This window comes from Oceanobacillus sp. AG (assembly GCF_009746545.1).
Lineage (GTDB): Bacteria > Bacillota > Bacilli > Bacillales > Amphibacillaceae > Oceanobacillus > Oceanobacillus indicireducens.
This window is the reverse complement of record NZ_WOWT01000004.1, coordinates 115343-162006: the sequence shown is the minus strand read 5'-3', so window position 1 is coordinate 162006 and position 46664 is coordinate 115343. Positions and strand designations below refer to the sequence as shown.

Here is a 46664-nt window from a genome sequence, read left to right as displayed (position 1 = left end):
CTTCATGTACGGTTTGATGAGGGGGAACAGGAAAAGGAATTGCCCTCTTGTCTGGCTTAGTAAGGTGGAACACCCTGAAACCCGAGGACAAGAAGGCAACTATCTAATTCCTGTTTTCTACTCTACAAGTAATAATATCTCATTTAGTTTTTTTCATGCATTTTGAATAAGGTTTTAACTGTATCCATTGTTGAATTAAATCGTTAGGCATCACTTCTTATTCGAAATTCCTCCCACCTCCCACTAAATTCCAACCTGTGAGCGCTTGCAAATCTTGTATATACAAGTTACACTATAAATAGATATTACATGTATATACAAGTAATATCCAACATACGTTATAGTGGAACATCTTATACCGCCTTCACCTTGCTATTGATAGTGAGTTAGTGTTCTAGCAAAGGGGAAATATAATAATCGAAATATGAATAGGAGTGAACAACAATGGCTTTACAGGGGAATGAAAAAGAAATCATTATTGCACCGCTGAATGGAAAAGTTACAGCGCTTGAAAATGTTCCAGATCCGACTTTCTCTGGGAAAATGATGGGGGATGGGCTAGCAATTGAACCGTCAGACGGTAAAGTTGTTTCTCCGGTAAACGGAGAAGTAGTCGTCACTTTTTCGACAAAACATGCGATTGGTTTAAAAACAGAATCAGGAATTGAATTACTGATTCACGTTGGTTTGGAAACAGTTCACCTGGATGGGGAAGGTTTTGAAGTACATGTTGAACAAGGAGATCAGGTAAAAGTTGGCGATCCCTTGATTACATTTGATTTGCAGCTAATAAAAGAAAGAGCAGCAAGCCATATTACACCGATTATCATCACGACTGGAGATTTGGTGAAGAGTTATGGGAAAACGAGTGACAGCACGGTTATTGCGGGAGAATCCAACTTACTGGAGCTTACACTACAAGGTGCAAGTGAAACAAATGAAAATACCGTTGAACCGCCAAATAGTACGAAACAAGATCCAGAATACAAGGAAACGGCCAAACAAATTGTTAATGCAGTTGGAGGACTAGAAAACATTCATGCTGCAAGCCACTGTGTAACAAGATTGCGTTTTGCTTTAGATAATGAAGAAATGGTAGATAAAGAAGCACTTGAAGATTTAGATGTTGTCAAAGGAACTTTTTCAACAAATGGTCAATATCAAATCGTAATTGGGCAAGGGACCGTTGATAAGGTATTCCAAGCCATGGTCCGAGAAACCGGCTTAAAAGAAGCATCCAAAGAAGAAGTGAAGGCTGCCGGTGGGAAGAAGCTCAATCCGTTACAGCGCGGCATTAAAGTGTTGGCAGATATTTTTATTCCGATTTTGCCAGCGATTGTAACTGCTGGTTTGTTGCTTGGGTTAAATAACATTTTAGTCAATCCGATTTTCACCGATCAATCGATTATTGAGATGTTTCCTTCCTGGGCTGGTTTGGCAGATATGATTAACGTTATCGCTGTTACAGCATTTACGTTCTTGCCAGCTTTGATCGGCTGGTCTGCAGTGAAGCGGTTTGGAGGTAATCCATTATTAGGTATTGTTCTCGGGTTGATTCTCGTTCATCCAGCATTAATGCCCGCGAGTGATTATGCCATCGCTGCTGCGAAAGGTGAAGCACCAACATGGAACTTATTTGGGTTAGACGTGAATATGATGGGGTATCAAGGACAAGTACTGCCTGTTCTCGTTGCTGCATGGGTTCTAGCAAGCATTGAAAAATGGTTGAAGAAGCGCGTCATTGATTCATTGCAATTATTAGTCGTTGCACCAATCGCCCTGCTTCTAACAGGTTTCTTATCTTTTATTATTATCGGACCGGTTACGTTTACGATTGGTAACTGGATTACATCCGGATTAATAGCTATATTTGATGCTGCACCACTGCTTGGCGGTCTCATCTATGGGGCAGTGTATGCACCGCTTGTTATTACGGGAATGCACCACACTTTTCTTGCGGTTGACTTACAATTGATTGGAAGTACGGGAACGACCTTCCTGTGGCCAATTCTAGCACTATCTAATATCGCTCAAGGATCCGCCGTTTTTGCAATGTTCTTAGCAGCAAAAAATGAAAAACTGAAAGGATTAGCAGGTACTTCCGGAATTTCCGCTTGGTTAGGTGTGACAGAACCAGCCATGTTCGGTGTTAATTTACAGTATCGTTATCCGTTCATTGCAGCTATAATCGGAACGGCCATTGCAGGAGCTTTCATCACGGTTGGAGGTGTACAAGCTTCTTCAGTTGGTGTCGGAGGTATCCCGGCTTTCTTATCCATCGCAAATAGCATGGGTACATTTTTCCTTGGCATGCTAATCGTTATTATTGTTCCATTTACCATTACACTTGTTATTGCAAAACGGAAACTAAAAAACTAGAATTGTGATGAGATTATTCGTGTTCGAAACGTTTTAACATTAAGAAGCTTGGGGAACAAGGGGATTGCTTAGGCAGTCTTCATGTTACCGATGACTTTTCAATTTTCACCTAAAAAACAACAGGAAAGGGGTCTTCAACATGAGTGAGGCATGGTGGAAAAGATCCACAGTATATCAAATTTATCCGAAAAGCTTTTATGATACAACAGGGACGGGAACCGGAGACATCCAAGGTATTACCCGGAAGCTGGACTATATTAAAAAGCTTGGGGCGGACGTCATTTGGCTGACTCCAGTTTATAAATCCCCTCAAAACGACAACGGCTATGATATTAGTGATTATTATGCGATCGATCCTTCCTATGGGACGATGGAAGATTTCGAGGAATTACTTTCAGAGACACATCAGCGCGATATGAAACTGATTATGGATCTCGTTGTGAACCATACCTCGACAGAACATGAGTGGTTTCAACAGGCGGCTTCATCAAAGGATAATCCGTTCCGCAACTTCTATATTTGGGAGGACGGAGAAAACGGTGGACTTCCTAATAATTGGCAGTCCAAATTCGGTGGTCCGTCATGGGAATGGGATGAAAAAACAGAGCAATATTATTTGCATTTATTCGACGTGACACAGGCTGATTTAAACTGGGAAAATGAAGGTTTACGTGAGAAGATTTTTGAGATGATGCGCTTTTGGGCAGAGAAGGGGATTGATGGCTTCCGTTTGGATGTTATTAACCTTATTTCCAAACATCAAGATTTTCCAGATGATCATATCGGTGACGGACGCAGGTTTTATACGGACGGTCCGAGAGTCCATGAGTATTTGCATGCCATGAACCGGAACGTTTTCTCGAAGTATGATATGCTCACAGTCGGAGAAATGTCATCAACGAATTTGGAAAGCTGCTTACTTTACACGCAGCCGAAACGTGAGGAATTATCCATGACTTTCCAGTTCCATCATTTAAAAGTCGATTATCCGAATGGGGAGAAATGGACAAAGGCACCATTCGACTTTTTGGAGTTAAAACAAATCCTCTCCGATTGGCAAGTTGGTATGCATGAAGGGGGCGGCTGGAATGCCCTGTTCTTATGCAACCATGATCAACCACGCTCCGTTTCCCGTTTTGGTGACGACGTAAAATACCATAAAGAATCTGCTAAAATGCTCGCAACAACCCTTCATATGATGAAAGGTACGCCGTATATTTATCAAGGGGAAGAAATCGGTATGACAAACCCCAATTTTTCTAAGATTGAAGAATACCGCGATGTCGAGTCACTAAATGCGTATAAAAACTTACAAAAAGAAGGAAAAACAGAAGAAGAAATCATCGGTATTCTGCAGCAAAAATCCCGTGATAATGGACGAACACCAATGCAATGGTCGGCAAGAGAACAGGCAGGTTTTACAACTGGCACTCCTTGGATAGATGTAGCGGATAATTATCCAGAAATTAATACAGAAAATGCGCTGGAAGATCCGACGTCTATTTTTTATCACTATCAGAAATTAATCGCGTTAAGGAAAAAGTACGATTGTCTTACAAATGGGGATTACCAACTTCTATTGGATAAAGACCCGCAAATTTTTGCCTATACAAGAAATTGGAATGGAGAAAGAATCCTTGTTGTCAGTAATTTCTACGGGAAAGACGCGACCGTTGATCTGCAGTTGGAAAAGGCTAAAGGCGTCCCGGAAGTCTTACTGTCCAACTATGAGGATTCTTCGCTAAACCTGGAACGATTACAATTACGACCATATGAGTCGATTGTTTATTATTGGAAGTGATGAACATTGCTGAAAAAATATTTAATGATATACAACGATTTGGTTAGGAAGATCGAGGAAAATGGATGGGCGATTGGAGACCTGTTGCCGTCGGAAAATGAGTTATCTGCGGAATATGAAACGTCCCGTGAAACCATTCGTAAGTCACTGGATCTTTTATCACAAAATGGCTATATTCAGAAAATCCAAGGAAAAGGATCCGTTGTGATTGATCGAAATAAATTTTCCTTCCCAGTCTCCGGAATTCAAAGTTATTCCGAACTGACGGAGAAATTAAAATTAAACAGCAGAACCAACGTGCACACCCTTGAGCGTCTGAAACCGGAGGATCAAACGGCTAAATTTTTAAAGACTGACTCGACGGAATCGATTTGGAATGTTATTCGTACCCGGGAAATCGACGGGGAGAGAGTTATACTCGATAAAGATTATTTCAATGAAAAATACGTGCCGATGTTATCGAAGGAAATTTGCCAGACTTCGATCTATGACTATATTGAGAACAAATTAAATCTTGTCATCGGTTTTGCAAAGAAAGAAATTGTGGTTGAAACACCAACAAAAGAAGACTACGAACTCTTAGACTTAGAAGGCTTCACAAATGTGGTTGTCATCCGAAGTCAGGTCCATTTAGAGGATACAAGTCTATTTCAATTCACAGAGTCCAGGCACCGACCAGATAAGTTCCGATTTGTAGATTTTGCGAGGAGGGTGAAGAATTAGGTGAGGTAAGGACTAGGTTGTATAATACTCCTAAGGTGTAGGCAGCTTTTTTGAATTAGCGGCACAGCGTTTTTAGTTTCTCGCGTTGTGCTGCTTTTTGAGTATTGTGGAGAAGTAGGTTGTTTGATGTAAATGGAAAAAGAGAAAATGTTTAAAGATCTGATTAAACGCCTCCATGAGGATATTGCTTTTAAACTAAATTGTGGATTCCTCGTATTGGATGCCGTTCCGTCACTCTCTTGCTCTCGGCTTGTGACAATATTCTGGAGTGCGACACACTGGAGAAACATGATTGCTGGTAGTATGTCAGGAATTGCAGTTTTCAGTTTATTTGATGCAGGTCTAGTGGCAGGGCCAAGTCCTATCTTTTCTTATCTTGCATTAACACCAAGGGATAATTTCTTAGGGATCATTCTAGGTGTACTCGTTGCTGCTGTTGTTTCTTTCATCATTACATCTCTTATATTGAAATTTGATAAAAAAGGTGAAGATGAAGAGGATCTTGAGGGTTCAATTGAAAGGTCAAAATCTATGAAATCTGAAGGCAAACAAGTTCTAGGCAATGTTAATCATAACGATACTGACAATATCTCTGACAAGAAAATTAACAAAATCTCATTTGTTTGCGATGCAGGGGCCGGTAGTAGCGCCTTGGGTGCAACGACTTTCAGAAAAAGACTCAAGAAAGCCGATATTGCCGATATTGAAGTTAAACATTATAGAATAGAAGACGCCCCGCAGGATTCAGATATAATTGTTGTTCATAAGGATTTATTAGACAGAGCGCGAATGGCTCACAATGATAAAACAATCATTTCCATTGAAAACTATATTGATGATCCTAGTCTTGTTAAATTAGTTGATGAACTAAAAAATGATTAGATGTTAGATTAAAACTGCAGTACTTGTAGCATGATTGTAAGTACTGCGGTTTATCACCTTTTTTAAGTAAGCAGCGATAATTATACCACTTTGGATTATTGTATCTATTAATTAAAATTGGTATGGAGTACATCTGCATTAAAAAGCATGTTGCTTTGAGAATAGCTTGAAATTATAATAGAGTTACAAAATGAGAGGGGTTATGTATGATAAAAGGTATAATATTTGATTTTGACGGATTGATTTTTGATACTGAAACCCATCATTACAATGTATTAAATGATATATTTATTGAACATGGCAGCACATTGCCACTTACGAAATGGCAAGAGCAAATCGGTACTCAAACCGATTTTTCACCATATGTTTATTTAGAAAAACAACTTAAACTAAAATTAGATCATAAAGCTCTACAAGATACATTTGAAGAAAAATTACATGCTAAATTGTCTACAGAAAAAGCGAGAGCGGGTGTGGAGAATTACTTACAATCAGCAAATGAGCTTGGCTTAAAAATAGGTTTAGCCTCAAGTTCAAACTACGACTGGGTATCTACTCACCTAAAAAATCTAAATTTATTCGACTATTTTCACTGCATTAAAACTTCAGATGATGTTGAAACAGTCAAACCTGACCCTTCATTATATTTAGAAGCGGCACAATGCCTGCAATTAGATGTACAAGAATGTTTAGTCTTTGAGGATTCAGCAAATGGTTCATTAGCTGCAAAAAGTGCTGGAATGTCATGCGTCATCGTACCAAATGAAGTAACAGAAGCGATGGATTTCTGTGAGGTTGATTATCGAATAAGTTCCATGTCTGAGATTAGTCTAGAAGATGTAATCGAGATTGTGGAGAGGGCTAATTCTAAATAGTTGTTTATAGTTGGTCTGGGTTAGATGCTGAGGTATTTGACCGTTTACGTATTTTTAAGGAATTCGATGTATTTAAAACAAAGGTAGATATGAGTATAATTCTTAGATGCCAATAAGCTTGGTTGTCGTATAGTGGTCATAAGAAGCACTCCTTCAGTCTTTTTATGATTTTATTGGTCTATTACCATTATACAATTTAGGGAGGTGCTTCTTTTTGGTCTCTTGAATTCGTTGACAGACAAGGGCTAGGAATTCCGAAATTCATTCGCCTCCTTAAAATTACTAAATTAGCTGTTATTAATTATTTATTCCTTTGTTATCACTTACGGCAATATACGACTGTTTAAACTTTATTTTAAGTTTTAGTAGACGGCGAATAACTAAGGAAAGTCTTTAATGGACATATGGAGTAGGGTTATGTGAAGGATGTAGAAAGAACTTTAGAAATTCACTAAAAAACGTTGACGCTTTCAAAGTGTGGTGTTATAGTATAATTAAACAAAATAAACAAATAGACATGTGACTGGTAAAGCAGGCAGGATCTAGAAATGACAAATTTAACTTTTGTCATTTTTAGGTCCTTTTTTGTTTATTTTGGAAAATAAACAAAAAAGGTGGGAAACGAGATGAACTACAGGCAGGTTGCTCAAGAAATAATCAAATATGTAGGTGGAAAAGAAAACATATCACATGTTCAGCATTGCTCTACAAGATTGCGTTTTACCTTAGTGAGCAATAGTAAAGCAGATGTAAGGAAGTTGGAAGAAGTTCATGGTGTACTTTCTGTAAAAATGACTGCGCAATGCCAAGTAGTGATTGGGAATGAAGTGTTAGAAGTATATGATGAGGTAGTCAATATTTTAGGAAGCGAGATTTCTGATAATCATGATGACTCCAAAAGTTCCGGAGAGAAACGTGGTTTTGGAAATGTTCTCCTTGATTATTTAATCAGTATTTTTCAACCGCTAGTTCCTGCGATTGCCGGTGGTGGGATTTTAAAATCAACCTTAATGCTATTATCTTTACTTGGTGTTATGAATTCGGAAGGTCAAACCTATCAAATTTTTATGATGGTTGGTGATGCACCATTATATTTCCTCCCGATACTGGTTGCTATCACTACTGCAAATAAATTAAAGGTAAATGCTCTAGTTGCAGTTTCTACAGTCGGTGCGCTTTTATTGCCAAATATGCTAGCAATGCTGGAAGAAGGAGTAGTGTTATTCAGTTTTAGTTTGCAAAATATCGCTTATGCGTACCAAGTGTTTCCTGCTATATTAACAGTCATATTGTATGCACAACTTGAAAAGTTTTGGACAAAGATTTCTCCAAAGGCAATACGAATTTTCTTTGTGCCTATGATGTCTATGACAATTACTGTACCAATTGCTTTACTAATATTAGGACCATTGGGCTTTACGTTAGGTCAGGGGCTTACTGCGATTATTTTATTTATTTATAATTATGCTGGTTGGTTTGCCGTTGCACTATTAGCAGCTATCTTGCCATTCATGGTAGCAGCTGGGATGCATAAAGCTATGATTCCTTATTCAATCAATTCATTGGGAGAAACAGGGAAAGAACTTTTATATTTACCTGCTTCTCTAGCGCACAATATATCAGAAAGTGGTGCTTGTTTTGCTGTAGCAATTCGAACAAAAGATAAAAAACTAAAAGCAACAGCAATATCAGCAGGTATTTCTGCATTATTCGGTATTACAGAGCCTGCACTGTATGGGGTGACCCTACAAAATAAAAAAGTTTTATATAGTGTAGTGTTCGGTTCCTTTGTCGGTGGAGCATTTATAGGTGTCGTAGGATTACAGGCATATGCTTTAGTTGGTCCAGGTGTAGCTAGCTTATCAATGTTCATTTCAGAGGATTTAGCAAGAAATATTATATATGCTATTTTTGGTTTTATAATATCTTTTGCAATGGCGTTTATTGCAGCGCTAGTTTTATTCAGAGAGAAAACAGAAGATATAGCATCACAAACGGAAGAAATGACATCATTACCAATAAACGGTGAAATATTGTTTAGCCCTGCAAAAGGGGAAGTACTTCCCATAACAGAAGTAAAGGATGATGTGTTTTCAACAAAAGTAATGGGAGATGGAGTAGCAATCAACCCTACGGAAGGTACATTATATTCTCCAGCTGATGGTAAGATCGAGATGGTGTTTAATACAAAACATGCACTTGGATTAGGGTTAGCTAATGGTGCGCAATTACTATTCCATGTAGGTATTGATACAGTACAATTAAATGGTGAGTTCTTTGAATCGCACGTTAGCGAAGGCGATGAAGTAAAACAGGGTGATAAGTTGTTAACTTTTGATCTAGAGAAAATTGCCGCTAGAGGATTTGACCCTGTTATAGTTTGTGTCTTAACAAATAATAATAATAATTATTCAGTTGACGTACTTGAAATTGGAAATGAAGTAAATATAAATGACATTATTATGACAATTACAAAGATAGGAGCATAAAACATGAGTAAAAATGGATTTTCAAAAGAATTTTTGTGGGGCGGAGCAATGGCTGCCAATCAGGTAGAGGGTGCATGGAACGTTGACGGGAAAGGAATGTCTGTTGCAGATGTAGCAGTGTATAAGCCTGATATAAGTGTGGAAGACTTTTATGCACATAATGCCATGACGTCTGAAATGATAGAGACCGCATTGTCTGATAAAGATGATAAAAAGTATCCTAAACGCAGAGGAATTGATTTTTATCACCGCTATAAAGAGGATTTGGCACTTTTTGCAGAAATGGGTTTTAAAGCCTTGCGTGTCTCTATTGCTTGGACTCGGATTTTTCCTACTGGTGAAGAAGAAGAACCTAATGAATTAGGATTACAATTTTATGAGAACTTATTTACTGAAATGAGAAGGTTGGGCATGGAACCAGTTGTAACTCTTTCGCATTATGAAATGCCCCTCAATCTAAGTATCAAATATAATGGTTGGGCTGAAAGAAAGGTAATCGATTATTTTGTGAAATTTAGTAATGTGTGCTTTAAGCGGTACAAACACCTTGTAAAATATTGGCTGACGTTTAATGAAATTGATAGCATTATTAGGAATCCCTTTAGACCAGGTGGAATTATTCTAGAGCGTTGTCCTGAAGGAAAGCAGGAAGAAACTATTTATCAGGCGATCCATCACCAATTTGTTGCATCAGCATTAGTAACAGCTGATTGTCACAAAATAATAAAGGACAGTAGGGTGGGCTGTATGATAACAAAACTCACTACGTATCCAAATTCGTGCCATCCTAATGATGTGGAACTTAGTCTCAAAAAGAATTTAATTAATTATTTTAGTTCAGATGTCCAAGTCTTCGGGGAATATCCAAAGATGATAGAAAAAATGTTTGAGCGAAAAAATATTTATATTAAAATGGGACCGGAAGATCGGGATATCCTTCGAAAACATACGGTTGATTTTGTTTCTTTCAGCTACTATATGTCATTAACTGAATCTGCAAATGAAGAGCTAAAGAGAACTTCGGCTAATACTATAACAGGGGTAAAAAATCCTTATTTGCCTTCAACAGATTGGGGATGGCAGATTGATCCGATTGGCTTAAAGATTTCATTAATCGAATTATATGATCGTTATAAGAAGCCTCTCCTCATAGTAGAAAATGGAATGGGGGCAGTTGATAAAGTAGAAAATGATGGGTCTATCCATGATGACTACCGTATCAATTATTTAAGGGAGCACTTTAAACAAATGAAGGAGGCCGTTGAAGAAGGGGTAGATCTCTTCGGGTATCTCAGTTGGGGGCCGATAGACTTAATCAGTGTTTCTACAAATCAAATGTCTAAAAGATACGGATATATTTATGTAGACCAAGATGATGAAGGAAACGGTACACTTGATCGAAGCCGAAAAGATTCCTTCTACTGGTATAAAAAAGTAATTGAAAGCAATGGAGAAGATCTGGAGTAAAAGACCAATTCGTATATAGGAGAGGTATACGGTGTTTAAAATTAAAAAAGTTTTAAATTCAAGCGTAGTCCTGGCAGAAAACGAACATGAAAAGGAACATATTTTACTTGGTAAAGGGATTGGTTATGGGCAAAAATCAGGTAATATCATTAAGGAACACCAAGCTGACCAAATGTTCATACCAATCGAAAATACCAAAGTGAAAGAGTTTCTTGGGTTATTGGATGCCATTCCACCTCTATTTATAGACTTGACTCAGCAAATAGTCAACCATGCTGAGAAAAAATTGAACACAAAGTTAAATTCGAGTATCTATTTCACTTTAATGGACCATTTAAATTTTGCGGTTGAGAGATATAATAAAGGTATTAATATCACTAACCGAGTCTATTGGGAAATTAAAAATTACTACCCCGAAGAATTTGATATTGGAGAATATGCTTTAAAGATAATGAATGACAAATTTGATATAGAGTTGCCAATAGAAGAAGCAGCAAACATTGCTTTCCATTTAATTAACGCTCATGGGATGGAATCAAAAGACTCCATGAAAACTGCCAAAATGATAGGAATTATTGTAAATCTAGTTAGGTATATATTGAATATAAACATAGATAAGGAAAATATCCATTATATTCGCTTTATTACTCATGTAAAGTTTTTTGTAGAACGCTATTTTGCGGACCAGATGCTAGAAAACGATGATAATATATTATTTGAGCAGATTGCCAACCTATATCCTGAGGCAATGAATGGAGCATTTAAGATTAAAGAATATATTTATCAATTATATGAAAAAAATATACCAAATGATGAACTAACATATTTGGCCGTGCATATCCATAGGTTGTTGTCGTATGATCAGTTAAGTGAGTAAACAAATAGAAACAATATTGAGAGTGTAAACTAAGCAGTGTAAGTAGAGAGTATAACTCTTTCTTCACAACTTAATTTACACTCTTTCTATATACAGGAAGTAATTGGTGAGGTTATTTCCATGGATAATGTAGACTGTAGAATTGGAAAAGAAATAGTTTTGAAGTTTTTTCTCGAATAATTGAAACTTAGTAGCCTGATAATCGTAAATAATAGAGAAATCTTGTTTACAATGGAATCAGGGTGGTGAGATCATCAGGAATTTATCTTCATATGTCATGCTTTTTGGAATTTTTGTAGTTGCTTTTACTGGCAACTGGGTGATCGGAAATTATGATAAGGTGTCCAATTATCCTAAGGAGACATACATGGCATTTGCTTTTGGATGGGGCAGTATTATTTGCGCGTATATCATGAATAAATTGTCTACATACAATCTAGATGAGGAAAAAAAGGATAACAGGAATTTGATCAATAAATGGGAACGTCAAGGAATTCCCTTTAATAAATGGATAATCGGGATTGTCATTGTAGTGCTTGTTGGTGCTGGATTTCATAGCTGGTCCCTCGTTTTCAAGTTATTTTGGTTGTTTCTTTTTATCGGTATCGTTTTTATCGGTTTTCTGTATGTGATGATGGGGGAAAGAGTGGAGGAACCGGATGGCCTCGATTTTACAGGGAAATCCAAAAAAATTCTCGATTTTGTCGACTATCGGCAACATCCATTTACCATTTCACTGATTCTATTCAGTCTTGTGATCGTGAGCTTTTTATTAAGTAAGCAACAAGATATTCCAATGAACTTAGAGGTCAGTGGCAACCCTAGATACGTAACTTCTCTACCGACTATTGCGTTTTTGACGTCGGGTTTAATGGTTGTCAGTAGTTATATCTATATTATAAATAACGGTGATATTTTTGGTATTCGCAAAGCTGAACAAAACGGTTTGAAAGTATTGCAAATCCACTTTTGGGAAATTATCATTTGCGGTGCAACACTTTTCATTTGGCTTGTTGAAGTGATTGAAGCTTTGGTACTGCATTTCTAGAGAGGAGGATGAGAGGGAACGCCTAAGGTCATAAGAAGAAGGCTTACTAATCTGAACAAAAGCTCAAAACTCCGAATCGATTTATGAAAACTCGCAATACCTGTATAAAATATTATCCTCCGCTTAAATCGATACTGCGAAATAGACAGCTTAAGCGGAGGGATGCTAATGCTAACTCTCTTTTATAACGGAAAATACACTACATTAATCAGCTTGCATCCCACCATCGACATTATATAACGATCCCGTTACAAAGGAAGAATGATCGGATGCAAGGAACAGCACGACTTGTGCAACTTCTTTTGGTGCTCCAAATCTGCCTAGTGGAATACCATGTTTTTTTATCCAGACCCTTAATTTCTTGGAATGGTCCATTGATACCTGCATTATTGAAGAAAACATCAATCTTTCCAAATGCACCCACAGCCTGTTTTACATAATTCTTCACATCTTCTTCGTTTGTAACATCAGCCTGGACAACTAAAATATTTTCTTGATCCGCACGCATTTAATCTACTAGTGTAGGGAGATCGAATAAAATAGGAGCTTTTATATTCTTTTAGAGTGATAGAAACTCGCTTGATTTCTTTCGTGTTTCCGGACTCAAATATGAATCTGATCATATCCCTTCCTAATCAGCTTATTAAAGACTACCCAGCTACTCAGCCCTGATTCCCAATTCCCGCATCCTCCTCTCCTATTCCATCCATAACGCCTCGCGCGCCATACTTAATCGGCACTAAATTCCATGGTAAGCAGCTCACACTGTGGTTAAGTGGGATAAATCTAACTAAGACTTACACAGTTTACTTGACAAACCTAAATTAAAAATACAACAGTTTAAACCTTCTTCTCCCCACATGCTATTCGACATGATTCTCCTCACCTTCAAGCCAGAACCACTAAATTCATCTTCCATAATCACCGACTTAACGAGTGAATATAGATCCGATTACAAAGTCTAGAAAAGATGACAAAAATTCGACAACAAACCCAAAAGACAAATAAAACCATCTGTGAAATCCTTTACAATGCAAAAAAATAATGATATAGTCATTATAATGAATTATATAAAATTCATTAAGACATTATGATCTATTGTAAATGAAAGGTGGAGATGTCACATTAATGGCTAGGTCTAAAATCCCTTTATATAAACAGGTTAAACAAAAAATGATCAAAGAAATCAATCAGTATATGAAGGCAGGTGATTTAATTCCAACAGAATCTGAACTGGAAGAAAAATTTAACGTCAGCAGAATTACGGTTCGAAAAGCGATTGATGAGTTGGTAGAAGAAGGCTACGTTGAAAAAATACAAGGTAGAGGGACTTTTGTTTTATCAACAAAAATTGTTCAGGATGCCAATAGTATTACAAGCTGGACAGAAGAAATGCTTTTAAAAGGGAAAAATCCTGAAACGAAAAGCCTTAAAATTTATGAAGTAAACCCCTCTAAAAAAATGAAAAGAAAATTACGCCTTCATCCCAATGAAAAAGTAATATGTATTGAGCGGATTAGGCTAGTGGATGAAAAGCCAATTGCATTGATGTTCAACTATCTAAGGGAAAAATATGTCCCGGGTTTTCTTGAAAAGGGATTCACTAGAGAGTCATTATATGAAGAATTGGAAGAAAACTATGGCATCGTGCTGGAAGAGGCTAATGAACAAATTAGAGCAAGGCTTGCAACTGATTTGGAAGCGTCAACATTAAATATTTCTCCAGAAGATGCAGTCATGCATATTACGAGAACAACATATTTACCAAATGGTACGCCAGTCGAAATGGTAGAGATGGTCAGTCGATCAGATGAATATGAATACCATATTAAAGTTTCAGGCCGTGAGCGTAATAGAATTATTAAGGAGTGAGCAGCGTGGGATTACTAAAAGAGGAAGCAGTACTATTAGACGCTGAAGTGGATAACCCTATAGAGGCTATTCGTCTAAGCGGGGAATTATTAGTTAAAGCAGGTTACGCATCTGAAGAATATATTGATGCGATGATAGATGGCTTTCAAAGCGTAGGACCATATATCGTCATTGCACCGGGTATTGCTATACCGCATTCTCGTCCAGAACGAGGAGCGGTTGCCACAGGATTCTCTATCGTGAGGTTAAAAGATCCGATTGAATTTGGGCATGAAAATAATGATCCGGTAAAACTAGTTTGCGCTATAGCTGGTGTAGGTAATAATGGTCACATTGAAATGCTTCAAAAAATAGCAACCATTTTAGGTGACAAAAGTAAACATGAACAAATTTTGCAGGCAATTGACTTTAATGAATTGGCGAAAATAATAACAATATAGGAGTGGTTCGTATGTATATTCTTAGTGTATGTGGAATGGGATTTGGTACAAGTTTGATGTTATTAATGGATATTCAAGCAATGGCAAAAGACCATGGTTATACAGTAGATGGAGAAGCTTCAGATCTTGGCAGTGCTAAAGGAAAAAGCTGTGATTTCATGGTAGCTTCCAGTGAGATTGCTGCAGAATTATCTGATGAGGATGTCCCTGTTATTGCGATTGACAACATGTTAGATAAAAATGAAATTAAAGAAAAAGTACTTCCTATGATTGAAAAGCTATCTAAGGAGTGATAAGAGTGATTGATGTTCTGGTCTCTGTATTAAGCAATCCATCTATTATTATCGCAATAATTGCTGGATTGGGACTAGTTGCCTTAAGAAAGTCGACCTCGGATGTTATTAAAGGTACGATGAAAACGTTGTTCGGATTTTTAATTCTTCAACAAGGCTCTAACATTATCGTTAATGCATTAATTCCATTTAGTACGATGTTTACAGAAGCTTTTGGTTTAACAGGTATTGTTGCGGAAGATAATGCGATTGCTGCGGCTGTCCAAACGATACTTGGAAAAGAAACCGCGTTCATATTAATATTTTCGTTTTTAATTAATGTGTTAATTGCGCGGTTCACTAAGTTTAAATATATCTTTTTAACCGGTCATATGATGTTTTCCTTTGCAGCAACGATGGCCATTGTGTTTAGTCAAATGGGGCTTCCCAGTGTAATGACGATTGTGTTGGGATCGATTGTTCAAGGTATCGCAATGGTTGCCTTTCCCGCAATATCCCAATCTTCCGTCCGTAAGGTGATTGGAAATGATAGTGTGGCCTTTGGTTTCTGGGGAAGTTCTTGGATTTCTCTATCCGGATGGGTAGGAGGGAAATTTGGAAACAAAGATCAGTCTTCTGAAGATGTAAAAGTTCCAAAGTCCCTCGACTTTCTGAAAGATATGAGTATTTTAATGGGAATTATCATGGTATTGGTTTATACCATTACAGCTTTGTTTGTTGATGCTAGTGTGATAAATGAGATAACTGGAGGAGTTAACCGTTATCAGTTCGCCATTTTTACAGCATTAGAATTTGTAGTTGGTATTTTAATCTTATTAATGGGTGTTCGGATGTTCCTTGGGGAGATTGTACCTGCATTTAAAGGTATTGGCGAGAAAATTGTTCCTGGAGCAAAACCTGCACTTGATGTTCCAATCTTCTTTTCTTATGCACCCGTTGCCGTAACAATAGGATTCCTGTCAGCACTAGTTGGAGGCTTAATTGTTACATTCATGTCTAGCTTTTTACCAGTTGCAGTTTTACCTTCTGTTATAGGTCTTTTCTTTATGGGTGGTGCTGCAGGTGTATTCGGGAATGCTCGCGGCGGATTAAGAGGCTCTATCATTTCAGGATTTTTCCTAGGACTTACTTTCTCTTTATTAGTTGCTTTCGCTTACCCATTAGTAGGTTTATCTGAATATGGAGTAAGTGGACTATGGTTCGCCTCACCTGATGCCATTATTGTCATAATTCTAATTAAATTAGTAGGTTTATTATTCGGAGTGGCTTGGTAATTTTATTCCTCTAGCATGCATGATTTGCGGTAGGTAAATCATGCATGCAGTATTGGTTCCTCAATTAATTTTCAGACAACTAGAAGAAGGAGTGTTAGAAATGAGTAAAAAAATTAGAACAGTATTAGGAGATATTGCGAAAGATGAACTGGGATTTACTTATAGTCATGAACATTTATGGACAAATCCCCCAGCATCTCAAAAAGACCGTGACTTGGAATTGACAGACTATGAAGCGAGTGTTAGTGAATTATGGCGCTTTAAAAAGGCTGGCGGAAATGCTTTACTAGATGCGACTACATTGGATTATGGACGTGATGCTTCTAAACTGGTCAGAATGTCCAAAGAAACAGGAGTTCATGTGCTTGCTACTTCCGGATTCAATAAGCATATCTATTTTCCAAACTGGGTGGATGCTTTAACCGTTGATGAAATCACCCAAAAACTAGTGAGAGATGTAACGATCGGAATGGATGGAACAGAGGCAAAATCTGGTTTCTTAAAAGCTGGTTCCTGGAACCAATTAATTCATCCTTTAGAAGAAAAAGTTACCCGTGCTGTTGCTAGAGCACAGTTGCAAACTGGCGCACCAATCTGGTTGCACACAGAAGCCGGAACAATGGGGATGGAGATGCTTGATGTTTTAGAAGAGGAGGGAGTTGATTTATCATTAGTCGCTGTTGGTCATAGTGATCGAAATGCTGATCCTTACTATCACTTACAGTTAGCAAAAAGAGGTGCCTATGTACAATTTGATGGAGTAAGCAAGATTAAATATTATCCTGATAGTACACGCGTATCCTTGATCCGTAATATGATCGATAACGGTTTTGCAAATCAATTACTCATCTCTGCAGATATGGGACGTCAGGCTTACTTACACGCATACGGTGGTGGACCTGGATTTGAATATATTTTGAAAAAATTCATCCCAAGATTATTGGATGAAGGTATTGATAAAAAAGATATTGATACTATTTTTGTTGATAATCCAGCCAATTGGTTAGCTAGATTTTAATAGGAGGGCTGATAATGAATCGTAACTTAATTGCAATTATCCGCGGGGTTGATCCTGAAGATATTGTCCCTATTACAAAAGGATTGTTAGAATCGGGTATATCTTGGCTGGAAGTTTCTTTAAGTGATGAAGCAAAAGGCTTAGAGTGTATTCGTAAAATAAGTGATGCATTTGCTGATGAAGTCCAACTCGGAGTAGGAACCGTAATATCAGAACGTCAAGTGGATGCAGCATTGGAAGCTGGTGCAACATACATCATTACACCAGGTTGGGACCGCGAAATAGCGAAGTATGTACGCGCAAAAGATATTCTCCTATTCCCTGGTGTCTTCTCGCCGGGTGAGATTATGCAAGCAGCGAGTCTCGACATCGAAACGGTTAAAGTATTTCCAGCTATCGACTTGGGATTTGGATTCATTAAAAATGTTCGAGGTCCTTTTCCAAACATGAATTTTATGGCAGTCGGCGGGGTAACGAAAGAAAACATTCATGAGTTTAAAAATGCTGGCTACTCCTCTTTTGCTATTGGAAGCGATCTGGTACCAAGATGGGCGTCAAGAAAAGACGTAGAAAAAATCAAGGAAAACGCAAAAGCATTTGTTCAATTATTGGAAAAGGAGGCATAGTCATGGGATCAGCAAAAGAAATTATCAAAATGAATCGTGATGAGGTAGCTACAGCTATAGAAGAGTTCCCGGTTGCTATTCTTCCTTTAGGTGCAACGGAGCAGCATGGACACCACATGCCTTTGGGAGTCGATATATATTTAGCGGAAGCGATGTCCAGAAGATTATCGGAAAGAACTGGGGCATTGATGTTACCGGCTATGCCTTTTGGTTATTCTTGGGTATGGCGTGACATTCCAGGCACTGTTTCCATACAGCAGCACCATGTGGAAAGTATAATAAAAGATGTAGCGCATAGTGTCTCACGCTATGGTGTGAAACTGTTAGTCCTAGTTAATGGACATGACTCAAATAAAACAAGTATGAAATATGCCACGAGAGAGCTGATGGATGAATTGGATATGCCGGTTATCTATATGTTTTATCCAAATTTAGAACAGATCCGCAGCGAGATTTGTGAATCGCCGACATGGCATGGCATGGTCCACGCTTGTGAGTTTGAAACTTCCTTAATGCTGGCAGTAAAACCTGAATTGGTTAATATGGAAAAAGCGGTGAAAGAGTATCCTGAAAAACCAAGCTTATATGGGAAGTCAACTATTTCCTTAGGCGACTTGAGTAAGAGTGGTATATACGGGGATGCTACTCTCGCAACTAAGGAAAAAGGCGAAGAGATGCTTGAGAAATATTTAGATTTGATGGAGACTTTGGTAGCAGAGGCTTATGATGAAGTTAAATAAAGAGTAAAGAAGAACTGAGACGTAGATAGCTTCAAATAGAAAGATGAAAAAGTTCCGAGTGATAAGAAGTTTGCTTGGGGCTTTTTTTGTGTAATTATATCTGGGTGATTAGAGCACCTTTATTCGCTCGAGTGAATGGGTGGTATGAGTAAACATTTGATCTCCGCCTCCGATAAACGCAATTAAAAACGTGTGAGAATTTTAAAAAAGGGTAGTTGAAAAAGGGAACGAGAAACCTCTTTATTGGTGTAATTGAATAAGGAGGCAAGAACCGGCTGCATAATTCAGGAATTGGGTTTGTGAGGAGGAGCGCTTATGTTTCGATTAGATAAAGAAAATAGAGAAAGATATACGAAAAATATAATAAATGCTTTATATGAAAATGATAAAGAAGAATTTCGTGAAAGCTATTTAGAACTTCACCCATCCGATCAAGTAGATATTTTTATTTCGTTGGATAAAGAGGGACGGGAAAGAGTGTATATGTTTTTGGAGCCGAAAGAGTTTGCAGTTATCTTCTCTGGCTTGTATTTTATTCATCAGCAAGTTTGTATCGAAGAATTGTCGGATGAATATTCCTCGAAAATGTTAAATAATATGTTTACAGATGATACGGTAAATTTTTTGAAACGGATTAATCAAGAGGAAGCAAAGCATATTTTGGATAATATGGAAAAGGAAAAAGCAGAGAAAATCCAGGTGATTCTAGATTATGATTTGGAAACCGCTGGATCCGTGATGACCTATGAATATATCACCGCTTTTCCTGAAGAAACCGCAGAAAACGTGTTAGACAAAATAAGGAGAAAAGGCTCTGATGCTGAAATTGTTTACTATACGTATGTAATAAATAGGAAAGGCTATTTAATGGGAGTTGTCACTTTAAAAAAATTAATTATAGCTGACCCCAATGATGCGGTCAGAGATATTATGCATAAACATATTGTATCTATTCCGGCAGAAATGGGACAAGAAGATGTCGGGAAAATTGTTCAGAAATATGACTTATTGGCAGTTCCCGTCGTAACAGATCAAAATCATCTACTGGGAATTATTACAGTGGATGACGTTATGGATATAATTGAACTGCAAACGACTAAGAGCTTTGGTGAATTCTCGACGGTAAAAGATGCAACGGAAACAGATACGAGTGCTTTTACAGCAGCAAAAAAACGTGCTCCTTGGATCGTTTTTCTCATGTTTGCCGGTCTGATCACAAGTGGAGTTATTGGACAATTTGAAGAAACGTTGGAATCAGTTGTCGTCCTAGCAGCTTTTATGCCGATGTTGATGGATTCGGGAGGAAACGTGGGAACTCAATCATTAGCAGTTTCTGTTAGAGGACTTGCACTTGGAACTATAGACGTGGAAGATCTGTGGCGAATGATTAGAAAAGAATTTTCGACAGGTTTTTTAATCGGATTTATTTGTATGGTGCTCATTACTACCTTGATTCTCATTTTTTATGGGAACATCATGCTAGGGGTAGTTGTTGGACTATCCATTCTTATTACATTAAGCATATCAGCGGTTATTGGGTTAATTTTCCCATTAATTCTAAGTAAATTAAGATTTGATCCTGCTATTGCTTCAGGTCCATTTATAACAACGATTAATGATATTGTTGCATTATTGATTTACTTTTCAATAGCTACGACATTTATGAATTATTTATAAGACGAAACTTCATTCAGTGGGAGTTTTGACGCCGAGGATGTTAGTGTGCGACGTTGCGCAACGAATCGCGTTTTTAGTCGACGGCTCATTTCCCACTGAATTAGCTTTCGTGAATCACGTTGTTAGCTTCTGTTATTTTTCGCTTAAATAGATTTGATTGAAGTTTTACGGTCGATTGCACCGTGATAAAACGGTTAAAAAGAAAGCGATGGCTTGTGTGACTTTAACGAGGGAAATGACTGAAAAAAGTGCACTTAAATTTTGCTGTTAAATGTCACTAGTTAGTTATTGGAAGGTTATTTCATCTACGGCTAAGCAAAGTTGTAAAGCGAAGGACGTACAAGCATTACTTGACCCACCTAGAGGAAAATTGCAGACAACAAAAAGACGAAAAGAATCCCATTCTGATCCTTTTCGTCTTTTTTTCATTTATTTGTAGCAGAAAGCAGCAGCCTACATACTCACCCAATTATTCCTTATTGCAGCAAGCACGGCATGCATCTGATTTTTAACCTTCAATTTTTTCATGATGGAAGATACATGATTCTTCACTGTCCTATCCGAAATGTTAAGTTGGTTTGCGATTTCTTCATTTTGACAGCCATTAGACATCCTCGAAAAATACGTATGGATATATTTATGGCCTTTTAAAATGTCATGAATGGCTGATTTAAATTGGAAATGCAATATTGCCCAACCATTGTTCATCCCCTATTTATTCAATATTTCTATAGTTTAAATCGTTGCACCACATCATTCAGTTCCTCAGCAGTTTTTGCCAGCTGTTCGGAACTTCCCGCTATTTCCTCCATTGAGCTGCTGTTTGCTGCGTGGATGCAGCAGTTTCTTCAACCCCCGCAGCAGATTCTTCTGATATGGAAGCTATCTCCTCAATGGTTCCGTTCATTTCTTGGGTGTTTGTGGTAATGTCAGAAAGATTTTCCGTTATTTGCGTAATATGTTCAACTACATCTGTGGAGGCATCCTTTATACTTTGCAGTTTTTCTCTAGTTGTTTCGATTTGACTTGTGCCTGCTGTAACTTCTTAGTATCCTCCCTGGAGTGATTCCGTCACGATTTTTGACTCATTCTGGATAGCATCCTCGATAGATGTTACATCTAATACAGATACGGAGACTTGTTCAGCGAGCTTTCTCACTTCATCTGCAACAACAGCAAATCCTTTTCCATGTTCGCCAGCTCGTGCTGCTTCAATTGCAGCGTTTTATGCGAGTAAATTTGTTTGATCTGCAACGTCGTTAATAACAGTTACCAATTTTGAGATTTCTTTAGCTTGTACATCTAAATGCTGTATCTTTTGAACGCCGTCTTGAATGATTCGATCGATTTTTTCCATTTGTGCTACGGAGCTCTCCATCAGCTGATTTCCCTCATTTGTCAAATGCAGAACATGCTTCAAATGGCCATCGACGGCTTCTCCCTTTTCATTGGCCTTAATAACTTTCGTTGTAAAAGAATTCATTGCTGATGCCAAGTCAGTCACACTATTTGCCTCTGTTTCCGATCCGGTGGCCAATTCCTGCATCGTTGCAGAGACTTGCTCGGTTCCTGACATTACTTCATTCGCCGACTGGGCCAACTCTTCACTGTTGCTCGCAACGATGCTTGAGTATTGGAAATATTCTCTAGTACTTTTCTGAAATCGGATTGCAATAGATTGACTGAATCAACTAATACTCTTGTTTCATCGTTTGAATTAACTTTAATTGGCTCAAGGCTTAGATTCCTCTGCGCTAGCTCATCCATTCTTTCAGTGGCTAATAAAAGTGGCCTAGTTATGCGATTGACAAAGAACCAAGTCATCATAATTCCAACCAATATTGAAATAACACTCGTAATTAATATTGCCTTTAGTATTTCATTAGCTGACTCATTAAAGTCACTCATATATGTACCATTACTGCTTTGCGTTAGTTGGGTGGGATGGGCTGATTGTTGTTGTTTCAATTATGAAGTGGAGCTATTTTATTATGACTGGAAGCAAGGAAGAGCGAAACTACTAAAAAGTTATTTAAACTTGGCTCAAACTACTAATTTATATAAGTTTGAAATAAAGCTTTTTAATTTACAATAATGATTGATAAAAACAATTAAATGCGATAATCTGTTCGTATAGTATTTTTGATATCTAAATTATTAATTTTACCCAAAAGAATAAAGCAAAATTATGATAAACCCACTGATTTATGATTTGAACAACTGTTTATGCTTTTTTGTTTTCTTAAGGCTAACTAGCCAACAACTGAATCAGTTCATCCAATCGAATCAGGTATGACAAAGAAGGTCCCCGCCACTATTTGAATACTATATTATTTTTACCTTGGCTTGAGCTGCTTGATTAGGCTCTTGACGCCATATCACTTCTAAGTTCGACAGACGTGTATGAGCCGCTAATGGCAATATCACGCAAACAAGGTTAAGGCTGAAGAGAGTATTGCTATTTGGTCTAATGTTCTCTTCGGATAACGACGGGTCATCTTTATGGCAATAATTAGGCCAAAGTACGGCAAACGAAACTATTCTTAAAGTAATTATAGAAATATTATTCAAGGAAACGAGTGTTATTACATTGTTAGAAAATTCATTAATTTTATTGATTAGAGAACCATCCTTAGACGTAATTATAGCTTCTATAATATCAATTTTGTCAATATCATTTGTTATTATAAAAATATTTTTTAAAGTATTGAATAAAAAACCGTTTGAAAAGATGCTAACCCCTAAATATGAAGCTGTTTGGGAAGATTTTCTTGAGATTATTTTTACATCACTTATTTTTACTTTTGGATTGATGTCGGCCGGGTATAGCATAGGAGTAAGGTTCAACCCTCTTGGCAACGTATGGTTGATACTGTTATTACAGTTAGTGTGGATAATTATTATAGCGGTATGTTTTATTATAATGGCTATTATATCAATTCCTAAATTTAAGAGTTTAATAAAACAAGGCTATACATCTAAAAAAATCATTAAATGTAGCCTTTTATTGAGTTATGTAGGTATTTTTTTTACAGTTATAATAATAATGTCGTTTTATGTGAGTAATGCTCTAGAAGAAGATGTTTCTTTATACAATCAATTACCTGTTATGTTTTTCTTTGGAATAACTAATGTTATTTTGTTTACTATTAGTGTTGCAACAGTAAGGCTAATTAATCGTGCGCTACATTTATTTAATATGCAGAGAGAGATTTACAAAGTATCTAAAATCGATTCAAATCAGGTAAACAATTTATACTTTATTTATGCAATGAAGGAAGATATTCATATTTTAAGAGAAACTAAAGATTTAAATGACAATGACTTATCGGTAGTATTTGTTTATTATGTTAAGGAAGATATTCTTTTGAAATACCAAAAGCAATCAATAATTACTACTAAAAAAAGAGTAGAGGCAGTCAAATAATATCGCGGAGCAGTAGCACGAAAATAGACAATTCAAATGAAAAAATAGCTAATAATATATAGTATAAACATGTGAATAATTAAAAAACAATGTATTTATTAATCGAATAATGAAAGTTTGGCTGTTTAATCATTGGTAAAATGGTAATATGAACGAATGTTTGTGGTAGAATAGCGTATTTATAAACTTGAAAATAATAAAAACCTCTTGTAAAACGCTTACGAGTAATATATACTTTTACTAAATCGATTTACTAAACCGATTTAGTAAAGAGTTCTAGGAGAAGATAGATGAAGAAGACGACAATAGCGGATGTTGCAAAACATGCCAACGTATCAAAAAGTACAGTTTCTCAATATTTGAATCAGCGCTATGACTATATGGGGGAGCAAACGAAAAAACGAATTGAAAAAGCAATTGAGGAGTTGAACTATAGCCCTAACATTTTGGCAAGGGGATTAAAGCAAAAGTCTTCCACAACGATAGGGGTTATTGTAGCGAATATTTTACATGTGTTTTCTACTCAGGTTATCCGAGCAATTGAAGATTTTTGTAATGAAAAGGATTTCCACGTCATTGTTTGTAATGCAGACGATGACCCGGTTAAAGAAAAACGATATATTGAAATGCTTCGAGCAAAGCAGGTAGATGGCATCATCGCATTTCCTACTGGAGAAAACGTCGAATTATATAAAGGAATAATTGAGGGAAATTATCCAGTAGTATTTATGGATAGATTAATTCCTGAGATTCCCATTAATACAATTTTGCTGGATAATGAACAGGCAGCATTTTTAGCAGTTGATGAGTTTGTGAAAAAGGGACATGAACGCATAGGAGTGGTTTCTCCTCCGTTAACTCAAAAAGTTACACCAAGATTTGAACGGATTCAAGGATACAAAAAGGCCTTGGAGCACCATGGTATCCGGGTTGAGCCGACTTATATTTTAAGTGGAGAGATAGAGGAAATGCATAGAAAATTAAAAGAAATGATGTGTTTACCTATACCGCCAACTGCATTGCTTGCAATAAACGATCGTACGCTAATTGAAATATTAACATACACAAAAGAAGAGCAGCTGCGGATACCGGATGATTTGGCATTAATTAATGTCGATGATGTATCTTTTGCAAGTATTTATAATCCTGCACTGACAACAATAGCCCAACCGGCGTTTGAAATGGGAAAAAAAGCAGCAGAAGTTCTATTTGATTTGATGCATGACAAAAATTTATCTACCGACACGAAAGTATATCGTTTTAAACCTGAGTTAATTATAAGAGAATCTTGTTGAAGAAAGGTGATCAGCCGTGAAAAATATTATTAACACAGTTGCATTAGAAGTAAAGGAAGTATTAGAAAAAGTTGATTCCAATGAAGCAATCAGACTAGCAGAGGAAATCGAGCGTGTAAACCGGATATTTATAGCAGGGACGGGACGGTCTGGACTAATTGGCAAAGTAGTAGCTATGCGATTAATGCATAGCGGCTATCCGGTTTATGTTGTTGGGGAGACGATAACGCCAAGTATCGGTTCGGATGATTTACTGCTTATTATCTCGGGGTCGGGAAGTACCAGCTCACTTATAAATTATGCAAAAAGGGCGAAAGAGATAGAGGCAACAGTCGCATTAGTTACAACAAATAGAGATTCGAAGATAGGAAGTATAAGTGATTATCTTATTATAATTCCCGCAGCAACTAAGAAACGTTTGGAATCTGAACCAACTACAGCCCAACCGCTTGGAAATCAATTTGATCAGTCGGCGCACTTGCTGCTTGATGCAGTTGTTATATATCTTTTAAATAATAATCCAGATAGAAACAGCCATACAAGTTTGGAGCAAAAACATACAAATCTAGAATAATAGGGAGTGTCCATGAATGAATTTAATCGAACAAATTCAACAAAGTAAAATAGTAGCTGTCATTCGAAACGCAGATGAGAATAATATTGTTCCTATTCTTAATGCTTTACATGAAGGGGGCGTTCAATCAGTCGAGATCACTGCTGAAACTCCAAATGTTTTGCAAGTAATTGATACCGCTGTCAAACATGTGGGAGATAAAATAAATATTGGTGCCGGAACAGTGCTTGATCTGGAAACTGCAAGATCTGTCATTATGGCGGGAGCGAAGTTTATTGTATCTCCAACATTGAATATCGAAACGTTAAAGTTAACAAATCGCTATGGAATCTTAAACATACCCGGAGTCCTGACTCCAACAGAAATTGTGACTGCTTATGAAAGCGGTGCCCAAATGGTTAAAATTTTCCCGGCCAATGCATTCGGACCAAATTATGTAAAAAATATCCTTGGTCCATTACCGCATGTGAAGGCGATGGTTACTGGTGGAATTACGCTTGAGAACATAAATGAATACCTTTCTAAAGGAAGTATAGCTGTTGGAATAGGAAGCAATCTTGTAAACGCAAAGCAATTAAAGAAAGCTGAAGATTACGAACACTTAATACAAACAGCAAGAAAGTATGTAGAAAAGATAAACGAGCTAGAGGGATAAATACTAATATTAATAAGGAGGCTTATCACATGAAAAATTGTAACTATACTTTTATTCTGATCATTTTTATATCACTTGCTGTTCTATTGGCTGGTTGTAATACCAATGATATAGAAGTTGAGGATGATGGAAAAATAAAATTGATTACAGCACATAACCAGACGTCACCTGATAATCCCTACCAGGTCGGTTTACTGAAGTTTAAAGAGATAGTAGAGGAAAAATCTGATGGGAAAATAGAGGTAGAAGTGCATGCGGGTACAATTGGTACAGAAGAATCGCAGCTAATTGAGAAGCTGCAGCTTGGTGCAGCCGATCTTGTAGTCGTGTCGCCTGGTCTTATGACACAAACAGGAATTCGAGAAGTAGATATTTTTTCTGCTCCATATTTGTTTAATAGTTATGATCATTGGTTAAGAGCAGTTGATGGAGAAGTTGGGGAAGAAATGGCAGCAATTATCAATGAAAAATCCAATAATTCTTTTAAACTAATAGGCTATTGGTCAGCTGGGGTTAGACATTTCTACGGGAAAATTCCTTTGGAAACGGTGGATGATCTGAAGGGTCTTTCTCTAAGAACACAAACGTCTGGAGTTATATCTGATTTCTGGAAGGAAACTGGTGCAATCCCTTCATCTATATCATGGGGCGAATTGTATCAAGGTTTGCAACAGGATGTTGTTGACTCTTCAGAAAACGCTTACCCGTTTTTTGTGCAACAGGCACATCACACTACCTCTAATGGTAAGTATATAACGGAAACAGCTCATGATTACACGACCAGACTCGTCTTATTTAATGGAGAAAAATTTGATAATTTCCCAGAAGAATATCAAGAAATTATTTTAGACGCAGCTGAACAATCTGTAGTCGCAGAGCGTGAAGCAACGAATGCACAAGATATCGAATATAAAGAAAAAGCTATATCTGATGGAGCGATCATCAACGAGATTGATAGGGAGCAATTTATTGAAATTGCAAGGCCAATCCTGGATGAATTTGTAAAAGAGATTGAAGCTGAAGAATTATTGCAGAAGATAAGAGAATTAGAGTAAATAATTGAAGGAGGTCATATCATGAAGCGTTTCGTAAACATACTTGAAAAAGTACAAATCATTACTGGTGTTATATTTCTATGTATATTCTTTTTCATTATTATATTGCAAATAGTCACCAGACATTTGGGTGTATCTGTCATTTGGACAGAAGAGGTGGCGAACTATTCCTTTATTTGGGCAGTCTTTATGGGGGCTGCAGTAATGGTGAATCGTAGAGAACATTTTAATTTTGATTTCTTAATCCAAAAATTGCAAGGGAAAAAAAGAATGTCCTTAAGTGTATTTAATGATTTGGTTCTCATCGTTTTTAATATTTGTATATTTTTGCTAGGTTTGCAAGTTGTAACAGAGTTTTGGAATTATACTTGGGCAACAATACCAGAAATGAAGATGGGATATGTCTGGTTAGCTATCCCAATCATGGCAGGAACGATGATTATTTATTCAGTGTCCCATTTAATTAATCATGTCCAGGCAGTAAAAGTGAAGGGGGTAAGTGAATAATGGGATTTTTATTACTCGGCTTATTTATTATATTAATGATTGTTGGTGTTCCAATAGCATTTGTTATCGGGATAGTCGCTTTGTTAGGTATCTTTGGAATCCCTTACACACCTGAGGCTACCGTGCCAATGTCCATGGTTAATGGGCTGGATTCATTTGTTTTGCTTGCGGTTCCGTTGTTTATATTAGCTGCGAATTTAATGAACTCTGGTAAAATCTCAGAAAAACTTATCAACCTTGCTTTAGCAATTGTGGGACCAGTTCGCGGGGGACTGGCACATGCAAATATTCTTGTATCGATGATGTTTGCTGGTGTATCTGGTGCAGCACAAGCAGATACTGCCGGTGTTGGGAAAATACTGATTCCGAGTATGCTTCAAAAAGGATATGATAAGGAAACCTCTGTTGGGGTCACAGCAGCATCATCAACAGTTGGAGTCGTTATACCGCCAAGTATTCCAATGATCATCTTTGCAGGTCTAACGAATGCATCAATTGGAGCGTTGTTTCTTGGTGGAATTATACCTGGTATTTTAATTGGCTTAGGAATGATGGTTTTCGTCTACTTCATGGCAATTAAACGGGATTATCCTAGAGATGCGCGTGTTGAGTTTAGAAAGTTCATGAAGTTATTGATAGAGGCTATCCCAGCACTGCTAACTCCAATCATTATCATTGGGGGGATTATTACAGGCTTCTTTACTGCTACGGAAGCTGCTGCAGTAGCTTCCGTATATACACTACTTGTTTGTATGTTTTACTATAAAACGTTACACGTAAAAGACTTGCCAGGTATTTTAATGGATACCCTCGCACTGAGTTCTTTATCTTTATTTGCATTAGCTGCAGCAAGTGCGCTAGGAGAATTAATGAGTTATTATCAATTGGGATCGCTTGCGCAGGAGTTCTTTACGAATAATGTAGGAACAGAGTGGTTATTTATTATTATCGTGATTGCATTCTTCTTGTTTGTTGGAACGTTTATGGATGCAATTCCAGCAATGATTTTATTTGTCCCTGTCATTCTTCCGACAGCATTGCAGTTTGGAATTGATCCGGTTCATCTTGGGTTGATTGTCGTTATTACATTAGCGATTGGATTAATTACGCCACCTTATGGATTATGTTTATTACTTGCAGCAAAAATTGGAAATATGTCCATTGAGAGATCGTTTTTAGCAGTTATTCCATATATTGCAATAATTTTGATTGTGTTACTGTTTGTTGCATTCTTCCCGGAAATTGCATTTTTTATTCCAAAAGTGATTAACCCTGGATTATTTTAGCAATAGTTAATAGTTTATGAGGAGAGATAATAATGAAAAATAAACAGAAGCAGATGGCTGCTGAAGCTTCTATAGAATTTATAAAAGATGGGATGACAGTCGGACTGGGTTCTGGCTCCACCATCAACTTCATGCTTGAACAGCTTGCTGAACGTGTGAAAGAAGGCCTTAAAATTAACGGTATACCTTCTTCTTTAAAAACAGAACGATATGCGAAACGATTAGGAATCCCGTTGAGTGATTTTTCAACAACGACAAAGATTGATATAGCGATTGACGGGGCTGACGAAGTGGATCCAAACCTCCATCTCTTAAAAGGTGGTGGTGGATCACTTGTTAGGGAAAAAATTGTTGATCGAGCAGCTGATAAGCTTATTATTATTGTTGACTCATCAAAGGTTGTATCTAAATTAGGTGAATTCCCGCTCCCTGTTGAAGTACTGCCATTTGGGTTTGAGGTGACAACGGAGCAAATTTCAGCAGCTGGATGTGTCGCGGTTTTAAGGGAAAAGGATGGACAGCCATTCGTATCAGATAATGGAAATTATATCTTAGATTGTAAGTTTGACAGTATTGAAGACCCACAAGCACTGCATGAAAAATTAAAAAGCATTACAGGAGTTGTCGAAACTGGTTTATTTCCGCAAATGGCTCATAAAGTGATTGTTGCAAGAGAAGGAACGGTTGACATTTTACAAAGGTAAGTGTCAAGAGGAGGTAGCTGAAATGAATGACGTGATTACAATTGGTGAGGCTATGATTGCATTTAGCCCACAATCAACGGGACCAATGAAGTTCGTAAATATGTTTGAGAAAAAGGTGGGTGGAGCGGAGTTAAACCTAGCAATTGGTTGCTCGCGCTTAGGGCTGAAAGCAGGTTATATTAGTAGATTAGGTAATGATGAATTCGGTAAATATATTTATAATTTTGCCCGTGGTGAAGGGATAGATATGTCACAGGTTAAATTAGTGGATGGTTATCCTACATCGTTGAATTTTAAAGAAATTATGGAAGATGGAAATGTCAGGACATTTTATTATCGTGATAAATCTCCAACACTAGCAATGAAGCCTGAAGATTTGTATGAAGAATACTTTAAGACTGCGAAAATACTCCATATAACAGGTATTTATCCCGCAATTGGTAAAATTAATATCGATGTTATCTATAAAGCAATCGAATTAGCGAAGAAAAATAACTTGCTAATTTCTTTTGACCCAAATATAAGGCTTCGGATGTGGAGCAAGAAAGAGGCAAGTCAAGTGCTAGCTGAAATTCTTCCACATGTTGATATCTTGTTAGCTGGGGATGAAGAAATGGATATTATTATTGGTGAGAAGAATCCTAAAGCTATCATTGAAAAGACGAAAAAAATGGGAGTTACTTATATAGCTGTAAAGCAAGGTGAAAATGGCTCTGTCGGCTATTACAAGGGGGAAATTGTTGAAGCGCCACCTGTAAAATCTAACAAGGTTGTTGATACGGTAGGAGCTGGAGATGGTTTCAATGCAGGTGTGCTTTATGGAATTTTGAATAAGTGGCCACTTGAAAAAACATTGCATTTTGCCAATACGATTGGTTCGATGGTTGTTAGTGTTGTTGGCGATAATGAAGGATTGCCATATTATGAAGATGTTCAAGGGAAACTAGGTGAAATTGAACGTATCGAGCGATAGAAATGAGGTGCAATAATGAAGCTACAATTAGCATTAGACAGACTTACTGAACAAGAATGTTTTCATTTGATGGAAGAAGTAAAGGAACATATTGATATTATTGAGATAGGGACGGGTGTTATCAAAGAGTATGGCATGATGATTGTAAAAGAAATGCGAGAGCGTTATCCAGATAAGTTAATCCTTTCAGATATGAAAACTTGTGATGCAGGCAGGCATGAAGCGTACCAGGCTTTTAAAGCCGGTTCAGATATAATGACAGTTATGGCATTATCGTCTGACTTGACGATAAAAGAGGTGTTGCACACAGCTGAAGAGATGGGGACTCAGGTGATGGTTGATTTGCTCGAGGTACATTCAAAGGAACGAATTAAAGAACTTGAACAGCTAGGTGTAAGGCTTGTTAGCCTTCATATTGGGAAAGACAGACAAGCAGAAGGAGGTTTTACAACCGATTTGTTTTCTCTAGTAAAGGGATCACCGTTAGAAATAGCGGTGGCAGGTGGGATTAATTTGGAATCACTGCCTGAAATTATCGAAGAGAAACCAGATATCATCATTGTCGGAAGTGCGATAACAGCAGCAGATAATCCAAACCTTGTAGCTTCGGAAATGAAAAGGATAATCAATCAATATTAAAGTTTTATTATAAAGTAAAAATTTGGTTTCATTAATATTGAAAGAGAATGATGAAAAGAAGCTGATTGCTGGAGTTCTAAGTGCTTTAATATTTTATATAAAATTGTTGTAATTGCTTAAGAAAAACAGTTCTGGGACAGGTACTCGTCCAAGACTAATGAGACAGTCTACAAGGAACCTGTCCCTCCGTCCATTTTCCACATTAATTTCTCCACTATTTTAAAACAACTGTTTTAAGTGATTTCCCCAGCATTTTATTCAATATTTTATTATTTCATACCATAGTTGTTTATCATTAAATATTAAGAACTAAAGGAAAATATGTATTTAACAATTGGCATAAACTATAAATTCGCGGTACATTTTTTCAATAGCAATATAAAAAGGAACAAATGACGTGATACCCAAGCCATGTGTTGTTAACTCCTCTGTGGTTGTTACGTATATATTATAAGGCGACATTTGTGCAAGTTTGTTATTTTGAAGATTGGTAATGGTGATAACCGTTACCCCCTTTGCGTTGAGTTGTTTAGTTTTGGATGCGATTTCAGGTGTGTCCCCTGATAAAGAAATCGTAATGACAACATCTGAGGCATTCATACCACGGTACATTGCATCAAATTCTACTTGATCATGTATAAGGATAAGATATGTCTGAATTATGGAAAACATACGCTGACATTCAGCTGCGCAAAACTGTTGAGCCGTTCCAGTTCCATGTATAAAAATACGATTAGCATTTAAAAGTATTTCACTAATACTTCGAAAATCGACTGTATTTAAATTTTTAAATGTTTGTAATATATCAGAATGGAGTGTTTCGCTTAAATTTCCAGTATGATATTCAGATTGGCTCTCCCATTTTAAAAATGTTTTAAATTCACTAAATCCGTTAAAATCTAACTTTTTGGCAAGCCTATGAATAGATGAACGAGAAACAAAACAAATATCTGCCAACTCATTGATACTGAGATTATAGCATTTATCCTTATTACTTAATACATACTGAAGGACGGACAAATCATTTTCATTCAGTTTTTCATAATTCTTATTAATAAGCATTACTAGTTTCATTGAGTTCTCCTACCTTATCATTAGAATTACTTCCATTATAGCATTTCATATTTACACTGGGAAAATTCCCACTTTTTGAATGCGCTCTCATACTTATCATTTCCTTCCCTAATGGCTCTAATCCTATTGAATCGGCCCATTGCCAACACTATACTAAATGTATCAATGAAAAATGATAGAATATTTTTCGTTGACATCCATCACATTGAAGGAGGCATACGATTGTAGAAAGCCAATGAAAAGTTATTCTTTCTAATCAGAAAATGTTTATCAACAGATCTACATGGGGGTGTAAATTATGAAGGCGGTTCGAAGATTTGGAAGCGCAATGATTGTGCCAGTTCTCTTGTTTCCATTCTTTGGTATTATTGTAGGTTTAGCTACCCTTTTCAAAAACGAAGCTGTCATGGGAGAATTAGCAAACCCTGATGGGCTTTGGTACCAAATATGGTCATTGATTGAAAATGGCGGTTGGACAGTCTTCAATCAAATGGAGCTGGTTTTTGTAATCGGTTTACCGATATCTTTAGCCAAAAAAGCACCTGGTCGAGCGGTCTTAGCAGCAGTAATGGGCTACCTAACATTTAACTACTTCATTAACGGTATTTTAGATATTTGGGGGCCAGCGTTTGGTGTTAATTTTGCAGCTGAGGCTGGTGGAACCAGTGGATTAAAAGAAATTGCAGGAATTAAAACATTAGACACTAATATAATTGGTGCTATCTTTATTTCCGCTATCGTCATTTGGCTTCATAATCGTTACTATGACAAAAAGTTACCAGAGGCTGTAGGTATTTTCCAAGGTACTCCTTTTGTAGTAATGATATCATTTGCAATTATGGCACCGTTAGCATTTTTTACAAGTTGGTTATGGCCAATGGTACAAGATGGTATTGCTTCTTTGCAGGGATTTTTGGTTTCATCTAAGTATATAGGTGTGTGGCTATTTCATTTTTTGGAACGTATTTTAATTCCTACAGGACTACATCACTTTATTTATACCCCGTTTGAATACGGCCCAGCAGTCATAGATGGAGGAGCAAAACCATATTGGATTACTCACTTAACAGAGTATTCTCAGACAACCGAGTCCCTAAGAGACATTTATCCAGGCGGTGGATTCTTACTACAAGGAAATATTAAAATGTTCGCTTCCATAGGTATTGCTTATGCGATGTATCACACAGCAAAACCAGATCAACGTAAAAAAGTAGGTGCATTACTGCTTGCGGCCACATTAACTGCTGTATTTGCAGGAATTACAGAACCACTTGAATTTACTTTCTTATTCATTGCACCATACCTATTTGCAATTCATGCTTTATTAGGTGCAACAATGGTTACAATAATGTATGCTTTCGGACTCGTAAGCGGTAACATGGGAGGTGGTCTCATTGAAATTGCTGCAACTAACTGGGTTCCGTTAATGGGTAATCATTGGGGTGTATATCTCACTCAAATTATCATCGGAATAATATTCATTTTCATATATTACTTTACGTTCAGGTTCTTAATACTAAAATTTGATATCCCAATGCCTGGACGAGATGATAAAAATGAAACAACTCTTTATACAAAAGAAGATTATAAAAACAAAAAAACAGGGGAAGCATCTGGTGAGCAAGATGATTCTGTAAATAATGATTATGCGACCAAAGCAGATGTTTTTTTAGAAGGACTAGGTGGTGTAGCTAATATTGTAGACATCACAAACTGCGCAACGCGTTTAAGGGTCACTGTAAATGATGAAAGTATAGTTAAAGAAGATGCTTACTTCAAAGAGCTTGGTGATGCTCACGGTGTGATAAGAAATAAAAAAAGCATTCAAATTATTGTTGGATTATCCGTTCCGCAGGTCCGTGATTCAATCGATCAAATACTAAATAAGAATCAGTAAAATTTTAAGGAGGAAATAAAAATGAGGAAATTTTCTATTACAATTGCTGGTGGAGGTAGTACATTTACTCCAGGTATTATGTTAATGCTTTTAGAAAACCTTGATCGTTTCCCAATTAAAGAAGTGAAACTTTATGATAACGATAAAGAAAGACAAGCAATAATTGCTGGGGCTTGTAAAGTATTACTAAAAGAAAAAGCACCTGAAATAAATTTTGTTGAAACTACTAATCCTGAAATAGCTTTTACTGGCATAGATTTTGTTATGGCACATATCAGAGCCGGAAAATACGTAATGCGTGAACAAGATGAAAAAATACCTTTAAGACATGGGGTAGTTGGACAAGAAACCTGCGGACCAGGTGGTATTGCATATGGAATGCGTTCAATTGGTCCAGTCATTGAACTTGTTGACTATATGGAAAAGTATTCACCTGATGCGTGGTTCTTAAACTATTCGAATCCAGCTGCAATTGTCGCAGAAGCAACGCGAAGATTACGTCCAAACTCAAAAATATTAAATATTTGCGACATGCCGATTGGAATTGAAGAATTAATGGCATCTTCCATTGGTTTATCTTCTAGAAAAGAATTGGATGTAAAATATTATGGTCTAAACCACTTCGGTTGGTGGTTTGATATTAGAGATAAAGAAGGAAATGATCTGTTACCCGAAATTCGAGAGCATGTATCTAAGCATGGCTATGTAACAACCGATAAAAGTAAACAACATTCCGAGGCAAGCTGGAATAGCACATTTGCCAAAGCGAAAGATGTCCAAGCACTTGATCCTGAGACAGTTCCAAATACCTATTTAAAATATTACTTCTATGCAGATGATGAGGTTGCTCACTCTAACAAAGAGTATACAAGAGCTAATGAGGTAATGGATGGTCGCGAAAAATTTGTGTTCGGTGAATGTCAAAAGATTATTGACAATCAAACTGCTAAAGATACAGAACTTGAAATTGATGAACACGCTTCGTTTATCGTTGACTTAGCACGTGCCATAGCTTATAACACGAAAGAACGTATGCTTCTAATCGTTGAAAACAACGGTGCTATCAATAACTTTGATTCTACAGGGATGGTAGAAGTACCTTGTGTTGTAGGAAGTCAAGGTCCCGAACCATTAACAATGGGAAATATCCCTCGTTTTCAAAAGGGATTGATGGAACAACAAGTAGCAGTTGAAAAGCTTGTTGTAGAAGCTTGGATAGAGAACTCATATCAAAAACTATGGCAAGCATTGACACTTTCAAAAATTGTTCCTAATGCTAGAGTGGCAAAAGAACTGCTAGATGATCTATATGAAGCTAACAAGGAGTTCTGGCCCGAATTATCTTAAGTGTACCATTACAAATGTGATAAAAGAGTAAGTTTAAAAAATCGAAGAGAGGTATTAATTAATGTAGGTGAATCTACCTCTCTTCATATTTCTAATATTTTATTAGCTGTAGTTTATCCAGTAAAGGAGCGGGGAGAGGAATCTAACAGCTCATCATACAGTTGATTAGACTTTTCAATCAGCTGATCACTATATCTTTCAACGGATTTCCGCCACACAAAGGTGAACTTATTTGCGTTCGCTTCGATTTTTGTACCATCAATAAAAATGGCTTCCTCATCAATCAATTCCTTTTCCACGAGCTGATTTCGGAACTGGACAAAGCATTCACGTAGTATGTTTTCAATGAGTGGATTAGAACGGAAACGATTGATGGTCCGATAGCTAGGTTCATGTCCTTGAGCCAACCACATCATGCGGATACTATCCTGTAATAAGGCTTCTATTTTACGACCAGAAAACACGGATTGTGTATACCCACACAAAATGATTTTCAACATCATACGAGGATGGTACGCAGGACGACCGGTTTGTCGTATGAAGTCCTCGAAAGCCTCTTCCGGAATACTCTCAACAAGATCATGGATCGCAAAGGCAATATCATTTTCCTTCAACTTAATTTCTAAATCTAGCGGCAAAACTACTTGGTTCATGTTATAATATGTAAACATAAGGGCACCTCCAAAATTATTGTTTGGTCACTTTAATTTTATCAAAAGGTGCCCTTTTTGTTTACAAAAATAGCGACAAAAAAGGCGTGGGATCCACACTTTTTAGCGTAGATCCCACGCCTTAATTTTTTGTTTACTGGAGTTTTGTCCCAGCCTCAATATAAAACACAAAGGTTCGAAAATCTACCATGTTAGAATAACATTTCTACAGTTAGAGCGAATTTTATAGGGCATATACATTTACCTTTTACATTATAATTAAAAGTACTAAAGGTTTAAACTTCGATCGAAATTGAAATAGTTGAATGGAACTGTTATTATTCTCATTGTGTCTATTATTTTATGCTCGAATAGTGAAAATATAATAGAAACCTAGTTGCGATAGGAGTATTGAAGAAGAGTAATAAAGTATCATAGATTAATTATTGTAGTTAATCTTCACTTAGGAAGGACTCCGTTAGGTTATAATTTTCACAATATTTTTTTGCATGTAGGAGGTAAATTTTGTATGGCAAAACAAAAAAAGGGGATTATTCTGCGCTCTTTGGATAAAATTGAATCGGCTGGAAATAAATTGCCGCACCCAGCTACCTTATTTGCAATTTTAGCACTCTCTGTTATTTTACTATCTGCAGCGTTACAACCGCTGGGGATTAGTGTAGAGCATCCCGGAGAAGAAGGGACAATTGTAGAAATTAAAAATCTATTGAGCGCAGAAGGAATTCAATACATATTCACGAGTATGACCGATAACTTTATTGGTTTTGCGCCCTTAGGTGTTGTCCTTTTAACAATGCTTGGGATAGGGGTGGCTGAACGGACTGGACTGATCAGTGCATTACTAAGAGGGTTCGTTTTATCCATACCTAATCGATTTATTACGTTAGGATTGGTTACAGCAGGTATTATGTCTAGTGTGGCATCGGATGCGGGATATGTTGTATTGCCACCACTAGGGGCATTGATTTTTGCAGCACTTGGCAGGCACCCGTTAGCAGGGCTCGCAGCGGCATTTGCTGGAGTATCTGGAGGGTTTAGTGCCAACTTATTACTATCGGGTACAGATGCCATGCTTGGAGAGATGACAATTGCAGCCGCAGCGATTATCGATCCTGCCTATGCAGCAAATATGAATATCGCAATGAACTGGTTGTTTATTGCCGTTTCCGTATTTGTATTAGCAGTGATCGGTACTTGGGTAACAGAGAAAATTGTAGAACCCCGTCTTGGCTCTTATAAAGGCGAATATAAAGAGGAGCTCGAAGGTCTTGAAGCAACAGAGAAAAAAGGTCTTATCTGGGCTGGTGTAGCAACAATTATTGGTGTTGTACTTGCATTATTGCTCGTCTTACCAAAAGGCGCGCCATTGCGTGGGACAGAAGGTGATGCAATGGCTCAAATTGTTCAGTCTCCATTTATGAGTTCATTAGTACCAATTATCGCGATTATATTCTTTATTCCTGGTCTTGTTTATGGAATAGTCACGAAATCGATCCGCAGTGATAAAGATGTAGCAGCCCAAATGTCGGATACGATGGCTTCCATGGGAACATTCATTGTGTTGGCTTTTACGGCAGGACAGTTTGTCGCATACTTTAATGAAACGAATATGGGCTTAGTATTAGGTGTATATGGTGCGGAATTATTAACGAGTGTGAAGTTAACTGGTATTCCATTAATCTTACTATTCATCTTGATTACAGCATTTATTAACTTATTTATAGGAAGCGCTTCAGCAAAATGGGCGATGATGGCGCCGGTATTTGTGCCGATTATGATGCAGCTTGGATATTCTCCGGAGTTGACTCAAATGGCTTATCGGATTGCGGATTCTTCCACAAATATTATTTCGCCATTAATGACCTATTTTGCAATCATTATTGCGTTCGCACAGAAATATGATAAGAAAATGGGTATTGGTACCTTGATTTCTACGATGGTTCCGTATTCTATGTTCTTCCTAATAGGTTGGACACTTATGTTAATAATCTGGATGCTGCTTGGTATCCCTCTAGGACCAGGTGGACCATTAATTTATCAACCATAAACTAATAATAGCAAGAAGTGGGGATTCTTCAGATCATCTCTGAAGGACCCGCTTTTTTGCTTATTGGAACTGGGAGCGGAACATTTGAAAAAAGAGGGGGAGCTAACTATAGTGATACAACATGTAACTTAATATCCTCCATTTTATAACGATAGGTGCGACATCCAGACATTAAATGTTTAATTTCCAAATGCGTGGTCTAATTCCACCGTTTTTAGAGGGTACCCGCTTTTAGTCTTATCATTTGATGTCCATACTGAGGGGGACGAGGTGAATAGTATGGACGGATATAAGAAGAATAGTCACGCAGTTTACGATATCAAGTACCATGTTATCTGGGTAACAAAATATAGATATAAGGTGTTAAGCGGTCAAATCGCATATAGAACCAGAGAATTAATTAGACAAGGTTGTGAAACAAGAGGTATAACAATCTTGCAAGGAAGTGTTGGTAAAGACCATATTCATTTATTGATATTGTGTCCGCCAAGTCTTGCCCCAAGTAAAATAATGCAATATCTAAAAGGAAGATCCTCGAGACTTCTGCAAGATCAATTTCCAAATTTGAAAATGAAATATTGGGATCAGCATTTATGGGCAAGAGATTATTTCTGTGCAACCGTTGGAAATGTAGATGAAAAAACGATTAGAAATTAAATCGCAAATCAATTTAGTGAAGAAAAGAACGACAGATTTAGGATTGAAGATTGAGTTCAGTCAAATTTGAAATGTACTTAAGCATAAGGACTTTGAGTAGAACTTAAGCCTGAAGAAAGGCTTTAGTCGTTTAAATCACGGTGCCATTACGAATCTGCTTAATGACACAGTGGTGGAAGTTAACTGTATGGTTACGAAGCAAGGACCTGTGCCGCTGACAGTTGGAGAGCTTCCCCGCGCTGTAAATAGTTTAGTACAGCAAATAAGCACCCATTCACAATCGCCCACAATTTGCATATTTGCTATACTACTATTAAACGACCAAACTTTAGCCAAAGGGGAGTACAACATGGCAAGTAAATTATTAACGAGGATACACAATCAGTTTAATCAATTTTCTAAAACAGAGAAGCGGATTTCTACCTATATACTAAATCATGCGGAGCTAATTCCGAATATGACGACGAAGGAATTAGCGCTAAAAGCAGATGTAAGTGAAGCGAGCGTAATTCGGTTTGCGAAGACAATTGGGATTGGTAGTTTTAAAACATTTAAAATTGCTTTAGCTCAGGAATTAGCGGTAAAAGAAGAGTATATTACGGATTTTACAATTTTACAGAAAAAGGATTCGCCCCATGAAATGTTTCAAAAGGTTGTTCATGTGAATAAAAATGCGATTGAGACTACGAAAGAGTCTTTAAATAAAAAAGATTTAGAGGAAGCAGTTCATGTATTGAAAAATGCTAGAAAGATTGTATTTTATGGTATTGGCGGCTCTTCCATTGCTGCGATAGATGCGCTATACAAATTTACCAAGCTAGGTTTTCAGGTCGAGTTTAATTCAGATTTTCATTATATGCTCTCAAGAGTTCCCCATTTAAATGAAAAAGATGTTTTTGTTGCGATTAGTATGTCAGGAAAAACAAAGGAAGTCCTTGATTTATCTCGAATAGCTCAAAAAAAAGGTACGAAGGTCATCGCGATTACAAATATAAATAAATCACCACTTTATAAAGAGGCAGATATTCGATTAGCAACACCGAATGTGGAAGAAGATTTTCGTATTGGTAGTATCACATCAAGGATGACGCAATTGACGATTGTAGATACACTCTATATTTGTATCTTTAATATGGTTGGCGAGCATGTGTTAGAGGAATTCCAAGAAGCAAGAGATTATGTCGTTAAATTAAGAAGGTAGTTTTTTGGATATTAATGAAATTAAATTTCATTAATATCAATATGTGCCGTTGACTTTTAATTTCACGGTAGGTACAATAAAGGTAATAGTTAGTAAAGGAGTGGTGTTATGCTCGATAAATTAACGACTGAAGCGAGAAATCCACATACAATAAATTTGGATGAAATGTCTACACTGGACATCTTACGTATTATGAATCAAGAAGATAAAAGCGCTTTACAAGCGGTAGAGGAAGAATTACCAAATATTGAGAAGGCAGTTAAATTAACAATTAAGTCATTTAAGAATAATGGAAGACTCATTTATGTAGGTGCTGGTACGAGTGGTAGGTTAGGGGTCTTAGATGCTGTGGAATGTGTGCCAACATTTGGTACGGAACCAGAGATGGTACAGGGAATTATGGCAGGTGGGATGAAGGCGCTCTATCAAGCGGCTGAGGGGGTAGAGGACGACCGAGCGCTAGGGGCGAATGATTTAAAGAACATCCAGCTGTCAGAAAATGATACGGTAATTGGGATTGCTGCGAGTGGACGTACGCCCTACGTCATTGGGGCATTAGAATATGCAAATTTGAAAAATGCCAGTACGGTGAGTATTTCCTGCAATAAGGATGCAGCAATGAGTGCTTATGGTTCCGTTGCCATTGAATTAGCGACTGGGGCAGAGGTGTTAACTGGTTCTACTAGATTAAAAGCGGGGACAGCTCAGAAAATGGTGTTAAATATGATATCCACTGCAGCGATGGTAGGAATTGGGAAGGTTTATCAGAATTTTATGGTAGATCTTAAGCCGACAAATGAAAAATTACTTGAAAGATCAAAACGCAATATTATGGAGATTACTGGGGTTGACTTTGAAACTGCGAATACCTATTTTGAAAAGTCAAAGCATCAAGTGAAAGTCGCTATTATTATGATTTTACTGCAATGTTCGTTTGAAGAGGCGGTCAGTAGACTGGAGCATTCGGATGGTTTTGTTCGTCGGGCTTTAGCTAAGTAAATAGGAGGGGTCCATATGAGGAAAGAGGAGAAAATTGCAAAAGATGTCTTACAAGATATCGGTGGCAAGGACAACGTTCAACGTATTGCTCACTGTATGACGCGGTTACGCTTGTCCATTAAAGACAATTCGAAAGTCAACCTAGAGAATCTAAAAAATATTGATGGTGTAATGGGCGTCATCAATGACGACACCCTACAAATTGTTATTGGACCAGGGACAGTGAATAAAGTTGCGGCAGAGATGAGTCAAATCACAGGTTTGGCCATTGGGGAAGATGCAGGACCTGATGAAGATGATTTAACCTTTGAAGAAAAAGCTGCACTTGATAGGCAGAGGATTAAATCAAAAAATAGAACACCTTTTAAAAACTTTTTACGTAAAATTGGAAATATATTTATACCATTAATACCGGGGCTTGTTGCATCTGGGATTATTAACGGACTCGCTAACTTTGCAGTAAACGCAGGTGTAGACCGAGAGCAAACATGGATGCAAATTTTACTCCTGTTTGGAAGCGTTGTCTTTGCGTCACTTGGAATCTTAGTTGGTTGGAATACGGCAAAGGAATTTGGTGGAACGCCAGTAATGGGGGCGATTGCAGGAATGATATTGTTTAGCCCATTACTTGCAGACATCACGATTTATGGGGAAGAGTTAATACCGGGTAGGGGTGGTTTGTTTGGCGTAATTTTTGCAGCATGGTTAATGACGTTTGTTGAGAAAAATGTACGAAAGGTCATGCCAAACGCTGTTGATATTATCTTTACCCCTTTAATTACGTTACTCGTTGTTGGATTCGCATCATTATATGCGATTGCGCCAGTTGCGGGCTTGTTGTCAGATGGAATCACCATTGGACTTACTTCTTTAATTGATACAGGAGGAGCCATTGCGGGTGCAATACTAGCCGGATTCTTCCTGCCATTAGTTATGGTTGGATTGCATCATGGTTTAACCCCAATCCATCTGGAATTAATCAACGTTTATGGAGAAACAGCATTACTTACAATTTTGGCGATGGGTGGAGCTGGACAAGTTGGTGCAGCATTAGCAATCTATGCGAAAACAAAGAACAAACGCTTACGGAATATTATTAAAGGGAGTGCACCCGTTGGATTCCTGGGGATTGGTGAACCGTTAATGTACGGAGTAACCCTACCATTAGGTAGACCATTCCTGACAGCTTGTATGGGTGCAGCGGTTGGAGGAGCTTTCCAAGCTGTTATGAGTACGGCGTCTTCTGGAATTGGTGTTTCAGGTTTGTCTTTAATTCCTTTAATCACAAATGGACAATATCTCACGTATTTCCTAGGTTTAGTCATCTCGTATGCGTTTGGCTTTCTATTCACATATACATTTGGCTTCAAGGAAAGCATGGCAGACAATATTTAATGAACTTTAAATGGGTTGGAGGTTGATTCATGACCTCCTTCTCTTTAATTATAGGTAATCGGAGGTATAACGATGCTAGGAATTTCTATTTATCTAGGAAGTGAACCAATCGCTAAGCAAATCCCCTATATTCGTAATATGCGAGAAATGGGATTTGAATCCATTTTCACGTCGCTCCACATTCCAGAGGAAAATCAAACAATTTATAAGGAACAGCTCCGGGCACTTGGAAAAGTAGCTACAGAGCTGGAGATGGAGTTGATGGCGGATATCTCTCCCCACTCACTCGAAATACTTGAAATTGACTGGGAAACTGCAGATAATCTACTAAGCTGGGGGCTAACAGGTTTAAGAATTGATTATGGTGTAGATGAACAGACGATTATTGATTTATCTCATAAAATGCGCATTGCTTTGAATGCGAGTACGATTACGAAAAATGAATTAAACCGAATGAAAGAAATGGGTCTTAACGTCGCTGCAGTTGAGGCATGGCATAACTATTACCCGCGACCAGAAACAGGGCTTGGATTCAGTGATTTTATTCAAAAAAATAATGAATTGAAAGAAGCTGGTATAACCGTAATGGCTTTTATCCCGGGTGATGCTAAATTAAGAGGCCCTCTTTTTGAAAAGTTACCTACATTAGAACAGCATCGAACGGTGTCTCCATTCGCCGCCTTTTTAGATTTAGAAAAAGTAGGAGATGTCGATAAAATTATGGTCGGTGATGTGACGATTAGTGATGCATCATGTGAACAATTTCGTGCTTATGATCAAGGTGAGATCGTCGTCCGTGCGATTGCTAGCGAGGAAGTAGATAAAGAATTATTGGAAAAAGCAGCGGAACCTTTTACAAATAGAGCTGATCCGGCAAGGGATCTTGTTCGCTCCGTTGAGTCGAGAAGTTACGCACAGTATGGGGATATTGGTGTTCATCCACAGAACACAGTGGAGCGCCCGATTGGTTCCATTACGATTGATAATGAAAGATATATGCGCTATCAGGGGGAAATCCAGATAACATTAACAGATCTACCAGCAGATGAGCGTGTAAATGTATTGGGGAAAGTAATTGAGGCGGATGTACCAATTCTTCGTTGGTTAAAAGAGAATCAGAAATTTCGAATTGTATGGGTGTGAGTAGAACATGGTTACGAGAAGTTCACTATGATTAGTTACGATACGGGATATTGTAAAAATAACCTCTGAAAATCTAGCTAAACAAAACGGGGTGTATGATCGTAAGGGCAGTTTTACGCAAGGAAAGGATGCAGATATTTTGCCTGTTGATAATAAATTAACGATTAAGTATACTATTTGTCTTGATGATATTGCGTTTAAAGGAGAGTAATGTAAAAATGAACATCACAAAAGTGAAAGATTATGAGGAAATGAGTTCTAGAGCTGCGGAGTACCTTCTTAAAAAAATTGTTAAGCTGAAGAAACCTGTCATCGGGCTTGCGACAGGTTCCACCCCAGAAGGATTGTACAAACACTTGATTGAGAAAAAAGAAGAGATATCTTTTAAAAATGTGACAACCTTTAATTTAGATGAATATGTTGGTTTGGGCAAGAATGATCCGAATAGTTATCATTTTTATATGAATGATAAATTATTTAACCATATTGATATAAAAAAGGAAAATACTCATTTACCGAATGGTACTGCGAAAGACTTAAAACAGGAATGCCGAGATTACGAGGATGCCATACGTGAAGTTGGCTTTGTAGATGTTCAAATTTTAGGCATTGGTGTAAATGGTCACATTGGATTCAATGAACCGGGAACTCCATTTACAAGTAGAACCCATGTGGTAAATTTGGATGAATCGACACGAAATGCAAATGTTAGATTCTTTCAATCCATAGAAGAAGTTCCAAGACAGGCAATAACGATGGGAATAGAAACGATTATGGAAAGTAAAGAAATATTACTGCTTATTTCCGGTAAAGAAAAAGCACATTCTTTAGCTAGGTTAATGAAAGGGCCAGTTGATGAGCAGTTTCCGGCATCTATCTTACACAAACATGCTCATGTAGAGATAATTGCAGATGAAGCTGCATTATCTGGGGTGGAAAATATTTACTTTGAATAGTATAAAGGGATTATTGAAATGAAAAAGGATGTTATTGAAAAGATAGTAGAAGATGTTGAAAATAATGTCGCCCCAGAAAAGAATAAATGAAAAGCTCAAAGAAACGCAAGATCTTATCAAGAAGTCCGATGAAATACTTCATGAAATGGATTTAAAGAAAGCAGGGGCATTTAAAGCAGAAAAAGATGACTAGTTTTGAAATATAACTTCGTTAGCCTGTTACTTAGGAACATTTGAATAAGCCTCCAAAAAGACAAGACCAGCATTTTTAATGAATTAATGGTCATGTCTTTTCGCATGTGGTCTGATACAAGGATAGCGTCTGTTAGTATATATGATGAAAGGTACTTTAAATAGATTAGCAACAGGGACATTAAGTTGGATGTTTTTGCCTGATTCATGAATTGTAATACATTACTTCCAATACAGGGTGTGACCGAGTATTGATTTTATCAATAGTTATCAGCCCATTATTTCAACCCACACTCCCATCACAGGGAGTGACGACTCAAACTAGAAGAAGAAAAACCTACAGTAATTATTTCAATCCACACTCCATACAGGGAGTGACTTTCAATCAAGCACTGATAAAGTCCTTCTGTTGTTATTTCAATCCACACTCCCAATCCAGGGAGTGACAGCGAGATATTGACAAAAACATCTCTTACTATATATTGTATCGTATCATCTTCACTATCTATAAAACAAGTTAATAACAGAAAATATCCATGTTAATAGAAAGTTTTATGCGCGAGTCTTCTAATTTCAGTATCTACCATGCTAGAATAACATTTCTACGGTTAGGGCAAACATTATAATTAAAAATACTGAATATTTATTCGGTATTTAAGAATTTTCTAAGGTGTTCGTGTTATACTTAGATTAAGGAGATGATGTAAATGACAAATTTTCATGAACAATCATCATTAGATCGTCATGTAACGCAAACATTGGAGAATATTAATACCTTTATTGACGGTGAAGGTTTAAAAAGAAAGCGACTTGAAAAGAGGCTGGGGATGTCTGAATCAAATTTCTCTGATTATTTAAATGGGAAACGATCCAATATTCTTGACTTTTCTGTGAAATTAGCCGAAGTTTTAGGACTTGACTAGATTTGATTATCAACCAGTGGAATCAGATACCAGATCAACTGTATTCTCATCAGGTGCCTTATCAAAGGAAGGCGAAGAAGGATTACACCAACTACTCCGTGTTTGTGAAATGATTGAAACGTATAACATGGAGGATAGGCCAAATGCCTTAACTTGCATTTAGTGATTTATCAAAAGTTTTGGAAGAAAATAGAGAAATTGGTTCGGAAATTCGTATGACGGTAAATTATTATTTACAAAACTATCATCCAAAAGGTTGGAACCTGATAGATAGAGCTAAAAAATATATAGATCAGAATCATTATTTAATTGAAGCACCTATACAGGATTTGACTTTTGTTAGTTGTCGCTATATTGTCTTTTCACCAAAAAAACAACCACCCATAGCCTAGCAAGCAATTAGTGTGGTTATTTTTCGTATGTGAGCCTGCCCCCCTTGAAGGGCTATGGCACTAAACCGTTGGCGTTGTCGTGTCAAACAGTTTTTATTATATTATCACTTTCTATATATATTATACCCCATTTTTGCATAAAAGAAAACCAATGTAGAAAATGGCTGGCTTGAA

At 37.2% G+C, this 46664-nt stretch carries 44 protein-coding genes and 5 pseudogenes; 40 read left to right on the top strand and 9 right to left on the bottom strand.

Features of this window, described 5'->3' with window-relative positions; all coding sequences use genetic code 11:
* Nucleotides 1-444 precede the first annotated feature (444 nt).
* The 9 genes from treP to GN217_RS03370 all read left to right on the top strand — a co-directional run bounded on the left by treP (nt 445) and on the right by GN217_RS03370 (nt 12541).
* The gene (gene treP / locus GN217_RS03410; RefSeq protein WP_156855242.1) at nt 445-2379 is read left to right on the top strand and encodes a PTS system trehalose-specific EIIBC component; all 1935 of its coding nucleotides are present in this window, start codon (nt 445-447) and stop codon (nt 2377-2379) included.
* 139 nt (nt 2380-2518) lie between these two features.
* A complete protein-coding gene (gene treC / locus GN217_RS03405; RefSeq protein ID WP_156855241.1) occupies nt 2519-4180 on the top strand; it encodes an alpha,alpha-phosphotrehalase in 1662 nt (553 codons plus the stop codon).
* A gap of 6 nt (nt 4181-4186) precedes the next feature.
* Nucleotides 4187-4903, top strand: coding sequence for a trehalose operon repressor (gene treR / locus GN217_RS03400; protein WP_156855240.1), 717 nt, complete (start codon nt 4187-4189; stop codon nt 4901-4903).
* Nucleotides 4904-5191: 288 nt separating this feature from the next.
* Entirely contained in the window at nt 5192-5785 is a 594-nt protein-coding gene (locus GN217_RS19365; protein WP_370459705.1) for a PTS sugar transporter subunit IIBC family protein, read from the top strand.
* 206 nt (nt 5786-5991) lie between these two features.
* The gene (locus GN217_RS03390) at nt 5992-6660 is read left to right on the top strand and encodes an HAD family hydrolase (RefSeq protein WP_156855239.1); all 669 of its coding nucleotides are present in this window, start codon (nt 5992-5994) and stop codon (nt 6658-6660) included.
* A gap of 626 nt (nt 6661-7286) precedes the next feature.
* Complete coding sequence (locus GN217_RS03385; RefSeq protein WP_156855238.1) at nt 7287-9149, top strand: beta-glucoside-specific PTS transporter subunit IIABC; 1863 nt, start codon at nt 7287-7289, stop codon at nt 9147-9149.
* A 3-nt stretch (nt 9150-9152) separates the two neighbouring features.
* Entirely contained in the window at nt 9153-10616 is a 1464-nt protein-coding gene (locus GN217_RS03380) for a glycoside hydrolase family 1 protein (RefSeq protein WP_156855237.1), read from the top strand.
* Nucleotides 10617-10647: 31 nt separating this feature from the next.
* On the top strand, nt 10648-11493 hold the full coding sequence (locus tag GN217_RS03375) for a PRD domain-containing protein (protein ID WP_156855236.1): 846 nt from the start codon (nt 10648-10650) through the stop codon (nt 11491-11493).
* Nucleotides 11494-11770: 277 nt separating this feature from the next.
* The gene (locus GN217_RS03370) at nt 11771-12541 is read left to right on the top strand and encodes a nucleotidyltransferase (protein ID WP_232334315.1); all 771 of its coding nucleotides are present in this window, start codon (nt 11771-11773) and stop codon (nt 12539-12541) included.
* A gap of 204 nt (nt 12542-12745) precedes the next feature.
* Here the strand turns inward: GN217_RS03370 and GN217_RS18870 are convergent, their stop codons facing one another.
* Nucleotides 12746-12916 (bottom strand): SDR family oxidoreductase, encoded by a 171-nt coding sequence (locus GN217_RS18870; protein ID WP_370459704.1) that lies wholly within the window; start codon nt 12914-12916, stop codon nt 12746-12748.
* Nucleotide 12917: 1 nt separating this feature from the next.
* Nucleotides 12918-13049 (bottom strand): annotated as a pseudogene (locus tag GN217_RS18865) (SDR family NAD(P)-dependent oxidoreductase); the annotation flags it as partial.
* A 620-nt stretch (nt 13050-13669) separates the two neighbouring features.
* On the opposite strand from GN217_RS18865, the gene GN217_RS03360 reads away from it, so the two are divergent.
* The 8 genes from GN217_RS03360 (at nt 13670) to mgtE (ending at nt 20481) form a co-directional block, all read left to right on the top strand.
* Nucleotides 13670-14413, top strand: a complete 744-nt coding sequence (locus GN217_RS03360; protein ID WP_156855234.1) for a GntR family transcriptional regulator — start codon at nt 13670-13672, stop codon at nt 14411-14413.
* Between the two features lie 5 nt (nt 14414-14418).
* On the top strand, nt 14419-14853 hold the full coding sequence (locus GN217_RS03355) for a PTS sugar transporter subunit IIA (protein WP_156855233.1): 435 nt from the start codon (nt 14419-14421) through the stop codon (nt 14851-14853).
* 11 nt (nt 14854-14864) lie between these two features.
* Entirely contained in the window at nt 14865-15146 is a 282-nt protein-coding gene (locus GN217_RS03350; RefSeq protein WP_156855232.1) for a PTS sugar transporter subunit IIB, read from the top strand.
* A 5-nt stretch (nt 15147-15151) separates the two neighbouring features.
* Nucleotides 15152-16420 carry a PTS ascorbate transporter subunit IIC gene (locus tag GN217_RS03345; RefSeq protein ID WP_156855231.1) on the top strand — a complete coding sequence of 423 codons (1269 nt, stop codon included), beginning with the start codon at nt 15152-15154 and terminating at the stop codon, nt 16418-16420.
* 100 nt (nt 16421-16520) lie between these two features.
* A complete protein-coding gene (locus GN217_RS03340; RefSeq protein WP_156855230.1) occupies nt 16521-17438 on the top strand; it encodes a phosphotriesterase family protein in 918 nt (305 codons plus the stop codon).
* Nucleotides 17439-17452: 14 nt separating this feature from the next.
* Nucleotides 17453-18064 carry a bifunctional 4-hydroxy-2-oxoglutarate aldolase/2-dehydro-3-deoxy-phosphogluconate aldolase gene (locus tag GN217_RS03335; protein WP_156855229.1) on the top strand — a complete coding sequence of 204 codons (612 nt, stop codon included), beginning with the start codon at nt 17453-17455 and terminating at the stop codon, nt 18062-18064.
* Nucleotides 18065-18066: 2 nt separating this feature from the next.
* The gene (locus tag GN217_RS03330; protein WP_156855228.1) at nt 18067-18804 is read left to right on the top strand and encodes a creatininase family protein; all 738 of its coding nucleotides are present in this window, start codon (nt 18067-18069) and stop codon (nt 18802-18804) included.
* Between the two features lie 315 nt (nt 18805-19119).
* A complete protein-coding gene (mgtE, locus tag GN217_RS03325; RefSeq protein ID WP_156855227.1) occupies nt 19120-20481 on the top strand; it encodes a magnesium transporter in 1362 nt (453 codons plus the stop codon).
* A gap of 453 nt (nt 20482-20934) precedes the next feature.
* Here mgtE and GN217_RS03320 read toward each other — a convergent pair whose 3' ends face one another.
* From GN217_RS03320 to GN217_RS03305, 5 genes and pseudogenes are all read right to left on the bottom strand, one after another.
* Nucleotides 20935-21189 (bottom strand): response regulator transcription factor, encoded by a 255-nt coding sequence (locus GN217_RS03320; protein ID WP_156855226.1) that lies wholly within the window; start codon nt 21187-21189, stop codon nt 20935-20937.
* Nucleotides 21190-21526: 337 nt separating this feature from the next.
* A pseudogene (locus tag GN217_RS18860) lies at nt 21527-21646 on the bottom strand (hypothetical protein); the annotation flags it as partial.
* Nucleotides 21626-21748, bottom strand: a pseudogene (locus GN217_RS19360) (methyl-accepting chemotaxis protein); the annotation flags it as partial. The pseudogenes GN217_RS19360 and GN217_RS18860, both read right to left, overlap by 21 nt.
* A gap of 308 nt (nt 21749-22056) precedes the next feature.
* Nucleotides 22057-22449, bottom strand: coding sequence for a HAMP domain-containing protein (locus tag GN217_RS03310; protein ID WP_156855225.1), 393 nt, complete (start codon nt 22447-22449; stop codon nt 22057-22059).
* Nucleotides 22450-22806: 357 nt separating this feature from the next.
* Nucleotides 22807-23313, bottom strand: coding sequence for a hypothetical protein (locus tag GN217_RS03305; RefSeq protein WP_198042576.1), 507 nt, complete (start codon nt 23311-23313; stop codon nt 22807-22809).
* A gap of 91 nt (nt 23314-23404) precedes the next feature.
* Here GN217_RS03305 and GN217_RS03300 point away from each other — a divergent pair, with 91 nt between their 5' ends.
* The 10 genes from GN217_RS03300 to hxlA all read left to right on the top strand — a co-directional run bounded on the left by GN217_RS03300 (nt 23405) and on the right by hxlA (nt 31596).
* Nucleotides 23405-23908, top strand: coding sequence for a hypothetical protein (locus GN217_RS03300; protein WP_156855223.1), 504 nt, complete (start codon nt 23405-23407; stop codon nt 23906-23908).
* Between the two features lie 290 nt (nt 23909-24198).
* The gene (locus GN217_RS03295; protein ID WP_156855222.1) at nt 24199-25203 is read left to right on the top strand and encodes a LacI family DNA-binding transcriptional regulator; all 1005 of its coding nucleotides are present in this window, start codon (nt 24199-24201) and stop codon (nt 25201-25203) included.
* A gap of 16 nt (nt 25204-25219) precedes the next feature.
* Nucleotides 25220-25777 carry a 6-phospho-3-hexuloisomerase gene (hxlB, locus tag GN217_RS03290; protein WP_156855221.1) on the top strand — a complete coding sequence of 186 codons (558 nt, stop codon included), beginning with the start codon at nt 25220-25222 and terminating at the stop codon, nt 25775-25777.
* 16 nt (nt 25778-25793) lie between these two features.
* Nucleotides 25794-26432 (top strand): bifunctional 4-hydroxy-2-oxoglutarate aldolase/2-dehydro-3-deoxy-phosphogluconate aldolase, encoded by a 639-nt coding sequence (locus GN217_RS03285; protein ID WP_156855220.1) that lies wholly within the window; start codon nt 25794-25796, stop codon nt 26430-26432.
* Between the two features lie 29 nt (nt 26433-26461).
* The gene (locus GN217_RS03280) at nt 26462-27487 is read left to right on the top strand and encodes a TRAP transporter substrate-binding protein (RefSeq protein WP_156855219.1); all 1026 of its coding nucleotides are present in this window, start codon (nt 26462-26464) and stop codon (nt 27485-27487) included.
* A 21-nt stretch (nt 27488-27508) separates the two neighbouring features.
* Nucleotides 27509-27994: a TRAP transporter small permease gene (locus GN217_RS03275; RefSeq protein ID WP_156855218.1), complete on the top strand. Its 486-nt coding sequence runs from the start codon at nt 27509-27511 to the stop codon at nt 27992-27994.
* Complete coding sequence (locus GN217_RS03270) at nt 27994-29280, top strand: TRAP transporter large permease (protein ID WP_156855217.1); 1287 nt, start codon at nt 27994-27996, stop codon at nt 29278-29280. Before GN217_RS03275 ends, GN217_RS03270 begins: the two co-directional genes overlap by 1 nt.
* Nucleotides 29281-29312: 32 nt before the next feature.
* Complete coding sequence (gene rpiA / locus GN217_RS03265; protein WP_156855216.1) at nt 29313-29984, top strand: ribose-5-phosphate isomerase RpiA; 672 nt, start codon at nt 29313-29315, stop codon at nt 29982-29984.
* A gap of 22 nt (nt 29985-30006) precedes the next feature.
* The gene (locus tag GN217_RS03260; RefSeq protein ID WP_156855215.1) at nt 30007-30957 is read left to right on the top strand and encodes a sugar kinase; all 951 of its coding nucleotides are present in this window, start codon (nt 30007-30009) and stop codon (nt 30955-30957) included.
* A gap of 15 nt (nt 30958-30972) precedes the next feature.
* Nucleotides 30973-31596, top strand: a complete 624-nt coding sequence (gene hxlA, locus GN217_RS03255; protein WP_156855214.1) for a 3-hexulose-6-phosphate synthase — start codon at nt 30973-30975, stop codon at nt 31594-31596.
* A gap of 327 nt (nt 31597-31923) precedes the next feature.
* Here hxlA and GN217_RS03250 read toward each other — a convergent pair whose 3' ends face one another.
* Nucleotides 31924-32670 (bottom strand): MurR/RpiR family transcriptional regulator, encoded by a 747-nt coding sequence (locus GN217_RS03250; protein WP_156855213.1) that lies wholly within the window; start codon nt 32668-32670, stop codon nt 31924-31926.
* 298 nt (nt 32671-32968) lie between these two features.
* Between GN217_RS03250 and GN217_RS03245 the strand changes: the two genes are divergently transcribed.
* Together GN217_RS03245 and GN217_RS03240 are read left to right on the top strand one after the other, a co-directional pair.
* Nucleotides 32969-34567 (top strand): alpha-glucoside-specific PTS transporter subunit IIBC, encoded by a 1599-nt coding sequence (locus tag GN217_RS03245; RefSeq protein ID WP_156855212.1) that lies wholly within the window; start codon nt 32969-32971, stop codon nt 34565-34567.
* Between the two features lie 15 nt (nt 34568-34582).
* On the top strand, nt 34583-35914 hold the full coding sequence (locus GN217_RS03240) for a 6-phospho-alpha-glucosidase (protein WP_232334317.1): 1332 nt from the start codon (nt 34583-34585) through the stop codon (nt 35912-35914).
* Between the two features lie 140 nt (nt 35915-36054).
* On the opposite strand, the pseudogene GN217_RS03235 reads toward GN217_RS03240, so the two are convergent.
* Nucleotides 36055-36585: pseudogene (locus GN217_RS03235) on the bottom strand (transposase); the annotation flags it as partial.
* Nucleotides 36586-37093: 508 nt separating this feature from the next.
* Here GN217_RS03235 and GN217_RS03230 point away from each other — a divergent pair.
* The 11 genes and pseudogenes from GN217_RS03230 (at nt 37094) to GN217_RS18850 (ending at nt 46098) form a co-directional block, all read left to right on the top strand.
* Nucleotides 37094-38632 (top strand): AbgT family transporter, encoded by a 1539-nt coding sequence (locus tag GN217_RS03230; protein WP_156855210.1) that lies wholly within the window; start codon nt 37094-37096, stop codon nt 38630-38632.
* A gap of 279 nt (nt 38633-38911) precedes the next feature.
* Entirely contained in the window at nt 38912-39289 is a 378-nt protein-coding gene (tnpA, locus tag GN217_RS03225; RefSeq protein WP_156855209.1) for an IS200/IS605 family transposase, read from the top strand.
* 109 nt (nt 39290-39398) lie between these two features.
* Nucleotides 39399-39545: pseudogene (locus GN217_RS19355) on the top strand (family 4 glycosyl hydrolase); the annotation flags it as partial.
* A 93-nt stretch (nt 39546-39638) separates the two neighbouring features.
* Nucleotides 39639-40490 (top strand): MurR/RpiR family transcriptional regulator, encoded by an 852-nt coding sequence (locus tag GN217_RS03215; protein ID WP_156855208.1) that lies wholly within the window; start codon nt 39639-39641, stop codon nt 40488-40490.
* 108 nt (nt 40491-40598) lie between these two features.
* Nucleotides 40599-41489, top strand: coding sequence for an N-acetylmuramic acid 6-phosphate etherase (gene murQ / locus GN217_RS03210; RefSeq protein ID WP_156855206.1), 891 nt, complete (start codon nt 40599-40601; stop codon nt 41487-41489).
* 15 nt (nt 41490-41504) lie between these two features.
* Nucleotides 41505-42884, top strand: coding sequence for a PTS transporter subunit EIIC (locus GN217_RS03205; protein WP_156855204.1), 1380 nt, complete (start codon nt 41505-41507; stop codon nt 42882-42884).
* A 72-nt stretch (nt 42885-42956) separates the two neighbouring features.
* Nucleotides 42957-44027 carry a DUF871 domain-containing protein gene (locus GN217_RS03200; RefSeq protein ID WP_156855202.1) on the top strand — a complete coding sequence of 357 codons (1071 nt, stop codon included), beginning with the start codon at nt 42957-42959 and terminating at the stop codon, nt 44025-44027.
* A gap of 40 nt (nt 44028-44067) precedes the next feature.
* Nucleotides 44068-44238, top strand: a complete 171-nt coding sequence (locus tag GN217_RS03195) for an amidohydrolase family protein (protein WP_156855257.1) — start codon at nt 44068-44070, stop codon at nt 44236-44238.
* 7 nt (nt 44239-44245) lie between these two features.
* Nucleotides 44246-44983 carry a glucosamine-6-phosphate deaminase gene (nagB, locus tag GN217_RS03190; protein ID WP_156855200.1) on the top strand — a complete coding sequence of 246 codons (738 nt, stop codon included), beginning with the start codon at nt 44246-44248 and terminating at the stop codon, nt 44981-44983.
* A 52-nt stretch (nt 44984-45035) separates the two neighbouring features.
* The gene (locus GN217_RS03185; protein WP_156855198.1) at nt 45036-45176 is read left to right on the top strand and encodes a hypothetical protein; all 141 of its coding nucleotides are present in this window, start codon (nt 45036-45038) and stop codon (nt 45174-45176) included.
* Nucleotides 45177-45882: 706 nt separating this feature from the next.
* Nucleotides 45883-46098: a helix-turn-helix domain-containing protein gene (locus GN217_RS18850; protein WP_232334313.1), complete on the top strand. Its 216-nt coding sequence runs from the start codon at nt 45883-45885 to the stop codon at nt 46096-46098.
* The last annotated feature ends 566 nt before the right edge of the window (nt 46099-46664 follow it).

Excerpts from the sequence above, each read along its gene's own strand:
- GN217_RS03295 (WP_156855222.1), top strand. The coding sequence starts at position 24,199 with ATGAAGAAGACGACAATAGCGGATGTTGCAAAACATGCCAACGTATCA.
- rpiA (WP_156855216.1), top strand. The coding sequence starts at position 29,313 with ATGAAAAATAAACAGAAGCAGATGGCTGCTGAAGCTTCTATAGAATTT.
- GN217_RS03340 (WP_156855230.1), top strand. The coding sequence starts at position 16,521 with ATGAGTAAAAAAATTAGAACAGTATTAGGAGATATTGCGAAAGATGAA.
- GN217_RS03280 (WP_156855219.1), top strand. The coding sequence starts at position 26,462 with ATGAAAAATTGTAACTATACTTTTATTCTGATCATTTTTATATCACTT.
- GN217_RS03275 (WP_156855218.1), top strand. The coding sequence starts at position 27,509 with ATGAAGCGTTTCGTAAACATACTTGAAAAAGTACAAATCATTACTGGT.
- GN217_RS03245 (WP_156855212.1), top strand. The coding sequence starts at position 32,969 with ATGAAGGCGGTTCGAAGATTTGGAAGCGCAATGATTGTGCCAGTTCTC.
- GN217_RS03270 (WP_156855217.1), top strand. The coding sequence starts at position 27,994 with ATGGGATTTTTATTACTCGGCTTATTTATTATATTAATGATTGTTGGT.
- GN217_RS03385 (WP_156855238.1), top strand. The coding sequence starts at position 7,287 with ATGAACTACAGGCAGGTTGCTCAAGAAATAATCAAATATGTAGGTGGA.
- murQ (WP_156855206.1), top strand. The coding sequence starts at position 40,599 with ATGCTCGATAAATTAACGACTGAAGCGAGAAATCCACATACAATAAAT.
- GN217_RS03360 (WP_156855234.1), top strand. The coding sequence starts at position 13,670 with ATGGCTAGGTCTAAAATCCCTTTATATAAACAGGTTAAACAAAAAATG.
- GN217_RS03380 (WP_156855237.1), top strand. The coding sequence starts at position 9,153 with ATGAGTAAAAATGGATTTTCAAAAGAATTTTTGTGGGGCGGAGCAATG.
- GN217_RS03320 (WP_156855226.1), bottom strand. The coding sequence starts at position 21,189 with ATGAACAATGGTTGGGCAATATTGCATTTCCAATTTAAATCAGCCATT.
- GN217_RS03370 (WP_232334315.1), top strand. The coding sequence starts at position 11,771 with ATGCTTTTTGGAATTTTTGTAGTTGCTTTTACTGGCAACTGGGTGATC.
- GN217_RS03260 (WP_156855215.1), top strand. The coding sequence starts at position 30,007 with ATGAATGACGTGATTACAATTGGTGAGGCTATGATTGCATTTAGCCCA.
- GN217_RS03390 (WP_156855239.1), top strand. The coding sequence starts at position 5,992 with ATGATAAAAGGTATAATATTTGATTTTGACGGATTGATTTTTGATACT.
- GN217_RS03330 (WP_156855228.1), top strand. The coding sequence starts at position 18,067 with ATGGGATCAGCAAAAGAAATTATCAAAATGAATCGTGATGAGGTAGCT.
- GN217_RS03335 (WP_156855229.1), top strand. The coding sequence starts at position 17,453 with ATGAATCGTAACTTAATTGCAATTATCCGCGGGGTTGATCCTGAAGAT.
- GN217_RS03285 (WP_156855220.1), top strand. The coding sequence starts at position 25,794 with ATGAATTTAATCGAACAAATTCAACAAAGTAAAATAGTAGCTGTCATT.
- hxlA (WP_156855214.1), top strand. The coding sequence starts at position 30,973 with ATGAAGCTACAATTAGCATTAGACAGACTTACTGAACAAGAATGTTTT.
- GN217_RS03185 (WP_156855198.1), top strand. The coding sequence starts at position 45,036 with ATGTTGAAAATAATGTCGCCCCAGAAAAGAATAAATGAAAAGCTCAAA.
- GN217_RS03350 (WP_156855232.1), top strand. The coding sequence starts at position 14,865 with ATGTATATTCTTAGTGTATGTGGAATGGGATTTGGTACAAGTTTGATG.
- nagB (WP_156855200.1), top strand. The coding sequence starts at position 44,246 with ATGAACATCACAAAAGTGAAAGATTATGAGGAAATGAGTTCTAGAGCT.
- GN217_RS03215 (WP_156855208.1), top strand. The coding sequence starts at position 39,639 with ATGGCAAGTAAATTATTAACGAGGATACACAATCAGTTTAATCAATTT.
- GN217_RS18870 (WP_370459704.1), bottom strand. The coding sequence starts at position 12,916 with ATGGACCATTCCAAGAAATTAAGGGTCTGGATAAAAAAACATGGTATT.
- GN217_RS19365 (WP_370459705.1), top strand. The coding sequence starts at position 5,192 with ATGATTGCTGGTAGTATGTCAGGAATTGCAGTTTTCAGTTTATTTGAT.
- mgtE (WP_156855227.1), top strand. The coding sequence starts at position 19,120 with ATGTTTCGATTAGATAAAGAAAATAGAGAAAGATATACGAAAAATATA.
- GN217_RS18850 (WP_232334313.1), top strand. The coding sequence starts at position 45,883 with ATGACAAATTTTCATGAACAATCATCATTAGATCGTCATGTAACGCAA.
- GN217_RS03200 (WP_156855202.1), top strand. The coding sequence starts at position 42,957 with ATGCTAGGAATTTCTATTTATCTAGGAAGTGAACCAATCGCTAAGCAA.
- GN217_RS03305 (WP_198042576.1), bottom strand. The coding sequence starts at position 23,313 with ATGCTATACCCGGCCGACATCAATCCAAAAGTAAAAATAAGTGATGTA.
- GN217_RS03230 (WP_156855210.1), top strand. The coding sequence starts at position 37,094 with ATGGCAAAACAAAAAAAGGGGATTATTCTGCGCTCTTTGGATAAAATT.
- treP (WP_156855242.1), top strand. The coding sequence starts at position 445 with ATGGCTTTACAGGGGAATGAAAAAGAAATCATTATTGCACCGCTGAAT.
- tnpA (WP_156855209.1), top strand. The coding sequence starts at position 38,912 with ATGGACGGATATAAGAAGAATAGTCACGCAGTTTACGATATCAAGTAC.
- GN217_RS03300 (WP_156855223.1), top strand. The coding sequence starts at position 23,405 with ATGGCTATTATATCAATTCCTAAATTTAAGAGTTTAATAAAACAAGGC.
- GN217_RS03205 (WP_156855204.1), top strand. The coding sequence starts at position 41,505 with ATGAGGAAAGAGGAGAAAATTGCAAAAGATGTCTTACAAGATATCGGT.
- GN217_RS03250 (WP_156855213.1), bottom strand. The coding sequence starts at position 32,670 with ATGAAACTAGTAATGCTTATTAATAAGAATTATGAAAAACTGAATGAA.
- treC (WP_156855241.1), top strand. The coding sequence starts at position 2,519 with ATGAGTGAGGCATGGTGGAAAAGATCCACAGTATATCAAATTTATCCG.